Annotated in this window: 49 protein-coding genes and 5 pseudogenes (1 of these 54 cut by a window edge); 24 read left to right on the top strand and 30 right to left on the bottom strand. The window is 68.1% G+C overall.

What is annotated here, in order from left to right:
- On the bottom strand, positions 1-658 hold the 5' portion of the coding sequence (locus OHB00_RS02385) for a helix-turn-helix domain-containing protein (RefSeq protein WP_406430693.1). The gene continues 212 nt to the left of window position 1, outside the view; 658 of the gene's 870 nt are visible here — the first part of the coding sequence; it begins with the start codon at positions 656-658; its stop codon lies off the left edge, out of view.
- Positions 659-893: 235 nt separating this feature from the next.
- Here OHB00_RS02385 and OHB00_RS02380 point away from each other — a divergent pair, with 235 nt between their 5' ends.
- Positions 894-1,811, top strand: coding sequence for an alpha/beta hydrolase (locus tag OHB00_RS02380; protein WP_406430691.1), 918 nt, complete (start codon positions 894-896; stop codon positions 1,809-1,811).
- A gap of 132 nt (positions 1,812-1,943) precedes the next feature.
- A complete protein-coding gene (locus OHB00_RS02375) occupies positions 1,944-2,363 on the top strand; it encodes a helix-turn-helix domain-containing protein (protein WP_406430689.1) in 420 nt (139 codons plus the stop codon).
- 321 nt (positions 2,364-2,684) lie between these two features.
- Here the strand turns inward: OHB00_RS02375 and OHB00_RS02370 are convergent, their stop codons facing one another.
- A complete protein-coding gene (locus OHB00_RS02370; RefSeq protein WP_406430687.1) occupies positions 2,685-3,269 on the bottom strand; it encodes a TetR/AcrR family transcriptional regulator in 585 nt (194 codons plus the stop codon).
- Positions 3,270-3,359: 90 nt separating this feature from the next.
- Here OHB00_RS02370 and OHB00_RS02365 point away from each other — a divergent pair, with 90 nt between their 5' ends.
- The 6 genes from OHB00_RS02365 to OHB00_RS02340 all read left to right on the top strand — a co-directional run bounded on the left by OHB00_RS02365 (position 3,360) and on the right by OHB00_RS02340 (position 6,893).
- On the top strand, positions 3,360-3,806 hold the full coding sequence (locus tag OHB00_RS02365; protein ID WP_406430685.1) for an anthrone oxygenase family protein: 447 nt from the start codon (positions 3,360-3,362) through the stop codon (positions 3,804-3,806).
- Between the two features lie 99 nt (positions 3,807-3,905).
- A complete protein-coding gene (locus OHB00_RS02360) occupies positions 3,906-4,256 on the top strand; it encodes an antibiotic biosynthesis monooxygenase family protein (protein ID WP_406430683.1) in 351 nt (116 codons plus the stop codon).
- A 138-nt stretch (positions 4,257-4,394) separates the two neighbouring features.
- A complete protein-coding gene (locus OHB00_RS02355) occupies positions 4,395-4,790 on the top strand; it encodes a VOC family protein (protein ID WP_406430681.1) in 396 nt (131 codons plus the stop codon).
- 178 nt (positions 4,791-4,968) lie between these two features.
- Complete coding sequence (locus tag OHB00_RS02350; RefSeq protein ID WP_390982421.1) at positions 4,969-5,397, top strand: DUF4267 domain-containing protein; 429 nt, start codon at positions 4,969-4,971, stop codon at positions 5,395-5,397.
- Between the two features lie 220 nt (positions 5,398-5,617).
- Positions 5,618-5,875 (top strand): hypothetical protein, encoded by a 258-nt coding sequence (locus tag OHB00_RS02345; protein WP_406430679.1) that lies wholly within the window; start codon positions 5,618-5,620, stop codon positions 5,873-5,875.
- Between the two features lie 175 nt (positions 5,876-6,050).
- Positions 6,051-6,893 (top strand): maleylpyruvate isomerase family mycothiol-dependent enzyme, encoded by an 843-nt coding sequence (locus tag OHB00_RS02340; protein WP_406430677.1) that lies wholly within the window; start codon positions 6,051-6,053, stop codon positions 6,891-6,893.
- 193 nt (positions 6,894-7,086) lie between these two features.
- Here OHB00_RS02340 and OHB00_RS02335 read toward each other — a convergent pair.
- From OHB00_RS02335 to OHB00_RS02310, 6 genes and pseudogenes are all read right to left on the bottom strand, one after another.
- Positions 7,087-7,209 (bottom strand): annotated as a pseudogene (locus tag OHB00_RS02335) (VOC family protein); the annotation flags it as partial.
- Positions 7,210-8,264: 1,055 nt separating this feature from the next.
- Positions 8,265-8,600 carry a hypothetical protein gene (locus OHB00_RS02330; RefSeq protein WP_406430675.1) on the bottom strand — a complete coding sequence of 112 codons (336 nt, stop codon included), beginning with the start codon at positions 8,598-8,600 and terminating at the stop codon, positions 8,265-8,267.
- A 196-nt stretch (positions 8,601-8,796) separates the two neighbouring features.
- Positions 8,797-9,777, bottom strand: a complete 981-nt coding sequence (locus OHB00_RS02325) for a Gfo/Idh/MocA family protein (protein WP_406430674.1) — start codon at positions 9,775-9,777, stop codon at positions 8,797-8,799.
- A complete protein-coding gene (locus OHB00_RS02320) occupies positions 9,774-10,871 on the bottom strand; it encodes a DegT/DnrJ/EryC1/StrS family aminotransferase (protein ID WP_406430672.1) in 1,098 nt (365 codons plus the stop codon). The genes OHB00_RS02325 and OHB00_RS02320 overlap by 4 nt, the downstream gene beginning before the upstream one ends.
- Positions 10,872-10,886: 15 nt before the next feature.
- Positions 10,887-11,624, bottom strand: a complete 738-nt coding sequence (locus OHB00_RS02315) for an inositol monophosphatase family protein (RefSeq protein ID WP_406430670.1) — start codon at positions 11,622-11,624, stop codon at positions 10,887-10,889.
- Between the two features lie 96 nt (positions 11,625-11,720).
- Positions 11,721-12,182, bottom strand: a complete 462-nt coding sequence (locus tag OHB00_RS02310) for an NUDIX hydrolase (protein WP_406430668.1) — start codon at positions 12,180-12,182, stop codon at positions 11,721-11,723.
- A 252-nt stretch (positions 12,183-12,434) separates the two neighbouring features.
- Between OHB00_RS02310 and OHB00_RS02305 the strand changes: the two genes are divergently transcribed.
- The gene (locus OHB00_RS02305) at positions 12,435-13,424 is read left to right on the top strand and encodes a diiron oxygenase (protein ID WP_406445580.1); all 990 of its coding nucleotides are present in this window, start codon (positions 12,435-12,437) and stop codon (positions 13,422-13,424) included.
- A gap of 4 nt (positions 13,425-13,428) precedes the next feature.
- Positions 13,429-14,655, top strand: coding sequence for an MFS transporter (locus OHB00_RS02300; RefSeq protein WP_406430666.1), 1,227 nt, complete (start codon positions 13,429-13,431; stop codon positions 14,653-14,655).
- Positions 14,656-14,675: 20 nt separating this feature from the next.
- Here the strand turns inward: OHB00_RS02300 and OHB00_RS02295 are convergent, their stop codons facing one another.
- Both OHB00_RS02295 and OHB00_RS02290 read right to left on the bottom strand, forming a co-directional pair.
- Complete coding sequence (locus tag OHB00_RS02295) at positions 14,676-15,587, bottom strand: ArsR/SmtB family transcription factor (protein WP_406430664.1); 912 nt, start codon at positions 15,585-15,587, stop codon at positions 14,676-14,678.
- Between the two features lie 46 nt (positions 15,588-15,633).
- The gene (locus tag OHB00_RS02290; RefSeq protein WP_406430662.1) at positions 15,634-16,425 is read right to left on the bottom strand and encodes a hypothetical protein; all 792 of its coding nucleotides are present in this window, start codon (positions 16,423-16,425) and stop codon (positions 15,634-15,636) included.
- 588 nt (positions 16,426-17,013) lie between these two features.
- On the opposite strand from OHB00_RS02290, the gene OHB00_RS02285 reads away from it, so the two are divergent.
- Positions 17,014-18,888, top strand: coding sequence for an aminotransferase class V-fold PLP-dependent enzyme (locus OHB00_RS02285; protein WP_406430660.1), 1,875 nt, complete (start codon positions 17,014-17,016; stop codon positions 18,886-18,888).
- A 1-nt stretch (position 18,889) separates the two neighbouring features.
- On the opposite strand, the gene OHB00_RS02280 is transcribed toward OHB00_RS02285, so the two are convergent.
- From OHB00_RS02280 to aepX, 3 genes are read right to left on the bottom strand one after another with little or no spacing between them, the layout of a single operon-like run.
- Positions 18,890-19,975 (bottom strand): 2-aminoethylphosphonate aminotransferase, encoded by a 1,086-nt coding sequence (locus OHB00_RS02280; protein ID WP_406430658.1) that lies wholly within the window; start codon positions 19,973-19,975, stop codon positions 18,890-18,892.
- The gene (aepY, locus tag OHB00_RS02275; protein WP_406430656.1) at positions 19,972-21,129 is read right to left on the bottom strand and encodes a phosphonopyruvate decarboxylase; all 1,158 of its coding nucleotides are present in this window, start codon (positions 21,127-21,129) and stop codon (positions 19,972-19,974) included. Before aepY ends, OHB00_RS02280 begins: the two co-directional genes overlap by 4 nt.
- A 10-nt stretch (positions 21,130-21,139) precedes the next feature.
- Complete coding sequence (gene aepX / locus OHB00_RS02270; protein WP_406430654.1) at positions 21,140-22,729, bottom strand: phosphoenolpyruvate mutase; 1,590 nt, start codon at positions 22,727-22,729, stop codon at positions 21,140-21,142.
- Between the two features lie 256 nt (positions 22,730-22,985).
- Between aepX and OHB00_RS02265 the strand changes: the two genes are divergently transcribed.
- A complete protein-coding gene (locus OHB00_RS02265) occupies positions 22,986-24,269 on the top strand; it encodes a JmjC domain-containing protein (protein WP_406430652.1) in 1,284 nt (427 codons plus the stop codon).
- 35 nt (positions 24,270-24,304) lie between these two features.
- On the opposite strand, the gene OHB00_RS02260 is transcribed toward OHB00_RS02265, so the two are convergent.
- Positions 24,305-25,234, bottom strand: a complete 930-nt coding sequence (locus OHB00_RS02260) for a ParB/RepB/Spo0J family partition protein (RefSeq protein WP_406445579.1) — start codon at positions 25,232-25,234, stop codon at positions 24,305-24,307.
- Positions 25,235-25,669: 435 nt separating this feature from the next.
- On the opposite strand from OHB00_RS02260, the gene OHB00_RS02255 reads away from it, so the two are divergent.
- On the top strand, positions 25,670-27,247 hold the full coding sequence (locus tag OHB00_RS02255) for a B12-binding domain-containing radical SAM protein (RefSeq protein ID WP_406430650.1): 1,578 nt from the start codon (positions 25,670-25,672) through the stop codon (positions 27,245-27,247).
- 37 nt (positions 27,248-27,284) lie between these two features.
- Here the strand turns inward: OHB00_RS02255 and OHB00_RS02250 are convergent, their stop codons facing one another.
- The 3 genes from OHB00_RS02250 to OHB00_RS02240 form a co-directional block, all read right to left on the bottom strand.
- Positions 27,285-28,574, bottom strand: a complete 1,290-nt coding sequence (locus tag OHB00_RS02250) for a tetratricopeptide repeat protein (RefSeq protein WP_406430648.1) — start codon at positions 28,572-28,574, stop codon at positions 27,285-27,287.
- Between the two features lie 93 nt (positions 28,575-28,667).
- Positions 28,668-29,732: an aminotransferase class V-fold PLP-dependent enzyme gene (locus tag OHB00_RS02245; RefSeq protein ID WP_406430646.1), complete on the bottom strand. Its 1,065-nt coding sequence runs from the start codon at positions 29,730-29,732 to the stop codon at positions 28,668-28,670.
- Positions 29,733-29,748: 16 nt separating this feature from the next.
- Positions 29,749-30,813 carry an amidinotransferase gene (locus tag OHB00_RS02240; RefSeq protein ID WP_406430644.1) on the bottom strand — a complete coding sequence of 355 codons (1,065 nt, stop codon included), beginning with the start codon at positions 30,811-30,813 and terminating at the stop codon, positions 29,749-29,751.
- 174 nt (positions 30,814-30,987) lie between these two features.
- Between OHB00_RS02240 and OHB00_RS02235 the strand changes: the two genes are divergently transcribed.
- Both OHB00_RS02235 and OHB00_RS02230 read left to right on the top strand, forming a co-directional pair.
- On the top strand, positions 30,988-31,422 hold the full coding sequence (locus OHB00_RS02235) for an adenylyltransferase/cytidyltransferase family protein (RefSeq protein ID WP_406430642.1): 435 nt from the start codon (positions 30,988-30,990) through the stop codon (positions 31,420-31,422).
- A gap of 67 nt (positions 31,423-31,489) precedes the next feature.
- Complete coding sequence (locus OHB00_RS02230; RefSeq protein WP_406430640.1) at positions 31,490-33,679, top strand: carbamoyltransferase; 2,190 nt, start codon at positions 31,490-31,492, stop codon at positions 33,677-33,679.
- Between the two features lie 112 nt (positions 33,680-33,791).
- Here OHB00_RS02230 and OHB00_RS02225 read toward each other — a convergent pair whose 3' ends face one another.
- The 7 genes and pseudogenes from OHB00_RS02225 to OHB00_RS02195 form a co-directional block, all read right to left on the bottom strand.
- Positions 33,792-34,715, bottom strand: coding sequence for a nucleoside-diphosphate kinase (locus tag OHB00_RS02225; protein ID WP_406430638.1), 924 nt, complete (start codon positions 34,713-34,715; stop codon positions 33,792-33,794).
- 42 nt (positions 34,716-34,757) lie between these two features.
- Positions 34,758-35,843 carry an ABC transporter ATP-binding protein gene (locus tag OHB00_RS02220; RefSeq protein WP_406430636.1) on the bottom strand — a complete coding sequence of 362 codons (1,086 nt, stop codon included), beginning with the start codon at positions 35,841-35,843 and terminating at the stop codon, positions 34,758-34,760.
- On the bottom strand, positions 35,843-36,631 hold the full coding sequence (locus OHB00_RS02215; protein ID WP_406430634.1) for an ABC transporter permease: 789 nt from the start codon (positions 36,629-36,631) through the stop codon (positions 35,843-35,845). Before OHB00_RS02215 ends, OHB00_RS02220 begins: the two co-directional genes overlap by 1 nt.
- Positions 36,628-37,470, bottom strand: coding sequence for an ABC transporter permease (locus OHB00_RS02210; protein ID WP_406430632.1), 843 nt, complete (start codon positions 37,468-37,470; stop codon positions 36,628-36,630). The genes OHB00_RS02215 and OHB00_RS02210 overlap by 4 nt, the downstream gene beginning before the upstream one ends.
- A 59-nt stretch (positions 37,471-37,529) precedes the next feature.
- The gene (locus OHB00_RS02205) at positions 37,530-38,702 is read right to left on the bottom strand and encodes an extracellular solute-binding protein (protein WP_406430630.1); all 1,173 of its coding nucleotides are present in this window, start codon (positions 38,700-38,702) and stop codon (positions 37,530-37,532) included.
- Between the two features lie 303 nt (positions 38,703-39,005).
- A complete protein-coding gene (locus tag OHB00_RS02200) occupies positions 39,006-39,254 on the bottom strand; it encodes a hypothetical protein (RefSeq protein ID WP_406430628.1) in 249 nt (82 codons plus the stop codon).
- 46 nt (positions 39,255-39,300) lie between these two features.
- Positions 39,301-39,426, bottom strand: a pseudogene (locus OHB00_RS02195) (IS30 family transposase); the annotation flags it as partial.
- A gap of 328 nt (positions 39,427-39,754) precedes the next feature.
- Between OHB00_RS02195 and OHB00_RS02190 the strand changes: the two are divergent.
- Positions 39,755-40,261: pseudogene (locus OHB00_RS02190) on the top strand (IS30 family transposase); the annotation flags it as partial.
- A 72-nt stretch (positions 40,262-40,333) separates the two neighbouring features.
- Here OHB00_RS02190 and OHB00_RS02185 read toward each other — a convergent pair.
- Positions 40,334-41,373: pseudogene (locus OHB00_RS02185) on the bottom strand (NAD(P)-dependent alcohol dehydrogenase).
- 420 nt (positions 41,374-41,793) lie between these two features.
- Between OHB00_RS02185 and OHB00_RS02180 the strand changes: the two are divergent.
- The 5 genes from OHB00_RS02180 to OHB00_RS02160 all read left to right on the top strand — a co-directional run bounded on the left by OHB00_RS02180 (position 41,794) and on the right by OHB00_RS02160 (position 47,611).
- Positions 41,794-43,542 carry a CocE/NonD family hydrolase gene (locus OHB00_RS02180; RefSeq protein ID WP_406430626.1) on the top strand — a complete coding sequence of 583 codons (1,749 nt, stop codon included), beginning with the start codon at positions 41,794-41,796 and terminating at the stop codon, positions 43,540-43,542.
- Positions 43,542-45,185, top strand: coding sequence for an AMP-binding protein (locus tag OHB00_RS02175; RefSeq protein WP_406430624.1), 1,644 nt, complete (start codon positions 43,542-43,544; stop codon positions 45,183-45,185). The genes OHB00_RS02180 and OHB00_RS02175 overlap by 1 nt, the downstream gene beginning before the upstream one ends.
- The gene (locus OHB00_RS02170) at positions 45,182-45,970 is read left to right on the top strand and encodes an enoyl-CoA hydratase/isomerase family protein (RefSeq protein ID WP_406430622.1); all 789 of its coding nucleotides are present in this window, start codon (positions 45,182-45,184) and stop codon (positions 45,968-45,970) included. The genes OHB00_RS02175 and OHB00_RS02170 overlap by 4 nt, the downstream gene beginning before the upstream one ends.
- On the top strand, positions 45,967-46,725 hold the full coding sequence (locus tag OHB00_RS02165; protein WP_406430620.1) for an SDR family oxidoreductase: 759 nt from the start codon (positions 45,967-45,969) through the stop codon (positions 46,723-46,725). The genes OHB00_RS02170 and OHB00_RS02165 overlap by 4 nt, the downstream gene beginning before the upstream one ends.
- A 196-nt stretch (positions 46,726-46,921) precedes the next feature.
- The gene (locus tag OHB00_RS02160) at positions 46,922-47,611 is read left to right on the top strand and encodes a TetR/AcrR family transcriptional regulator (protein ID WP_406430618.1); all 690 of its coding nucleotides are present in this window, start codon (positions 46,922-46,924) and stop codon (positions 47,609-47,611) included.
- Positions 47,612-47,717: 106 nt separating this feature from the next.
- On the opposite strand, the gene OHB00_RS02155 is transcribed toward OHB00_RS02160, so the two are convergent.
- Entirely contained in the window at positions 47,718-48,071 is a 354-nt protein-coding gene (locus OHB00_RS02155; protein WP_406430616.1) for an ArsR/SmtB family transcription factor, read from the bottom strand.
- Between the two features lie 166 nt (positions 48,072-48,237).
- Between OHB00_RS02155 and OHB00_RS02150 the strand changes: the two genes are divergently transcribed.
- Both OHB00_RS02150 and OHB00_RS02145 read left to right on the top strand, forming a co-directional pair.
- A complete protein-coding gene (locus OHB00_RS02150) occupies positions 48,238-49,581 on the top strand; it encodes an aldehyde dehydrogenase family protein (RefSeq protein WP_406430614.1) in 1,344 nt (447 codons plus the stop codon).
- Positions 49,582-49,889: 308 nt separating this feature from the next.
- The gene (locus OHB00_RS02145; protein ID WP_406430612.1) at positions 49,890-50,318 is read left to right on the top strand and encodes a hypothetical protein; all 429 of its coding nucleotides are present in this window, start codon (positions 49,890-49,892) and stop codon (positions 50,316-50,318) included.
- A 30-nt stretch (positions 50,319-50,348) separates the two neighbouring features.
- Here OHB00_RS02145 and OHB00_RS02140 read toward each other — a convergent pair.
- Positions 50,349-50,962: pseudogene (locus OHB00_RS02140) on the bottom strand (transposase); the annotation flags it as partial.
- A 576-nt stretch (positions 50,963-51,538) separates the two neighbouring features.
- The gene (locus OHB00_RS02135; protein WP_406430610.1) at positions 51,539-52,336 is read right to left on the bottom strand and encodes a TniQ family protein; all 798 of its coding nucleotides are present in this window, start codon (positions 52,334-52,336) and stop codon (positions 51,539-51,541) included.
- A gap of 951 nt (positions 52,337-53,287) precedes the next feature.
- On the opposite strand from OHB00_RS02135, the gene OHB00_RS02130 reads away from it, so the two are divergent.
- The gene (locus OHB00_RS02130; RefSeq protein ID WP_406445577.1) at positions 53,288-54,664 is read left to right on the top strand and encodes an MFS transporter; all 1,377 of its coding nucleotides are present in this window, start codon (positions 53,288-53,290) and stop codon (positions 54,662-54,664) included.
- Between the two features lie 161 nt (positions 54,665-54,825).
- Here the strand turns inward: OHB00_RS02130 and OHB00_RS02125 are convergent, their stop codons facing one another.
- Positions 54,826-56,280 carry an NF041680 family putative transposase gene (locus OHB00_RS02125; protein WP_406430608.1) on the bottom strand — a complete coding sequence of 485 codons (1,455 nt, stop codon included), beginning with the start codon at positions 56,278-56,280 and terminating at the stop codon, positions 54,826-54,828.
- Positions 56,281-56,425: 145 nt separating this feature from the next.
- Positions 56,426-57,208 (bottom strand): phosphotransferase enzyme family protein, encoded by a 783-nt coding sequence (locus OHB00_RS02120; RefSeq protein WP_406430606.1) that lies wholly within the window; start codon positions 57,206-57,208, stop codon positions 56,426-56,428.
- Between the last annotated feature and the right edge of the window lie 463 nt (positions 57,209-57,671).

Below are 57,671 nucleotides of genomic sequence, written 5' to 3'. Positions count from 1 at the left end.
GGTGGGCGCCCCACCAGCGTCGGAAGTCGGGGTCCTGAAGCGACAGCTCGCCCACCAGTTCGGCCAGCCGCGGATCTTTCGGATCGCGGGCGGCTTCCATGCGCAGCTGCGCCAGGGTCATCTGCGCTACCCACTCCCAGTCCGGGTACAGCGCTCTGATGCCCGGTTCGCAGAAGACCAGCCGCACGAAGTTGCGGTTCTTCTCCGGTATCCGCGCGAAGTCGGTGAACAGGGCGGCCGCCATAGCATTCCAGGAGAGGATGTCCGTGCGGCGCCCCAGGACGACGGCCGGCGTGGTGGAGAGGTCATCCAGGAGGCGCTGCAGCTGCGGCTGGACCTTCTGCGTGGTGCGCCGACGCGGCCGGGCGGCGTCCCGACCGGACAGTTCGAACATGTAGGCACGCTCACCGTCATCGAGCCGAAGGACACGCGCGAGGGTGTCCAGCACCGGTTCGGAAGCCTGGCGGCGGCCCTGCTCCAGGCGCGTGTAGTAGTCGGGGCTGATCGACGCCAGCAAGGCCACCTCCTCGCGGCGCAAGCCCTTGACCCTGCGCCTGCCGGCCGAATCAGGCAGCCCCACGTCGGCCGGGCTCAGCTCTGTGCGCCGTGCCTTCAGGAAGGCGCCCAGTTCGCTGTCGTGGGCGTTGCTGCTGCTCATGGGTACAAGTCTGACAGCCAGCCGGGCCTGTGACAGTGGGCCTGCCGTGTCCCAGGACCGCGGTGTCCGGGGCCAGAAGAAGCCCCTTACCCGTGCACGTACGGGGTGCGAGTGTCGGTGACGTGGCCGGCGGACGGACCGTCCCGAGGACAAAGGGCCGGCCGGAGGTCCCGCCGGAGGAATCCGCGCCATCGCGATCACAGCACTTCCCCACCTGCACCAGGAGACACAGACCGTGAAGACCGGCGTCACCTTCCCCAGCAACCATCTCGCCCTCGCTGGGATTCTCTTCACCCCCGACGACTACGTCGACGGCCGGCTGCCGGCCATTGTCATCTCCCATCCGGGAGGCGGCGTGAAGGAGCAGAGCCCGAGCATCTACGCCAAGCGCCTGGCCCGCTCCGGATTCGCCGCGCTCGTCTTCGACGCCGCGTACCAGGGCGAGAGCGAGGGCGAGCCGCGCGGCATGGAGAACCCCTTCCAGCGCGCCGAGGACATCAAGTCCGCCGTGACCTACCTGACCACCCGTGACGACATCGATCCGGACCGTATCGGAGCCCTGGGTATCTGCGCCTCCGGCGGTTACGTCCCCTACGCCGCTCAGACCGACCACCGCATCAAGAGCGTGGCCACGGTCAGCGCCGTGGACCTCGGGTCAGTGTTCCGTGAGGGACTGGGCCGCACACAGGACCCGGCGATCCTTCAGGCCCTGCTCGACCAGGCCGGTGCGGCGCGCACCGAGGAGGCACGCGGCGCGGCCCCGCAACTGGTGGCATGGATTCCCGACAACGCCAAGGAACTGCTGGAGACCGAAACCAGGCAGTTTCGGGAGACGTGCGAGTTCTACTGCACCCCGCGTGGCTACCACCCCCGCGCCGTCCAGGGATGGGTACTGCGCAGCGTCGACCAGCTCGCCCAGTACGACTCGTACGCGATGATCCGGCTCATCTCCCCTCGCCCCCTGCTGATGATCGCCGGTTCGGAAGCGGAGAGCGCGTACTTCAGCCGAGAAGCGATCGCGCAGGCAGCCGAGCCCAAGGAGCTGGTCGTCATCGACGGTGCCACGCACATCGACCTGTACGACAAGGACGAATACGTCACCCCCGCCGTCGCCAAGCTCACCGAGTTCTTCGGCAAGTACCTGGCCGAGTGACTACCCGCCACTCCGGCCCCACGGGCGGCAGAGGCAGCCATAGGACCTGCATCCTCGCTCTGCCGATGCCCCACTCCGCCCATCCTGTCGGCAAACGAAGGCACCCTCAAATGATCAACGCACCACCCACGGATGATCACGCGATCGTGGAGGCGCAGGTGCGTGACTACGGGATTTCGCCAGCTCAGCAGGATGAGCTCTGGAGACGCCGGCGCGCGGGGCCAGTCGTTCAGCTCGATCGGGCGGGCGTTCGGGGCACCGATGCAGCACGCCCGTCGGTTCCTGCACCAGAGTGGCGGCGTCCGCGTCACACCGCAGCAACGATCAGAGCGGCATCTGAGCGGCAGCGGGCGCGAAGAGATGTCCCGCGGCATCGCCGCCGGGGAATCCGGCCGGCAGTTGGCCAGGCGGCTGGGCCGATCGCCTTCGACCGTCTCCCGCGAGATCGCCCGCAACGGAGGCCGGGACCGCTACCGTGCCGCATCCGCCGATGAGCGGGAAGTTCACCGTGCCCCTGTAGCCGTCCCGGTCGGGCTCCCAGGGGCCGCGTAACTGGAGTGCTCCCGGCGGCAGTTGAGTTTGGTGTGAAGGAAGACAATCCTCATGCCGAGGGCCCCGACGGTCTTGTCCGCACCGCCCGCCTGCCGCTGTCGAGCGCCACCTTGAACTGGCTCGCCGACCTGATCCGCGGCCACTGCAAGAAGATCGGATCGCGGTGGCGGGCCCTGCCCGCGGGGAAAATCGCCGGCATCGTGCCGGCCGTACCGCACGGCGACCTACGGCTGCGCCACGCGGACGCGAGCGACCCGAAGCGTCGCCGCAGGCAGCGGCGGGGCCCGAGGGCCCCGGCCGCGTGCCCCTCGGAACGGTGTGTCAGAGCACGGCGAGCCGGTCCACCAGCAGTTCCACCCGCTGCTCGGCGTCCTCCGGCAGCAGCCGTCCCGCCCGGGTCAGGGTCGCCAGCCCGTGCAGGGCCGCCCAGAACACCTCGGTGAACAGCCCCGGTTCGGCGCCCTCCCCGGCGACCCCGCCGAGGGTCTCCATCAGGGCGGCGAAGGCGTCCTTCAGCGGGACAGGGGTGTCTTCGACAGCGTATGGCAGCCCGTTGTCGAGCAGGAAGATCGCGTCGTAGAGCGCCGGGTTGCGCTCGGCGAAGTCCAGGTAGGCGCGGGCGAGGGCGGCGACTTGGGCGCGCGAGCCGTCCGTGGCAGCGGCGGCGGTCGCCGCCCGCACCGCCGCAGCCAGCTCGGTAGAGCCCTGCAGGGCGACGGCGCCGATGATCTCTCGCTTGCCGCGGAAGTGGCTGTAGAGGACGGGTTGGCTGTACTCGATGCGCTCGGCGAGCCGGCGAGTGGTGACCGCGTCCCAGCCTTGCTGCTCGGCGATCTCGCGGGCCGTCGCCACGATGAGGCGCTCGCGGCCCGCCCGCTCGCGCTCCTTGCGTTCCTGTACCGACATGGTTCGATCCTAGCGCCACTAGACGATCGAGCGGCAGTAGTGCTAGCTTCGCCTCAACTGCTAGCAACGCTAGATAACTGGAAGGCCGTCATGCTCAACGCACTTGAGGTCGTCACCATCGTCGTCGTCGGGGTGATGGTGGGGGTGGAGTTCTCCGTCGTCTTCGTCATGAACCGGATCCTCGACGCGCTGCCGGGCGACAGCGGTCAGCTCGGCCATGCTCACGGGGGCCGGATGCTCGGCGCTGTGATGCCGTTCTGGTACACGGGCTCGTTCATCCTCAGCGCGATCTGGGCCATTGCCGGGTGGCACCACGACGGTGCCCGCCTCGTCGTTGTCGCCGCCGGGCTGCTGATCCTCAGCGTGGTCATGTCGATGCTGCTGCTCGTCCCGATCAACAACCGGAACAAGACGTGGACCCCCGAGACCCGGCCCGAGGACTGGAAGGAGCAGCTGCGCCGCTGGGAGCGCTACCACTACGTCCGCGTCGCTGTCATCATCGCGGCCTTCGCCCTGCTGGCCGCCGCCCTCACCTGAGCCGGAACCCGGACGCCAACACCCCTCGAACTCCGCTGGTATCCGCAGGACGCGGGACCCAGCGCCCCCATTCACCGACAGCGAGAGGAAGTTCCGGACATGGCCAAGCTGCTGAACCTCGACCCGCTCACCCCGATGTTCGCGCAGTTCAAGGAGAAGACCGGGCCCATCGCCCTGGCCAACACCTTCGTCGTCCCGAAGGGGCAGACGGAAGCATTCCTGGTTCTCTTCAGGAGGCAGGCGGAGTTCATGAAGGCCCAGCCGGGATTCGTCTCCTTCCAGATGCACATGGGAACGGCGGGCAGCCGGCTTCTGATGAATATCGCGGTCTGGGAGTCGACCGAGGCGCTCGCCACGGCGTTCGGCAGCCCGGAGTTCCAGCGTCTGGCGGCCGAGTTCCCCGACGACATCGTGTCGTACCCGCACATCTTCGAGCAGATCGACGTCTGACACAGCCGCTGCTGCCCCGGGGCAGCCGAACAAGCCCGACCTTCCCCGGGCGGTCACCCGCCCGTGCACCATCCCGGACCGCTTCAGGCCGCCGATCACCCCACCTCGCGTAGCCCCGTCCCTGACAAGGAGCCCGCCATGACCGTGGAGCTGAACCACACCATCGTCCCCGCCCGCGACCCGCAAACTTCAGCGCGGTTCCTGGCCGGCATCCTCGGCCTGAGCGTCGATGCGCCGCTGGCACACTTCACGCCGGTCACACTGGCCAACCAAGTCAGCCTGGACTACGACCGGATGGACGCCTTCGAGCCGCACCACTACGCGTTTCTGCTTAGCGACCAGGAGTTCGACGCCGCCCTCGCCCGCCTCCAGCGCGGTGGAATCACCCACTACGGCGATCCCGCATGCCAGGAGATCGGGCAGGTCTATCACGGCAAGCGCACCGCAGGCCGCCGGGGCACCTACTTCCGTGACCCCGACGGACATCTCATGGAGATCCTCACCCCGGGCGGCCCCGGGTCCTCGGGCCGATGACGGCCAGTGAATCAACGCTTCGTCGGCGGCGGGATCGCGAACCGGCAGGCCGGCACGGTCCAAGATGCCCCGAGTAGACGAACTTGTCCGCGCGTCCGCACCGGCCCGCGCCATCCGGCACGTCATCGGCCGCCGCTGAACCCTCCCACTCCAGTCTGAACGTCAAAGGAGAAGCGCCATGTCGCTGAAGAACGTCAACACCGTCCTGGCCACCGCCTGCGCCTTGTTCGTTCTCTACCTCGGGTTGTCCTTCATCCTGGCCCCGGAGGCGTCCACCCAAGGCGTTGGCCTGCCGACCTGGTCCGCCGGCAACGGCGATGGTTTCCTCATCATGAAGGGCACCCGCGAATTCGCGATGGGCCTGGTCATCGGCATCCTGTTGGTGACGGGCCATCGCCGCGCCCTGGGCTGGGTCCTGCTGATGGAGGCCGTCGCCCCATTCGGCGACATGATCAACGTCTTGGCCCACCACGGCTCCATTGCCGCCGCGCTCGGCATCCACGGCCTGACCTCGGCGCTGATTGCGACGACCAGCCTGCTGATCCTCCGCGAGACCAGCAAGGACCACAAGACCCCCGCCCCAGCGCCCGCAGCGCAGCCCGCCTAACAGCTGCATGCCCCGAAGGGGTGGCCCGGCCAGACGACCGGGCCACCCCTTGTCTGTCAGCGACCGCGGGGAAAGGCCAGGGCTGTTGCAAAGTCTTTTGATCTTGGCGTAGTTGCTGGTCACCGGGTGATGCAGAGGAGGTCGAGTGGGCGGGTGAAGGGCTGGTAGTCGCAGTTGCCCGCTCCCAGGGCAGATCCATCGCACCACGGTTGCCCGGTGGGTGCGGGAAGCCGTCGGCCTGCTGGCCGGCCGCGCACCGCGCCTGGACCGCGCGCTGAAGAAGATCGCCCGATCCGGTGGCGGGGTGGTACTCCTGGACGGCTCCCTGATCCGCACCCGCCGCCGCACCGGGACCGAGAACCGGGAGGACTGCTCCGGCAAGCACAAGTGCCACGGCCTGGTCCGCACCGACCCGAAGTGGGCGACCGCGCTGGTACGGGCCCTGCTGGTCCTGACCAACCGGGAAGTCGCCCGCTGACCGACGATCTCCACCGTAGCCACCCGCCCACAACCAGCGTGAGCACCCCGACACCGACCCACACCAGGCCCGTGACCTGATACTTCACGATGCACACCGCTCACTGGTCACCCGGACGCTCCGAGGCGAGAGTATTCGCTGGCAGGCCACGGTTCCTGCCTGACAGGCTGTGGCCATGAGTCCCGAGTCCAACGGCGTGTCCGGCATTTCCTGGCTGGGTAACCCGATCGACGCACGTGCGCTGTTCGGTCCGGAGCTCAGGTCGCTGCTCGATACCCTGCGTGGTCTGACACCCTCCGACTGGAGCAGGACGGCAGCCGGGCGTTGGACGGTCCACGACGTTGCCGTCCACCTCCTCGGTGACTACTACGGCCGCCTCGGCCACGGCTACCGGAACGGCTTCGCCGAAGGCGAGACGCTTGAGGCGTTCATCCACCGCACGAATCAGGAATGGGTCGAGCTGCACGCCGATGACAGCCCTGCTTCGCTCATCGACGGCCTGGCTGCAGCAGGCACCCAGCTCGCTCAACGATTCGCCACAGCCAACCTTGACGCGGCCGCCCAGGCCGTGTCGTGGGCAGGTGTCGAGCCCGCGCCGGCGTGGCTGGACATCGCCCGGGAGTTCACCGAGCACTGGACTCACCGGCAGCAGATCCGTCACGCCATCGGCCGCGACACCGACCCGGAGCCGGGTGCCCTGGGCATGGTCCTCGATACCTTCATGCGGGCCCTGCCCCACACACTCCGGAGCACGTCAGCACCAATCGGGGCGCAGGTCCAGGTGATCGCAGAGGGCCCCGTCGGCGGCAGCTGGACGGCCACTGCCGCAGCGGATCGATGGTCGTTGGCCGAAGCGCCGAGCGGCCGGCCAACCGCAACCGTGCTGCTGGATACAGAGACCATCTGGCGATTGTCCACGCGGAACATCGATCCTGCGGATGCCCTGTCCCGCGCCCATGTGCAGGGAGATCGTCGGCTCGCCGAAGCCGCGTGCCAGATCGTGTCCATCATCTACTGACGACGCTGGCCGCACCGGCTTCCACCGTGCCTGACACCAACAGCGCCAACGATGGGTACCGACATCACGCATCCAACTTCAGTAGCCGTCAGAAGCTGAGGAATACGCAACTCCCGATTGCGCGAGCCCGCGTGCGATCTCCCGAACGGGCCACGGAGTGGCAGGCCAGGGCACGGCCTGACCTGCCACTGCCTCACGAGGCCGTCGGCGCCTGCTCGTGGCTGCCATAGGGCCGCGTGATGATCTCCATGCCGTGCCCGGCCGGATCCACGAAGTACAGGCCACGCCCACCGTGGTGGTGGTTGATCTCCCCAGGCCAGGGCTTCGGCGTAGTCGCATGACGACCGGTTCGTGATCACCCGAGGCCGAGGAGTGCGAGGGGGCGGCGAGGGTCGCGGGCGTTGCGGCGGAGGCCGGCCGCGATGTTCTTCTCTCCGGCAGTACCGCGCACGCGGTGAGAGCGAGCACGACGGCCAAACGGTGGCGCACCCCGCGCGGGTCACGCGGGTCCGGCACCCCGGCCAGCCGCTCCACCAGACCCGGGACCTCCTCGGGTCCAACCTGCGGATTCTCACGCAGTTGGTCAAGGGCAGGCGGGATCAGAGATGATGCGTCGGCAGGCACGGTCTTCCACTTGGAGCACGGGGCGTAGAGAACTCCATGATCTTGGGAGCCCGTGCCTGTCAACTCCCGGATGACCGCCAAGTCGGCGGATTGTCACGTAACCGGACGCCGTGCCGCAACGCTGAAGCCTGCGTGAGCCGCCCTGCTAGGGCAGTCGCCTGAGCCACAACACGGCGAGGCCGTAGGCGACAGCCGACACGGCAAGTCCCGCGAGGACCGTAGCGGTGTACGCCCAGTCGGGCAGCGTCTGCCTGAAGAACCCGAACGTGACGTCGCGAGTGATGAGGAATGCTGCGACGGCGGCGAACGTCGCACCCGCTGACTGCCTGGTCCAACGTCCCGGCTTCGACGCAACGCGGCCATCCGGGCGAGGAGCAAGAGGTTCTGTCACTCGTCACTTGTACCGGTCCCGATGCGACTCATCAATGGCAGCCGGCCCAAGCCCGCACGCGGCAGAGCTTCGGTGTCGTCGCACGATCACGAACCGGACATCCTGCGACTACGCCCAAGCCCTGGATCGGCACCCCGTCCGGCCGGGCGAACTCAATGTGAGCTGATCCGCATCCCGGAGGAGCGGGTCGTGGAGGCAGGCAATGCCGAATCATCCCAACTGCGGCCAGGTGCTGCGGGACAGGCCTTACAAGCGCCGACGCGGCGCCCACTACGTGGCGATCGTGACCACCGCCGGCCGTATCGGAGGTCTTTGGGATTCGGTCGTAAAAATGAGGCCGAATGCGGATATCAAGATCAAAGTCGAGAGCCGATGATGAAACTATCCGAGTGATGGAAATCTGGCTCGACCGAAGGATGCGTGACTGCCCAATACGTGAGTCCGCACGCGGAGTCCTCGATGACGGCGGAGACGGCCATTGTGCCGGTACAGGGAAGGCCGCTCAAGTCGGCTCGGACCTGAACCTCCAGCCGGTCCTCGGCCTGGACGACGTGGACCTTTGGGGGGCGGGCAGGGATCACGGGGGTCATGTTCTTGTGATAGGCGTCGAAGCTGTAGAGCGCCCATTGCCCGGACGGCGAAATATTCAACTCGTAGTACGCGGGAGAGTTGCTGTCCTTGTGCACGAACATTTCGAAACACGTGTGCCGCCACAGCTCATCCGTAGGGGAGGCGTGGCATGACGGGCGAACGCTGGGCACTCGAACCCGAGACATGTCCGCGCACAAGACATAGTGCAGGTCAATGATTCCTGAATCAAAACGCTGAACATCTACTGCCAGGGAATGCACGATGTCGGAGCGTCCGGTGAACGGCTGGAGTGAAACCTTAGATATCCACATATCGCTCCGTCGCGGCATCGAGGATGGCTTCCACGGCTTCATGGCTGGGCAGGATCGAGGCGGCTTCGGCCCGCGGATCTGATTTACCCTCGATGATGTCCACGAAATGATCCCACTGCGCAGTCAGCGGGCCGCGGCGCTCAGAGCAATCCACGTGCTCAAGGACCGGAAACGCAGGCGGATCCGTGCAGCGGAGACCGGGCGGACTCGACGACGGCGCGTACACGGTCACCGTCGGATTCAGCAGGTCCGCCACGATGATCGCGCCCGGCTGAGAAATGGTCATGATGCGCGCGCGATAGTCCGCCACCCTGCTGGCCGACAGAACGGCGGCGTTCGTGTCGGCGAACTTCACCAATGCGGTGGCCGTGTCCTCGCCGATCCGCTCCTCGCCGCTGTGGCGCCCGGTGGTGGCTCCTTCGACGATCGGCTTCTGACCGTCGAAAATACCCAGGACCAGATCCACGTCATGGACCAGAAGATCCCAGGAGACCCCCGCGTTCATGCGGGTCGAGTAACCGGAGAAGCGATAGGTGAAGACCGCTTCCGGTGCGTTGACGCGTGACATGACCTGCCGCACGGCGGGGTTGAACCGCTCGATGAATCCGCACATGAGTGGGGTGCCTCGCCCGAGTGCGGCATCGACGATTTCCTGACTCTCCGCGAGGCTCGCGGACAGCGGCTTCTCGACGAAGAGCGGAATGTTCTCGCCGAGCACGTCGAGGGCGGTTCTCCTGTGCTGTCCGGTGGGGGAGGCCACCACCACGGCGTCCACGCCGGACAAGGTGTCGATCTCCGGCGCCCAGGCCGCCCCGTAGCGCCTGGCCAGCCCGCGTCCGCGGTGCTCGTCCGGGTCCACCACGGCCGCCAGGTCACAGCGTGCGCTCTCGGCGATGACCCGCCCGTGGTGGCCTCCCATCACGCCGGCTCCCACCAGCAGGACGCGGGGGAGCGCTGCCCCCGTCATCCGCGCAGGGCCGCTCGGGTCTCACGAATGACGCGGTCGAGGTCCGCGTCGGTGAGACCGGGATGCACGGGCAGCGAGAGGACCTCTGCAGCTGTCCGGGCGGCCACCGGCACAGCGGCCCGAACGATCTGCGGGTGGCCTCGGTAACACGGGTAGTCGAAGACCGGGCGCGGGTAGAAATGGCCCGACGCTATCCCGTTTCGGGCCAGTCGTGCGGCGAGTTCGTCACGCGAACAGGAAGCGTCCTCGGTGACGCGCAGGGTGTACTGGTTCCAGACGTGCGTACGCCCCGGAATTGTTCGTGGAAGCAGCAATCCCGGTATTCCGGCCAGTCCGTCGGACAGCCGGTCCGCGTTGTATGCACGCTTTTCGCTGAATTCTTGGAGATGCGCGAACTGGGAGAGGCCGACCGCCGCGTGCAGATCCGAGAGCCGATGATTCCCGCCGATACGGCGATAGTCGTACCGATCTCGCATTCCCTGATTCCGTAAAAGGCGTATTCTGTCGGCTAATTCGCCGTCGTCCGTCGTGACGACACCACCCTCCCCGGCCGTCACGTTCTTCGTCGCGTAAAGAGAGAAGCAGCCTGTGCCAAAGCTTCCGGCCGGTCTCCCGAACTGGCTGGAGCCGATGGCCTGAGCCGCGTCCTCGACGATCTTGAGACGGTTCTTCACGGCGATCTTCTCTATGCTTGCCATGTCCGCCGTCTGCCCGTAGAGATCCACGGGCAGGAGCACCTTGGTCCGGTCGTTGATGCGCGCTTCCAGCAGTTCCGGGTCCATATTGAAATCATCGGGATGAATGTCCACGAACGAGGCGGTGGCGCCGCTCGTGATGATGGCGTTCAGTGTCGCGGAGAAGGTGAAGGGCGAGGTGATGACCTCGTCACCCGGCTTCAACTCCCAAGCCTGAAGGCTCAGCAGGATCGCGGCCGTCCCGCTGCTGACCGCGACGGCGTGCTCGACCCCCGCCCACTGCCCGATCGCCTTCTCAAGACGCTCCACCATGGGCCCCTGAGCGAGTTGACCGGAGCGCAGAACCTCAAGCACCAGAGATTCCGCTTCGTGCACATCGACAGAAACCAGCGATATCATCGGGGACTCCATGGCCTACCCATTCCGTGCACTGCGCGAGGAACTTTCCCTGAGGAGATCCTTGATCGTGTCGTGCACATGGGGTGCGCAGGCCAGCATCGAATACACGTCATTGATGCGCGCGGTCGGATCGGTGTAGTCGATCCTGCGTCCTTCCATGTCGGTGAATATTCCCCCCGCCTCTTCGGTGATGATCTGTGCGGCGACACAGTCCCATAGGCGATTGTGTCTGTGCATGAACGCGGCGTACGCGGATTTCGCGACCATCATGCAGTCGAAGATGCTGTTGCTCATGCGTAGACCTCGGCAGCGTGGTGCGAGAAGGCGCAGCGCGCGGAAGTCGAGATCGACGTCTTCCTGGTGGACGTCAATTCCGTACGAGATGAGGTCCTGCGCCATGTCGCCGTCGCCGCGGATCGTCAGCCGGCGCCCGTTCAGGAAGGCGCCGTGGCCGGTCTGCGCGACGTACCTCTCGGCGAAGACCGGCAGCGCCACCGCGCCCGCCACCGGCCGCGCACGGTGCAGGACGCCCACCATGACGCCGTAAAGCGGGGCCCCGGCCGCGAAGTTGGACGAGCCGTCGATCGGGTCGATGACCCAGGTCACCGGCGTCGTCCCGCGGACGGGACCGGACTCCTCGTCCACGATGCCGTCGGCGGGGAACCGGTCGTGGATCCGGTGCTTCAGGAAGGCGGAGACCGCGGTGTCGGTCGGCGTCACCACCTGGTCCGCGTCCTCGGCCTTGACCCGCACCGGCCCGTGCGGCGGGGCGGCCAGGGCGAGTTTCGCCGCGTCAGCCAGTGTGGAATCCAGGAACGCAAGGTAGTCCATGAAGCTGGGCTCCGGTTTTCATGGAGAGTCTTTTGTCGTTCGCGCATAGAATTCGAGAATTGGCACCTCGGGCGCGATGACGGTATCCGGAATTCGGTGCAGGGGGAAGAACTCCGCTGTGGTGACCTCGCCGGGATCCAGGCAAAAGTTCTGGTCCGGCGCAGTCGCGGTGAACACGGCCGTCACATTGAACACCTGGTCGCCATTCGGGTAGCGGAAGTACTGGTCGGCTCCGGAGAAGACGTTCAACAGGGTGAGATCGCCCAACTCAAGGCCGACTTCCTCCCGTACTTCCCTGCGCGCGGCCTCCTCCAGCGACTCACCCGGATCCAGGAATCCGCCGGGCAGCCCCCAGCCCCCGGTGTCCGCGCGGGCCATCAGCAGGACCGAACCGTGCGAGTCCACGACGATGACGGACGCCCCGGGAAGAATCAGCGGGCGGGTTCCCACCTGGGCGCGCAATTCTGCAATATAGGGCATCGGGCCTCTCCAGTGACGGGCCTTCGGGCGACTGGACCCTGCTGGCGGTGGGCGTTGCGGAGGGGAGAATATCTCGGCTCGGCAGCGATAAGACAGCGTTTCGCCGGTAACCGAATCCTCCCTTTTGACCTGCTGGATTCCGACCCTCGAAGACATCGACGATCTTGCGGAAGAGTCTTGACAGAACCGCCTTGCGCGCCCTCATAGTGGGGTGCATTCTGTCGGAGAAGGAGAGGTGACGACCTCGTGGATATGTCAGATTTCTCTGAGTTCGAATCCGAGAATCCGGAGGCGCAGCCGCACATCGGGTCCGACACTCTCCAGCGGATCGTCGCGTCCTGGCCCCGACGGGCGAGCATACGCACGGACATGGCCGCCTTCATGCAATCGGCGGCCCGGGACTCGGACGTCACCGACTATCCGGTACGCCTGATTCCGTTTTCCGGGCACCCCCGTTTCCTGGAGGCCCCCGAGGAGTCGCGACGCCTCGTCAACACGCTGGGCTGGCAGGCCTACAATGCGCGAGTGGTCGCCGCCGAGGAGTACGTCGCCAATCCGACCTTTGAAATGCTGACACACGGGGTATTTCCGGGCGTCGAACGGTACACGGCGAAAGAAGCCCTCCAGCAGTCGCACATCGACGAGGTGTGGCACACCTACATGCACATGACCGCCATGCGACGCACCAAGGAGGCGCGTGGCCTCACGGAAGAACCCGACTACTCCCACCCGGTGACGAACCGTCGGCTCTTCGAACTGACCGCGGCGCGCAGCGAGAAATGGGAGCGGGACATCCTGTTCCTCGTCTGGACCGTCGTGGGTGAACTGCACATCAACAAATTCCTCGAACTGCTCGCCCGGGACACGACGATCCAGCCAGTACACGCTCTGGTGGCACGGCTGCACGCGCGGGACGAGGCAGCACACGGCCCGATCGTGGCAGAAGTTATGAAAGACGTGTTCGTGCACCTGAACCAGGAACAGTGCGACCTGTTCATCGAGACGATTCCTGAGGCGATTCGGGCACTCGGCGCACAGGACTACGAGATCTGGTCGGACATTCTCGCCTTCGTGGGCGTGGCCGGCGCCGAGGAAATCATCGCCGAAACGCGCCGCTCGCCCGATTCCGGCCCTATGCTCACCGACTTCAGCACGGTGGAACACCTAGTCCGGGACCTGGGGATCGAAGAGCGCGTCGACTACGACTTCTCGCCCCCGCGCCCGCACAGCCGGCGCGGGTAGGTCCATGTCCGTGCTGCTCGGCGCCGAACGGGACAAGCTGCCCGAACGGCTCTGGTCCCGCAACTTCACCCTGTTGTTCCTGGCCCGCACCGTGTCCGTCCTCGGCGACCAGATGCTCGTGCCGATCACGATCACGGTGGCGGTGCTGCGCGCCGGATACGGCGTCACCGGCGTGGGATACGCCCTGGCGGCCAACACCGCGCCACTGGCACTGCTGGTGATCCTCGGCGGGGTGCTCGCAGACAGGTTCACCCCGATCCGCGTCATGATCGTCGCGGACGTGGCGCGTCTGGTCCTGCACGGCGTTCTCGCGCTTGCCTTCGCGGCCGGCCGCCCCGACCTGTGGTTGATCCTCACCCTGCTGGCACTCAGCGGAGTGTGCACCGCCGCCTTCCAGCCAGGGTACGGCAGCGTCATCCCGCGCACAGCGCGCGATGTGCAGCGGGCCAACGCGGCGATCCGCGTCACGGAATCCCTGATGACCGTTGCCGGGCCGGCCGCCGCCGGGCTCCTTCTGGCCTTCTGCCCGGTGTGGGCCGTCGTGCTGATCGACGCCGGGACGTTCGCCCTCAGCGCCGGCTGCCTGCTGGCCATGCGCCTGACGTTCGCGCGCTCGACGCAACGGACGTCGTTCCGGTTGGACCTGGTGCAGGGCTGGTACGAGTTCAGGGTGCGGACCTGGCTGTGGAGCGTGATCGTGATCTTCATGCTCTATCAGGTGGCGGTGAACGGCCCGTTCCTGACACTGGGGCAGAGCCTGATCACCCTGCGGCACGGGGAACGCGCACTCGGTCTCATCATGTCCGTGTTCGGTCTGGGCGCGGTACTCGGGGGACTGCTGGCCGCACGCATCCGACCCATCTTCCCGCTGCGCGCGGGCAGCATCGCCATGGCCTGCTCGGTAATCGGTATTCTTGCAGTCGCGTTGAATTGGCCGCCGCCCCTGCTCGCGGCCGGTTACGCGATGGAAGGAGTGGGCGGCGCCTTCTGGCTCGTAATGTTCCATTCGAGCGTGCAGACGAAGATTCCCCCCGACGTCCTGGGCCGGGTGCACGCCTACGACGTCGCGGGATCGCTCGTCATGAAGCCGGTTGGACAGATGGCCGCGGGCCCGGCCTCCGTCTGGCTCGGCGCCGTGCCGGTCCTGTACTTCTCCTCGGTGATGCTGCTGGTCACGGTCGGCCTCCTGCTCGCCGTCCCGGCCGTACGCAATCTGCGCAGAATCGGCTGACCAGCGGACGGCCCCGGGGCTTAGGCACCCAGCTCGGTGAGGAGGGTGACGCCGGATTCCTCCAACTCGTAGAGCACACGAGGCCCCACCCGGTGGCGTCGGACCAAGCCGGCTGAGGAGAGTACGGCCAGGTGCTGCGAGACGGTGCTCGGCGCCAGTCCGATGGAACTGGCCAGTCCCGTGGTCGTCGTCGGCGACGCCAGCGCCCGTAGCACCTTGGCCCGACCGCGCCCGAGCAGCGTCGTCAGCCGGTCTCTTGGACGTACGTCGTCGACATCCCTGGCACTGCGCCGGGACGAGCTGCTCACGACGGCGGCTCCGGGCGCCTGGTAGGAGAAGGCGAGGGTGTTCCGCACCGTGCAGAAGACGCGCGCGCCGCGCCCGAACAGGGTGGGGACGATGATGAGCCGCCCGTCCGTCATGCGGTAGTCCATGTCGGTCCGGTGCGGAACACTCAACTCCTGGCGGTGCCAGCGGATCCGCCCGCCCAGATCCTCCAGCATCCGGTCCGCGCCCTCGGTGACCAGCGTGCGGCCGCGGACCAGGATCTCCTCTTCAAGGACACCGCGCATCGCCGGCCACGACGAGGCCATCGTGGCCGCCCAGTACTCACCGATGAGGTACGCGAACCGGTCGTGTCCCGCGCTTCGCAGCGCCGCCAACTCCTCCTCGATGTCGGGCGAGGGGGAGCGCGGAATGGGGGTGAGGGAGGCGGACGGTGCCAGGGTGTGTGCCCGGATCGTCGTGTTCAGCTCTCCGAGCAGGTCACGCGAGACGCGGCGCATGGCCGTCGCGGCCCAATTGGCGTACGGGTAGGGGATCTCGGCGCGGTACCGGGTGGTCAGCGCCAGGCTGCACACGGCCTCCCACAGCGGGCTGATGGCCATGCGCACCCGCCCCAGCGTCAGGTCGTCGAGCTGGATGCGGATCACGAGGCCCGGGGCCGAGCACGCCGACGGGTTCGGGCCACAATGCGCCTCAGACTTCTATCTTCAACGACAAGTCCTGGCATAGCGTGAGAACCTCGTTGATCCATTTCGACGGGTCGCGGGGATCGAAGCCCTGCATCGTCTCAAGCTCCCAGTACTTCGCGAAAGGCAGCGCCTTCGGATCGGCCTCCTGGAAGCGCCGAGCCCGCCACTTCGGAATGTAACTGCCGTACTGGCCCCGCTCTTCGAGCAGCGCGTCGACGATGTGCGAGAGCGCGGTGCGGGCCGAGAGCACGGCACTGTTCACATCGCCGTCCTCCAACTGCCCGAGCGTGTCCTCGACGGCCATGTCCGCCGCGCCCAACGACCGGGTGACCAGGATAGAGCGGTAGGCCGATGACTCGACCTCGGCGCGTCGACGCGCCAGCCAGTCCTCGCCCATCAGCGGTACGCACGTGGTCACGCGCTCCAGAAAAACCTCTTCCCGTGGCGCGAGAGCGTCCCCGCTCGCGGCGCGCGTCTGGTCGTAGTCCGTCCACGAGACCTTGGCGAGCATCTGGTCGACCTGCGTGTCCAGCCAATAGGCCAGGTCCCACCCGCGGTTGTCGATGAACGAGGAGTGCCAGCCGACCTCGGCGGGTTCCAGCGGCACCGGTACCCCCACCAGGTCGGGCATCGGCCAGGGATCCGTACTGACCAGGTACACATCGATGTCGCTCTTTTGATTGCTCCAGCCGCGGGCGGCAGAGCCGACGAGGAATGCCGCCTGGCAGGTGTCCGGCAGGAGGCGACGACTCTTCAGCGTTTCCAGAATCTGAGCCACGTCTATCTTCATCAGCATCTCCGGCAGTAGATGACCACGCGGACACTAGAGGGGAGCGGCAAGAGTAACGGCACCATCGTGCGGCGGAACACCCATTCGCCGCACGCCGAATCCCCCTGTTTCGTCACGGCGCAACTGACGTCCCTTGACCGGATATTCGCGGCTCCCCAGAATAAGTCCCTTCCATGTCGCGACAATCGACGGGAGAAAACATGAACAGTGTCGATCCAGTAGCGAGTCTGGCGCCGAATCTGACCGCCAGCCTTGCTCCTGACCTCTCGCCCGCGGCGAGCCTGGCGCCGAATCTGACGGCCAGTCTCGCTCCTGACCTCTCGCCCGCGGCGAGCCTGGCGCCGAATCTGACGGCCAGTCTCGCTCCTGACCTCTCGCCCGCGGCGAGCCTGGCACCCAGCCTGACGGCCAGTCTCGCTCCCGAGCTGGTACCAGCGGGTTTGGCGGTCTGAGAGACACGTCCCACGGCCGACCAGGGCACGCCGTCCGGGCACGTCCGTACGGTGTGACGCCCCGGCCGCAGCGCCAGTGGGCCCGGCAGGAGTCGTACGCGGCCCTGCCGGGCTTTCCCGTCGGTGCCACCACGGAGGAGCCTTGTCCCAGCCCGCGCCGCTCACGCCCACGACCGAGCCCCCCATCGTCACGCCGCCGTACCCGCCGCTGTACACGCCCTTCAAGTTCCTGAGCCTGCGTCTGGCCGCGCGGCTCACCCCCACGCGGCTGAGCTCGAACGCGCTGACCGTGGTGTGGGCCCTGCTCCTCATCACCGCGTCCGTGGCCCTCGCCTACGAGCACACGGTGTACGCGCTTGCTCTGATCCTGCTCTCCATCCTGCTCGACTGTCTCGACGGCGACCTCGCGCGGCACCGCCGACAGCCCTCCCTCTCCGGCACGCTGCTGGAGCAACTCGCCCACTGGACAGGGAACATGGGCCTGGTCGCGGGGGCGGCGGCCGCGCTCCTGCTCGACGACCCACGGCCCGGCAACATCCTGCTCGCCGCCGCGCTGGCGGTCGTGCAGGCCGTGTACATCGCTGTCGTCCGGCAGGTGCGCCCCGACGCGGCGAGCGTGGCCGGGTATCCGCGGCTGCAAGCGGCGTTCCGACGCATCGTCAAGGGCATCTACAACCTCTCGCCCATCGAGTTGCCCATGGCCGTGGCCCTAGTCGTCAGCGGGGTCACCCAAGAGGCCCTGATCGCGCTCACCGGGTTCTTCGCGGTGCTGTCCGGCCTCGTGTTCGTCCCCCACTTCGTGCTCGTCCGCGCGGCGGATCGCAGCCAGTGGGGACCGGTCGCTCCCGCTCGCCCCGGAGCGTTCACCAGCCTGCCGGCCCAGCACCGGACCACCGTCGCCCAGGTCATTCCGGACGCGCGGTGGTGGACCCCGGGTGTCCCGCGGCTGCCCGCCGAGGTGCAGGCCCTGCTGGGCCGTCAGGCGCCCGCCTCCGGCGCACCGGTCCTGGAAGCGGTGTGGCGTGACGTCACCGCCAAACTGCCCGAACTGTTCCGGACCAAAGGCGCGGTACTGCTGTTCTCGGGACCCGACGATCTCGCCTGGGAGGCCGTCCTGCGGACGCTCTGCGCCCCCGGCGACGCCATCCTGATCGTCGGCGGCCGCACGTCGGTCGAACGACGCCGGAAGGCCGCCGACCGATTCGGGGTACGGGTCTTCTCACTGCTGACGCCGTTCGGCGTCGGGGCGACGCCCACGGAACTGGACCGGCTGCTCGCCGATCACCCCGCGGCACGCCTCGTCCTGCTCTCCCAGACGGAGGCGGAGGACGGGACACGCACCGACCTCGCGGCCGTCGCGGAGGTCCTGCGGGCGAACGACGCTCTCTTCGCGGTCGACGCGTGCCTCGGGCTCTGCGCCGACGACCTGCGCATGGACGAGTGGGGCGTCGACATCGCCCTGTCCTCGTCGGACAGCGGCATGATGGCGCCGCCCGGCGTGAGCCTGGTGGCACTGGGACCCCGCGCCCTGCGTCTCCTCGACGAACCGGCGGCCGACGGCGGCTGCGCCGGCACGTCGCTGGACCTGCGCGCGCACCGTGGGGCGGAGAGTTCCGGCCGACGCCTCGCGGCACCGGCCCTGGCCGGACTACAGATGTCCGTCGGGTTGGTTCTTGAGGCCGGCCTCGACCACGTGCTCGCCCACCACCAGCGCCTGGCGGAGCGGTTCCGGCGCGGCTGCGTGGACGTGGCGGGCCTTGAACTGGCCAGTGCGCGGCCCAGCGCAGCCTGCACGGCGGTGCTGCTCCCAGCCACGGTCGACGTGCGGGAACTGCAGAACCAGATGTTCGCGACGGCACGCATGGTTGTGGCGACCGGGGTGGATCCACAGGGCGTACCCACCCTGAACTTCGGCCACGTCGGCTGGCTGGTGGACGACGACGTCGACCTGGCGGTGCGGACACTGGCGGCGGCGCTGGACGCCGCACGCGACCTCGCCCCCAGCCACATCGACTGAACTACTGCCCGAGGGGCTCGGCGAGGGCCGTCGAGAACGCGTCGAGCAGCCGCGTCAGGTCCTTCTCGCCGATGTCGCCCATCGCCGAGACCCGGAAGATGTCGCCGGACAGTGAGCCCTGGCCCGCGTAGATGACGAATCCCTCCTGCTTGAGCCGGTAGTGCAAGGCGGCGTAGCCGTGGTTGGGAGGCAGCCGGAAGGAACGCAGCACACAGGAGGTCTCGTCGTCCCGCAGCAGAGGAGCGACGCCGCAGGCGCGCAGCCGCTCGCTGATCCGGCCCATGCGGGTGCGGAACAGCGCGCGCCGGGCCCACAGGCCGCCCTCCTCGGCGAACTCGTCCAGCGCCTCGTCCCACGCGTAGAACGCCTGGACGGCATGGGTGAAGGGGGTCGAACCGACGTCCTGACGGGCGAGGTGCGCGGTGAGGTCCAAGTACACGGTGCGCTGCTCGGTGCTGCTCAGCGCGGCCCGGCGCACCAGGACGAAGGCGGCACCGGGCACGCCGTGCAGGCACTTGTTCGCCGTGGCCGCGCAGCCGTCCACACACCAGTCGTCGAGCCGGATCGCCTCCGCGCCGAAGCTGCTGACCGCGTCGATCAGCAGCCGCGCGCCATGAGTCCGTGCGAGGGCCGCCAGGCCGTCGAGGTCGTTGAGCCGTCCCGTGGTCGTCTCGTGATGCACCACCGCGATGTGAGTGAACGCGGCCGAGCGCAGCGCCCGCTCGACGGTGGCGAGCTCGATGGGGGCGGACCACGCCGCGGTAACGTGCTGGTGGGGCAGACCGTGCGCGCGGGCGATCTGCGTCATGCGCTCGCCGTAGACACCGTTCTCGACGATGAGCACGCGGCCGTGCGACGGCACGAGACTGGTCAGCATGGCTTCGACCGCCGCGGTGCCGGACCCGGTGAGCAGCACGGGCGCCCAGCGCTCCGGGTCGCTCGCGTACACGGCGAGCAGCTTGCGGCGCAGCCCTTCCTGAAGGGCACCGAACTCGGGTTCGCGATGGCACAGATCCGGCCGGAGCATCGCATCCCGTACGCGCCGCGACAGTGTCACGGGACCGGGGTTGAGCAGAATGGTCTTCATCGGGACCCTCCTGTGTGATCCACGAATCGGTCGAGTGCGTCGGGCGGTGCCAAATGGGGCCGGGGCAGGCCGGCCCGGGTGCCGGGAGCGATCTTGACGTGCGCGAAGTGCGGCCCTGCCGCTCGCGCCGGCCCGGTGCAGAACTCCCGCAGCTCGTCCACCGCGTCGGTCCGCAGCACCCTGCGGTACCCGCAGGCCGCGGCGATGCCCGCGAAGTCGGTTTGCGCGCTGACCGTGGCCTGTGCGCCGGTCGAGTCGTGCACCTCGTTGTCCAGGACGACGTGCAGCAGGTTCGCGGGCCCGTACGCGCCGATCGTCGCGAGGTTGCCCATGCGCATGAGCAGCGCGCCGTCGCCGTCCGCCACGACGACCCGCAGGTCGGGCCGGGCCCGCGCCAGGCCGAGCGCCAACGAGGACGCGCAGCCCATGGAGCCCACCATGTAGAGGTGGTTCGGCCGGTCCGCGAGCGCGTACAGCTCCCGTCCCGTGTAGCCGGTGGTGGCCACCACAACGGTCCGTGGAGCGGCGCCGATCTCCACGACGGTCTCCAACAACGCCTGGCGCGGCGAGCGCTGCCCCGCCGCCAGCACATGCCCACGCCCCTCGACGGCGGCGGTCGCCGCGCGAGGAGCCGGCTCCGCCGCGGCCAGAGGATACGGGGCGCAGCAGCCCCGTTCGAGGACCAGCGCGGCGGGCTCCCGCTTCCCGAAGCGTTGATCGACGTCGTCCAGTACGCCCGCTATCGCGTCCGGCTCGTCGGGGAAGCGCGCGGACGGGACGGCCATGGTCTCCAGGAGCGTGTCGGTGATCCGTCCCATCAACGCGTGCTGCGGCTCGTCGGCCACGCCAGGAGCCCCACGATGGGTGCAGATGACCAGGACGGGGATACGGAAGGTGTGCACCAGCGAGGTCAGCGGGTTGAGCGCGTTGCCGAGACCGGAGTTCTGCATGAGCGCGACGCCGCGCCGGCCGCCGATCCAGGCCCCGGCGGCCATGGCGACCGCGTCGCCCTCGTTGGCCGCCGACACATAGCCGGTGCGCGCGTCGCCGATGACGCGGTTGATGAGGGGAGTGAGAAAGGAGCACGGAACTCCTGCGTACGAGTCGAAGCGCCGGGCGAGCGCACGGTCGACGAAATCGCGGGCCTGGATCACGGGGGCTCCTTCACGGCTGACCGGCGGTGAACCGGCCGGCCTGTTCGAGGTCGCCGAGTGAGTTCACGTCGAGCCAGTGCCCGTGGATGTACAGGACGCGCACGGGATGGCCCGCCTCGACGATGTGATTGAGCAGGTCGCTCAAGGTCAGGTGATCGAAGCGCGGGCTGACGCTGAGGGCGTCGAGGGCCTCCTCGATCCAGGCCCGGCCACCGGCGCGGGCCCGGAACATGCCGATCCAGCGGCCTTGTGGGCCGGCCGCGTCGCTGCGTTCGTCGCTTCCGATGTGCTGGAGCAGGACGTTGTGCCCCCACAGGGACCGGTCGTCGGGGGAGGAGCAGTACGCGTCGTCGCGGATCGTGCCCGGATGGGCTTCCTGGGAGTCGACGACCACGGTGAGTTCGCTCTCCGACTCCAGCAACTCCCGCAGGATGTAGCTGCGGAACAACAAGTCGCCGTAGAGGATCACCATCTCGTCGCTGAAGGCGTGGCGGGCGCAGGCGAGCGAGGCGAGTTCGCCGTTCGTCGCGTGGTCGTCGTTGACGATCAGGCCGATGTCCTTGACGTCGATGCTGTCGGCCCGGTATCCCGCCACCACCGAGATGTCGCCGATCCCCTGGGTCCTGCACAGCTCGACGAGCCGGGTGAGCAGCGGCTTCCCGTTGACGGAGAGCATCGTCTTGGGCCGGTCGCTGGTGAGGTCGGTCAGCTCGTCGCCGCGGCTCGCGGCGAGGACCACCGCCGTCGTGGCTGGCGCCCCGGCGGCGTACCGGTGCTCCGCCTCGGCCAGTTCCTCCGTGCACTGGAGCCGGAAGATCTCCGTGATGCTCGCGATGCGGTCCTCGACCTCGACCAGCGACTCGTCCTCGAAGATCCGCCGCGCGGTGGCCTGCATCGAGTCGACGGCGCTGCGGATGAGGTGGTTGGCCCAGATCACCAGGCTGATCCCCGCGTCCCGGAACACCTGCGTGGGCGTGCTGTAGTACTTGGTCGGCACGATCACGAGCGGAGCGCGGCCCGCCCACTCCCGGGCGAATTCGAGAATCTGGTCCGGCTTCGACTGTGAACTGTGGATGAGGATCCCGTCCGCGCCGGCCCGCCGGTACGCCTCCGCGCGCGCCAGCGCCTCCCGGGTGTCCCGCCCTGCGATGTACGCCTCCACGCGGGCCACGACACAGAAGTCGTCGTCGAGTTGGGAGTCCTTCGCCGCGGCGATCTTCCCGCAGAACTCGTCGATGTCGGCCAGCTCTTGGCGCTGGCCGTTGATGAAACTGTTGGTCTTCGGAAACGACTTGTCCTCGATGCACACGCCCGCGACACCGCGCTGTTCGAGTTTGCGCACCAACCGGCGGGCGTTGTTGAAGTTTCCGTACCCTGTGTCCCCGTCGAGCAGAATCGGCACCGACGTCGCATCGGCCATGAACTCGACCATGTCGACGACCTGCGACCAACTCGTCTCATTGTTGTCCCGCACGCCGAACTGTGCGGACAGCGCGAGCCCGGAGGCCCAGATACCCCGGAACCCCGCCTCCTCGGCGATGGAGGCACTGATCCCGTTATGGGCTTCGAGGATGAATTCGAGGTGATCCGACCGCAGCATGCGACGGAGCCGAGTGCTCTTGGGAAGAGAGCGGTCGGCGTCGGAAAGCATTCCCGGCAGAAGTTTCTTCGGTGCGAAAGTCAACGAGGTCACCTCATGTCCGCGTCAGGTCGCGTCAGCCTAAAGACTCCTCAGTTTCGCGGGCAACACTGGTCAGTTGGAGCTGAGCCCCTGTTGGCTGTAGACAGAAATACGGTGACGCACCGCGAGCCGCGCTCCGCCGCCGACCGAGTAGGCACCAGGACGGGAGAGCCCCATGACCGACGCCCTGCAGGAGTTGTTCCCGGGCACAAGCGCGTACGACGCGCCGCGCAAACACTGGGCAGAAGGACGCCATCTCATCGAGCACGGCGACCAGAAAGCCCTTGAGGAACAGATAGCCAAACGCTTTTCCACACCGGAAGCGCTGGCCAAGTTCGCGCCCGACATGGAGGTGTCGGTCTACGGATTTCGCGACCCGGCCCGCGATGAGGGAAGCGCGGCCGCGACCCAGGACGTGCAGGACCTGTACACCTTTCCCCCGACGACGATCAGCGACGCGGTTCCGCTGTACCACGCGGGACACACCATCATCTGCTGGAAGATGCTGGAGCACCTGCCCGAGGCCCTGCGGCGCAGCACGGGCATCCTGGAGGCGCTCGGCCTGCCGCACCAGCCGATCGCGGCCCGCGGCCTAGCCGATCCGTGGAACAGCGCGTGGCCGTTCGTGCTGAGCCTGGTGTACACACCGGCGGGCGCCGGCTCGGGCCTTGGGATGCACTACGACCGGTTCGACAGCGTCGTGGTGCACCTGCGGGGCCACAAGCGCTGGCGCGTTGGACGGCATCCGTTGCTCGAATTCCCCCTCTACAACGAGGAGTTGGCGGCGCGCCTTGACTTCCCGCCCTCGATTCCCCGGCTGGCCACCCACTCCGAGTTCGTCACCGGCCTGGAGGAGATCGACATGCGGGCCGGATCCGTGCTCCTGCTGCCGCGGGGCATCTACCACACGACGCTCGCCGACGACGAGGCCTCGTTGTCGCTCGGCTACCACTTCGCCCTGCCCACGTGGTCGCATGTGCTACTCGCCGCCCTGGAGCGCCGACTCACCCGTGAACCGTGGATGCGCACCACGCCCTTCGGCGCGTTCGGTCTGGCCGGTCCGACCGACGAGGCCCGGCAGGGGATGGCCTCGGCCGCCGAGCGCGGACGAGAGGCGCTCGCGGACCCGCGCTCGCTCCTGGACGACGACCTGCTCGGCAACCTCGCCTCCCACCACCAGGCGGCTTTCCAGGTGGAACCGGACGCCGGCGCGCGGCTGTTGATATCCGAACCGCCGGTCGTGGTGGATTACGGCGGACAGGGCATCGATGTCGAACTGCCCGCCGAGGCCGCGCCGCTGTGCCGCTGGATGCTGGGCGAGGCCCCGGAGTGGTTCGTCTTCGATGAGGCGCTCAAGGCCGCAGAGGGGCAGTTGAGTCCGCGGGACGTGTGGAATCTGCTGCAGGAGTGCGAGGAGGCCGGTGTGCTGCGGCGCCGATGGGGCACGCCAGGGCGGTGAGTGCCTTGTGGCCGGGTCCCGCACCGAGCACGACGTCAGTCGGCCCGGCCCTTGCGCTGCTCGACGGCAGTGCTGAAGTGCAGCCACGCCTCGACATGGCTGCGCGCGAGCTGCAGCGCGTGGTCGAGACAGTGCGGCGGCAGACCCTCCACCAGCCGATCCCAGCTCCGTACGTCATTGGGGTGGGCCAGGGCGAGCCGCAGGAACTTCCGGCCGACGTCGGTCAGACGCAGCGACGGGTCCTTGGTGAGGGCCACCAGCAGTTGCTGGCGACCGTCGAGCCGGAGCGGAGTGACGCAGACATCCTCCTCGGCGGTCTCGGGCTGCGACAGACGGGAACCTTGCCGCGCGGCGTCCGGCAGGGGTGAGAGGCCCTTGCCTAATCGGTCCTTGACGTCGCGTGCGGTGCCGACGGAGATCCCCGATGCCCGCGCGATGCGCCGCAAGGAGGCGTCGGGCTGTTCGGCCAGCAGCCTCGCCGCCCGTTGCCGTCCCTCCTGCGTGGTCAGTGGTCTGGTCCGACCGTCGCATCCGGTTCGGCTGTGCGACTGCGGAAGTTCCGCAGTCGCACACCGCAGTCTCGCCACCGACTTGTCCGAGATGCCGCTGAGTTCGGCGATGAGCCGGTTGGACCAGTCGGGATGCGTGCGCAGGATCCGCTGTGCGGCGGAGTGCCGGTCCGCGCGGGTCAGGGGGAGCCCGTGCTCGACGTTGAGACGCACGGCGAGGATGAACGCCTCGTCGTCCGGCCCGTCGAAGAACTGGACCGCGATGTGGTCGTCCCCGCGCAGCATCGCCGCGCGGACCCGATGGTGACCGTCGATGACGCGCAGATTCCGCCGACACGCCACGATCGGCGGCAGTTGCGCTCCGGATTCGGCTAGGACCCGAATGTGTTCCTCGTCCTCTCCGCTCAGCCGAGGGGATTCACAGGTGATCAGGGTAGACAACCGTACGCTGGACACCGGGGCCGATTCGTCGAGACGGTGCCGGGGCCAGGAATCCACGCTGTGCAGACGAGGCTTGTCGTGAGTTGCGATGGTGCTGGTCGAGCCGGTATTTATGTCTTCCTTCGACGGACTCAACGTCAAGTCGCCGCCTCCTTATCGTCGCCATGCAGTGGGGGGAACGCTTGCTTGATCAACGAGGAGCAACGTTGAGTCTCGCACTTGGTGCACCGTGCATCAAGTGATCGTGCAGCGCCGGAGTACCCGAAGCGTCCGCCGGGTCCGACGTCCCGGCGAGGCCATCCGCAGCGGGTTCGGGAGATGTGCCGTCCGCGAACAGAAGACCGGAGCGTGCTCGACCGGGCGGTGGTGAGCACAGTTGACCGTGCGCAATCGTGCATGGCACGTTCGGAACTCCTTCTCGCGGCACCAGTGACTCCGGTTGGAGCAGAGATGGCACAGGAATTCGTACAGCTGCAGACCCGAGGCGCCAAGAGGTACTCGAAGAAGAAGCCCAAAGACTTCCGGGTTCTGCTGGTCTACCCGAATATCCAGCAGTCGGCGATGATGCCCTACTCGATGGGGCTCTTCACCTCGTTACTCCGCGAAAAAGACTTCCAGGTGCACCTTTTTGACAGCACCTTCTACGCGGAGCCTCTGACCGACAACTACATTCACTACCGGACCTTCGTGAAGCAGTTCGACTGGCTCGACCGGGACGTTCATTTCCGGCAGTCCAGCATGCTGGAGGACTTCCGGGCCAAGGTGGCGGAGTACCAGCCGGACCTGATCGCTGTCTCTGTGGTCGAGAACACGTACTCCGTCGGCCGCGCCATGATCCGGGCGCTGCCCGAGAAGGACCGGCGCATTCCCACCATCTGGGGCGGCCCCTTCGCCACGTTCGCCCCGGACTTCATCCTCCGGGACCACGTCGGGGACTACGTGTGCCGCGGCGAGGGCGAGATCGCGCTGATCGAACTCTGCGAGCGGATGTGCGAGGGCCGGTCCGTCACCGACATCCCGAACCTGTGGGTGCGCGAGGACGGGCAGCTGTACCGCAATCCGCTGGGCCCCCGGGTGGACCTCGATCACCTGCCGTTCGCCGACTACTCCCTCTTCGAGGAGCAGGCGATCTACCGCCCCATGGAGGGCAAGCTCTGGCGGACGATCGGCATCGAGAGCCAGCGTGGCTGCCCCTTCCAGTGCACGTACTGCAACTCTCCCGGGCAGAACCGCATCGCCAACGCCGAACAGGGCAGCAAGTTCTACCGGCGCAAGTCGCTCGACCGTACGATGGCGGAGCTGGACCACCAGCACAAGGAACACAACATCGAGCTGGTCTACTGGCTGGCCGACACCTTCCTGGCGCTGCCCACGCGAGCCTTCGACGAACTCGTCGAGCGCTACGACGACTACCGCATCCCGTTCTGGATGAACACCCGCTCCGAGACGATGACGGAGCACACCGCCGACGGGCTGGAACGCATGAACATGCTCCGCACCAGTATCGGGATCGAGCACGGCAACCCCGAGTACCGGCGCAAGATGCTCAAACGGTTCCAGACCAACGACCAACTGCGCAAAGCCTTCGAGATCTGCTCGGGCCGCAGCTTCTCCACGACCGGCAACTGCATCATCGGGATGCCCGAGGAGACCCGCGAACTCGTCTTCGAGACAGTGGAGTTCACCCGGCGACTGCCCGACGACATCGACACCGTCGGGTGCTTCATCTTCTCGCCGTTGCACGGCACCGAGCTGCGCAAGATCGCGGAGCAGAACGGCTATCTGGACCCCGACACCTTCTGCGATATCGCGGACCCCGACGTGAGTATCCTCGACCAACCGCAGCTCAGCCGCTCCGAAGTGATCGGCATCGCCAAGTGCTACGGCCTCTACCAGACCGCGCCGGAATCGGAGTGGCACCGCGTACGGGAGGCCGAACCGGACACCCCGGCCGGTGACGCCGCCTTCGACCAGCTGGTCCGGGAGTACCGCCCGGGAGACGTGGGCGCCGCCGCGGCCTCCGCGTGAGCGACCACGGCCGGCGGCGCCCCCATCCCGCCCCGGGTCAAGGGGTGTCCGCCGGCGCGCGCCCGAGCACCCACCGGACCGCGTCGTCGATGTCCAGGGCGGTGAAGTGGGCGCGCGCCTCCGGGCCGTGGAGTAGCCACAGGGCGCGGTTCTGGTCGAACTCCAGGGCGGAGGCCAGGAGTTCGCGTGCCGCGGCACGGTCGCCGCGGCGCGCGAGGACGAGCGCGAGGGCGATGTGCACCTCGATGCTCGCCGGCGTCATCTCCAAGGCGCGGCGCAGGTGCTCCTCGGCCACTTCCAGGGTGAGCGCGCTGTCCCAGCAGGAGGAGTGCTTGTAGTAGTACATGCCGATGCGCCACAGGACGTCGGCGTCGAACGCGGTGCCGATGCCATGGTGCGCGCGGACCTCGTCCACCGGAGGGACCCGCGGCGCGGCCCCCGTGCCGGCGAGGTCGGCGACGTGGTCGTTGAGCAGGGCGGCGATGCGCCGGTATCCCTCCAGGGTCGGATGGCAGTCGTCCCAGAATTCACCACGACCGCACACGCCGCCGGCGGCCGCGGTGAAGTCCGTCTCGACGTCCAGCAAGCGCACGCCGTGGGTATCGGCGAGCGAACGGATGGTGCGGTTGATGTCGGTGGTGGCGCGCAGCGGGCGGCCGTCACAGTCGTTGGCGGCCACCAGGTGCCGACGGGCTTCGTCGGCCCGGCCGGAGTGCAGGTACAGGCGTCCGAGGAGGAAGTGGGCCTGGGCGAACCCGCCCTGCTCCGCGAGTAGTTCACGGAGCCGGCGCACCGCCTGCTCCGTACGGCCCGCACGCGCGTCGTCCTGCGCACGCTGGTAGCGGAGCACCAGGTCGGTTGCGTCGAGCGCGCTGTAAGTGGGCGGCCAGTCGCGCAGGTTGGTGGGAATGGTCGCGAGGACGGGCTCGATGTGGGCGCGGCGCAGGGCGAGGACGCCCGCTTCGAGGTTCGCGCGGTGCCGGTCGATGATGGCGGCGTGCTCCTCCGGCGTCATGAGCGCCGGCCCCCACCCCTGCGTGGCACCACGCCCGGGCGCCAGGTGCAGGAACTCGTTGTTGCCCGAATACACCAGCGCCAGCGCGGAGTTGGCGCGGTGCGGCTGCTGGGTCGCCGAGCGGATGCGCTCCAGGGCGTAACGTGAGGGAGCCCCGTACCGGGCCTCGTTGCGCACGACGAGCGGTACGCCGCCGACCGAGCCGGACCAGGACTGCGCGACGATCGTGCCGATGTCGCACGTGGGAGCGTAGGGAAACCCCCAGGGCACCGAGCTGCCGAACAGGTAGAGCGTGAATTCAGGTGCGTTCATGACGTCTCCGATGCGTCCATGGCGTCTCCGATGTCCCTGGTGCCGGTGAAGTCGCCCGGCGCGCCGGCGTATCCCGGGCCCAGGTGGGCGTGCTCACGTCGCCCGCAAGCTCAACGACTCCTCCAGCACGTTCAGAGCCCGGTCGATGTGTTCCTCGGTGTTGTACAGATGGAAGGAGCAGCGCAGCCCGCCCCGGTCGGTGGCGGTGATCCCGGCGCGGTGCAGGTGCCCGACGGCGTGCGCGGCGCCGGGGACGAGGACGATCGCGGAGCCCGGCGCCGGGGCCGGTTCGAGACCGAGCCGGACGGCTCCCGCGCGAAACCGGTCGGCCAGCGCGATGTTGTGGCGGCCGACGCGTTCCACACCGAGTTCCGCGATCAGCTCCAGGCTGTGCCGGCCGGCCGCGTACGCGAGCGCGGGCACCGACTGGTCGTAACGGCGGGCGTCACGGGCGAGTTGGACGGCGTCGGCCGGTGGGCCGAGCGGGTCCGCGCCCGCCATCCAGCAGGCGTGCCGCGGCAGGATCCACTCCTGCGCCTCCTCCGACACCGTCAGGAAGGACACACCGCGGGGACACAACAGCCATTTGTGGGCGCTGCACACGGTGACGTCGAAGTCCGCGGCGCGGACGGGTCGCCACCCGCACTCCTGCGTCGTGTCGACCAGGGTCCGGGCACCGTGGGACCTGGCGGCCGCACGGACCGCCGCCAGGTCCGCCAGCCGCCCGGTGCCGGACTGGACGGAACTGACCGCCACCAGATCCGTTCCCGGACGCACCGAGGCCGCCAGATCCGCCAGCGGCACCGTCCGCACCTTCAGGTCGGGCCGGACGGCGAAGGGGTTGGTGAGAGAGATGAACTCGTCCTCCGCGCACAGCACTTCCGCCCCGTCGGGCAGTGCCGACGCCACCAGGCTCACGCTCACGGACACGGCGCTGCCCAGCGCCACGCGCCCGGCCGGCACACCGGCGATCCTCGCGAAAGAACGCCGGCACGCGTCGAGGTCCTGGAACGGGCCGGCGCCCATGCCCCGGTGAGCGCCCAGCTCCTGCAGCAGCATTTGCGCGGCGTCCGTCGCGGGCGCGGGGAGCAGCCCGTAGCAGGCGGTGTCGAGATGCACATAGGCCGAACCGAATTGGGCACGTGTCGCGGCATCCACCTGCCGGGCTCCTCACCTAGTCGAAGTAGCTCTTGAGCTCACCGCGCCGACGGACGTCGAGCGTGGCGCAGTGCAGACCGCCGCCGAACACGTAGTGGTCCTTGAAGTCCACGAGCACCGGCTTCATGCCGAGGTTCTTGAGCATGCGAATGGTCGGCTCCTCGTGCTGGTCGACGACGACCCGCTCCTCGTCGAGGACGAGGAGATTCATGGACAGCCAGCGACTGGAGAGCTGGAACTCTGCGGGCGCAACCCCTTCCGGCGCCTCGATGATCTCCCAGCCGGCCCGCTTGAACATGTCGAGGAGGTCGGGGGAGAGACACGGCCGCGCTGGACAGGTCAGTACCCGGCCCTCGCCGAGCGGTACCCAGGTCGTGTCGATGTGCACCGGGCCCGAGGAGCGGAACCGCGCCCGGTGGATCCGGTACTCACTGCCCAGATGGCGCTCCAGCCACTTGATGCCCAGCTCGTTGGTCACCTGGCTGCGCTGGACGACGATGTCGCGGCCGAACCGGACGAAGTCCGCGGCGTCGAAGCAGGGTTCCGCCTCGTTCGTCATGTAGTGCCCCGCCAAGGGGCCCACGTCGTCAGGGACGTTGGGGTCCCCCCGGAAGAACGCGAGGTGCTCGTCCGGGTAGTCGTAGTCGTACATGTGCTGGCCCATCGAGCACTTGGGGGCCGCGGTCCAGCGGGCGCCGCGCTCGAAGTACCGCTGGAGCAGGGAGTGGTACTTCACGTGCTCGAAGTAGCGCGGGGGAAGCGCCATCGGCGCCTCGATGAGTTCGTCCCCGACGGCCAGGACGACATCGCGGATGTCGGCGTTGAAGAAGCCGGTGGACTCGAAGTGCGGTGTGCGGAACTCCGTCTGCGCGTAGTCGACGGGGTCGGGACGGGTGACCGTGACGCCCTCGTCCTCCAGGACCCGCTGCAGGTTGTCGAGCGCCTTCGCCGCGCCGCGCACCAGATGTTCGGGATACGGCTCACCGGCGTGCTCCCGGTAAAAGTCCCAGTAGTTGCGGCGCACCATGACTTTCATTTCGTGCGTCAGGGGTGGGACCGTCACCCCTTCGATGGTGCCCACGACTACTTCCTCAAGTGGATCCCATTCGTTGTGTGAACTGACCGCTGAAGTGGTGGGGACGGCTGCTGTGGGTGAATCCGCGATGTTCAAGTTCTGTCCTCGTCTTGAGCCGGGTTACGGACGATACTGACGGCGATGACTGGATCCCGCGGAGCTGATGAGGTGGCAACGACCATGACAGGCCGAATCGTCGAGGGCAACCGTAGGCGTGTGTACGTCGACATGGTGGGAGATCTCTTTCACGCCGGGCATGTGGAACTCCTGAAAGCCGCCCGGGCTATGGGCGACGTGTTGCTGGTCGGTGTGCTCTCCGACGAGGTGGTGGCCTCGTACAAACGCCGCCCGATCATGACGATGGCCGAACGCGTCGCGGTCATCGAGGCGTGCCGGTATGTCGATGAGGTCCTGCCGGACTCGCCGTATCAGGTCACCCCGGAATTCATGGATGAAATGGACATTTCCTTGGTTGTGCATGGTGATGACATATCACCTGAGGTGGTCCGCGAGGTTTTCGGCGCGGTCGCCGACGCGGGCCGGCTCCGCCTGGTCAGGTACACGTCGGGTATCTCCACGACCGACCTGATTCTCCGGTGCAAGAAAGCCGGTTAGCCGCCGCAGCGGGCGCGCATAAAATTTCCGACCTCGAACAGGTCCAGGATGTTAGGAGAATGGTCGCGTGCCATCCCATGTCCTAGGTATTTCCTGCTTCTACCATGATGCCGCGGCGGCTCTCGTGCGGGACGGAGAGATCGTGGCTGCCGCTGAGGAGGAGCGGTTCACCCGGCGCAAGCACGATGCCGGTTTCCCATCGCACGCCGTTCAGTACTGCCTGGACGAGGCGGGCATCACGGCGAACGACGTGGACCTCGTGATGTTCTATGAGAATCCGGTGCTCAGCCTCGACCGGAACCTCACGACCTTCCTCTCCGTCGCGCCCCGCGGCAGGGAACGCTGGGGCGAGTTCGCCGACACCTTCCTCGCGAGGAAAGTACTGCTGGCCCGCGAGATACGGCAACGGCTGAACGTCAGCGCACCGATCCGTTTCACCCGGCACCACCTCAGTCACGGCGCGTCCGCCTTCTACCCCTCACCGTTCGAGGACGCGGCCGTCCTCACCGTCGACGGAGTGGGCGAATGGGAGACGACGTCGATCGCGCACGGCGTCGGCACGCAGATCCGCCCGCTCACCTCGATCCGCTTCCCGCACTCCCTGGGGCTCCTGTACAGCGCGTTCACCGGGTTCTGCGGATTCCGGGTGAACTCGGGCGAGTACAAGCTGATGGGTCTCGCCCCGTACGGCCGTCCACGCTACACCGACACGATCCGCGAGCACCTGCTCCACCTCCAGCCGGACGGCTCTTTCCGGCTCGGTCTTGAGTACTTCGGGTTCCTCGACGGCGACCGACTCACCAACGCCCGGTTCGCCGAACTGTTCGGCGGCGGGCCGCGCCCACCCGAGTCCCGCATCACGAGCAGGGAAACGGACCTTGCTGCCTCCGTCCAACTCGTCACTCAGGAAGCGGTCCTGGGCCTGGCCCGGCACGCGCGCGAGCTGACCGGCTCGAAGAACCTGTGCATGGCCGGCGGTGTCGCACTCAACTGCGTGGCGAACGGACAGCTCCAGCGGGCGGGCCTGTTCGAGAACATCTGGGTCCAGCCCGCGGCCGGGGACGCGGGCGGCGCGCTCGGCGCGGCACTCCTCGGCGCACACGTGCTGCTGGACGAGCCTTGCCGCAAGGACACCGGAGCCTCCGACGGCCAGCGGGGAAGCCTCCTCGGCCCGAGCTACGCCACCGATGAACTCCGCGCGCTGCTGGATGAGTTGGGCTGCCCCTACGAGGAGGTGCCCGACCCTGACAAGCGTGCCGTGCGCATCGCGGAACATCTCGCGGCGGGCGATGTCGTCGGTCTGTGCTCGGGCCCCATGGAGTTCGGGCCGCGCGCTCTGGGCAGCCGGTCGATCCTCGCCGATCCGCGACGGCCCGACACGCAGTCCCGGCTCAATCTCAAGGTCAAGTTCCGTGAGTCGTTCCGCCCGTTCGCGCCCGCCGTGCTGGCCGAGGCGTGCCAGGAGTACTTCGACTTCAGCGGCGACAGTCCCTACATGCTCATGACGGCTCCGGTGCGCGAGGAGCGGCGCGTCACACCGGAACCCGACGCGGCGTCCGACGGCGACACCGACGCCGATCTGCTCGCCGTCGTCCGGCAGGTCCGCAGCGACGTACCCGCGGTCACCCACGTCGACCACAGTGCCCGACTGCAGACCGTGGGACCCGGCAGCAACCCGGAGTTCCGCGCCGTGCTGGAGGCGTTCCGCGAGCTGACGGGGTGCCCGGTGCTCGTGAACACGTCGATGAACGTGCGCGGAGAGCCGATCGTGTGCACCCCGCACGACGCGTGGGAGTGCTACCGGCATACGGACATCGACGTGCTGGTCGTGAACCACCTGATCGTCACGGGTAAACCAACGGCTGCTACACCGCCCGTGAGCGTCTCGGAAGACCAGCAACCGGTTCCCGCACCACGCCCCGTGGACGGCACGAGCCGCAGCGACCTGTTCTTCGGACTGTTCCTGGCCCCGCTGGCTGAGCGGCTGGGGGAGGGCTTCCGGCGTCGGCTGGCCGCGGAAGGCGTGGACGGCAGCGCGTACAGCCCTGCCGAGACCGGGCCGACGGGCGGCGAGTTCTGGGAACTCGAAAGCCTCGACGCCATCGGCGAACAACTGCGCGGGATCTGGTCGGCGTACGGATTCGAGGACGCGAACGCGCTTGTGCGGCCCCTCATGGAACTCACCGAGGAGATCATCGGCGAACGCCGGGACGTCGACCTCGGCGAAGTGACGCCGTACATCTACACGCTGTTTTAGCCCCGGGAGCGCGTGGCCCCTGGGGTGCCCGGGGGCGAGCGGCTCGTGGTCGACCGTGACTCTACGAGCCGCTCGCTTCAGACAGATGCGTCGGACAGGTACGTCGGCGTGCTCAGATGTAGTGGCTCTGTTCCAGCACGGCGGATTCCATGTCCGACATATAGACGCCTGCGGCGCGGATCGCCTCTTGGAGGGGCGCCCAGTGCTCGGAGGACCCCATGAGCACGTCGGAGAGCCTGTTTACGGCGTTCTCCGTGGCTGGATCCTGTGCGGTACGGACGGCATCCCGCAGCAGTTCCTGCATCCGGCCGTTGTGCGCCCGTGTGGCGGCGGTACGAGCGGGGCTCGTTTCGATGCCGAGGAGTTCGTCGCGCTCCTCCAGCAGGGCGAGCCGCGCCTTCTCCAGCAGGGGCAGCAGGTTCGGCGGGGCGATCCCGGTGATCGCCATATGCTGCACGACGCGCAGGCGGAGCCGGTTCACGGCCAACGGCAGCGACAAGGCGTGCGGACCGCCGAACAGGGGCGCCGCCGCCTCGACGGTGCCGACGGTGAGCAGACGGACCCTGTCGTCGGGCAGGGCGGCCTGCGCCAGGAGCGCCTCGGCGCGCCGGGGACCCAGCAGTTGGTGCAACTCGGCGCGTGCGGAGGGTTCGTCGTCCGGGCAGTGCACCAGATTCATGAGGACGTTCTCGCCGGCGTGCCGGACGGTACCGGGCTGCGCCGCGGCGGGATCCGTGGCCCCTTTCAGCCGACCCATCGCCGCACACGCACCGGCTCCGTCGTACCGCAGGAGCACGAGACACGCCGGGCCGAGGTCATACCACAACTGAAAAGCGCGGTGCGGTGGCAGCGCGACCGGGCGACTGCGCGTCGGAACGTCGTAGAGACGCACCATTGTCTCCGCGTCCAGACGGATCAGCTCGGCGGCGACCGGGTCGAGCCCGGCCGAGCGGAACGCGTCCAGCAAGCGGTGCAGCGCCTGGGTGACCAGCCCGTCCGGGGTCACGAGCGCGTAGGTCCAGCTGGTGCCGCTCACGGCCATGGAGATCCTCTCTTCGATGGGCAGGGTACTGAAGTGCTATGCGGTGAGAGACATCACCCGCACGTCGGCGGTGGAGAAGGAGACGGAGACCCGCGCGCCGACGGCGAGCCCCTGCATCTTCGCGCTGGGCACGTCGACGAAGAGCGTGCCGAGCTGGTCGGCCCTGGCCTTCAACCGCGTGACGGGCCCGAGGAAGGCGTGCGCCATCACCCGGGCCGCGGCGGTACACCTGCCCAAGCCCGGTTCGGCCCCGCTCCCGGACAGCGGGGCGACCGTCAGGGCCTCGGGCCGGATCAGGATCAGCACGGGAGCGCCATCTGGCAGGCCGCGTGCGGCGTGCAGGCGCAGGACCGCGTCGTTGAGTCTGACCTCACCGCTCGCTCCGTCGACCACGTGAGCCTCGATGCGGTTCATGGCTCCGACGAACTCCGCGACGAAGCGGGTGCGCGGAGCGTCGTAGATCTCCGACGGGGTGCCGATCTGCTCGACGCCGCCGTGCTGCATCACGGCCACCCGGTCGGAGATGGACAGCGCCTCGTCCTGGTCGTGTGTCACGTAGAGCACGGTGGTCCCGAGGCGCACCTGGATGTCGCGGAGCGCCTCGCGCAGTTGCAGGCGGATCTGGCTGTCGAGGGCCGACAGCGGTTCGTCCATGAGCAGGACGCGCGGCTCGACGGCCAACGCCCTTGCGACGGCGACGCGTTGCTGCTGGCCGCCGGAGAGCTGGTGCGGATAGCGGCTACCGAGCCCGGGCAGGCCGACCAACTCTAGTACCTGGGCGGCCTTTTCGGCTCGCGCGCTTTTTTGCCGGCGTCGTACACGCAGCCCGTACTCGATGTTCTGCTGAACCGTCATGTTCGGAAAGAGGTTGTACGATTGGAAGACGACGCCCATGTCCCGCTGCCGGGACGGCACTTCGTTGATCGGGACGCCGTCGAGGAGCACCTTTCCGTCGTCGGGCTGGTCGAAGCCCGCCACGATCCGCAGCGCGGTGGTTTTTCCGCAGCCGCTCGGCCCTAGCAGCGAGAAGAACTCTCCCGATTCCAGCGCGAACGTGAGGTCGTTCAAGGCCACGGCCGAACCGAAGCGCTTGTGAACGGCCTGGATTTCCAGGTACGGCATCAGCGGGTACCGCCGATCTGTGTCATGCCACGGCCGAGTCTATTGCCGACGACGATGATGGCGAGCATCCCGGTCCAGGTGATGAGGAAACTGAGCACCGACAGCGCCGCGGCCCCGGTCGCCCGCGACTCCCATACGTAGCTCATGTACACGGAAAAGGTGGTGAACTGCATGATGACGGCGATGGTGAACTCTCCCATCACGATGGCGAAGGTCAGCAGGGCCGCGGTGAGGACGGACGAGCGCAGGTTGGGAAGAACGATGGTCCGGAAAATGGTCGGCCAGCCGGCGCCGAGGCAGCGCGCGGCTTCCGTGAGCGTTCTGATGTTCAGGGAGTCCAGGCCGTTGTCGATGGCGCGATGGGCGTAGGGCAGGGCGAGTACGGAATACGCCCCGACGAGAACCGCGTAACTTCCGTAGAGCCAGGCGGGAGCCCAGCTGAATTCCCGGATCAGCCCCACCACGAGAGCGATCGGGGGTACGACCATGGGGAGCGTCGCCACGAACCCGACGACCGGCCGCAGCCGGGGAAGCCGGAGATGCACCCAGAACCCGGTCACGGTCACCAACGTGATGGTCAACACGATGGTGCCGGCCGCGACTTGCAGCGAGAGCGCGAAGCTCTCCCGGAACGCGGGATCGGCAAGCACCTCACGGTAGGCCCTGAAGGAGGCCCCCGCGCGCCCGTTGCGGAGGCTGAACCAGCAGGTGGCCATGAGGGGGACCAAGGCGTACAGGACGCCGGCCGCGATGACGTACAGACCTGCCCGTGACGGGTGTGGCTTCATGGGCGCCGCCATTTCGCGGCGGTCCGCATCAGACCGGCGTAGAGGACCAGCGTCACCGCGAGCACCACGATCATGCCGAGTGCCAGCGTGTCCCCGAAGTTCGCGTCGGCCACGACGTCACCGGTCTGCGTCTGTCCGATGAGCAGGGGCACGAGGGAGAACTGGCCGGAGGTGAGCGCGTACGCAGCGGAGTGGGCGCCGAAGGCATTGCCGAAGAGCAGCACCGTGCCACCGAGGACGGACGGCCGGATCACGGGAAGAACCACCTGACGCCAGTAGGCCGCCGAAGTGGCGCCGAGACTGGTCGCGGCCTCCTGCCATTCGTGGCGCAGGCTGTCGAGGGAGGGGCCGACGACCAGGACCATGAGCGGCACTTGGAAGTAGAGGTAGACGAGGCAGAGTCCCCAGAACGAGTAGAGGGAGAACCCGGCGTCCGCAGGAGTGACGCCGAAGGCGTTGCGCAGTAGGACGGTCACCAGGCCGTTCGTGCCGAGGGTGGCGATGAACGCGAAGGCCAGGGGGACACCGGCGAAGTTGGCCGTGACCGCGGACAGCGTGGTCAGTTGGTTCCTCACCCAGTGCGGGGTGCCGCGCGCGATGGCGGCGAAGGCGAGGAGCGTTCCGAGCGCGCCACCCAGCAGGGCCGTGACCAGGCTCAGCAGCAGGCTGGTCCGGTAGGCCTTGAGCGTGTCCGGGGCGACGAGGTGGTGGACGTTCACCAGGCTCGGACTGCCGTCGCTGCCCTCAAAGGCACGTGCGACGAGCAGCAGGAGTGGAAAGACCAGAAAGACGAAGAGGAAGAGAGCGAACGGTACGACGCCGAGCCAGGACAGTCGCATCCCGCGCCACCGTGTTCGGCGCGGTTTCACTGCTGCCTCCGGAGGTGCTGCGAGGTCTTTCACCGGTCTGCTACCTTGGACGACCAATTCTCGCGGACCACCGCGATGGCATCCTTGGTCTGGCGGGCAGTGGGAAAGTGCAATCCCTGGTACGAGGAGTCAGAGGGAAGCCGGTCCAGAATTTTCTTCGGTATGACGCCCCGTGACCGCATGTCGGCGTACCGGGTGGGGTGTGCGTAGCCCTTGAGCCACAGCAGCTGCCCTTCGTCCGAGAAGAGAAATTCCTGCCACAGCCGTGCCGCCAAGGGATGCGGTGCGTTCCGATTGATCGCCTGGCAGTAGTAGTTGCCGAATATGCCGTCCTTCGGGATGCAGACCTGCCAGTCGATCTTCCCGCGGAGCTCGTCCGCGAGAGACAGGAGGCCGTAGTCCCAGCTGATCATGACAGGGGTTTCTCCCTGAAGCGCGGTGGCCGGGGTGGCATTTACCGGGATGAACGTGCCTGCCTTCTTCATCTCGGAGAAGAAATCTATGCCGGGCTCGATGTCGTCCAGGGAGCCGCCGTTGGCGAGGGCGGCAGAGAACACCGCGGCGAACGCGGACCCTGATTGGCGAGGATCCCCATCCAACGCGACCTTTCCTTTGTAGGTGGCGTCGAGGAGATCGTGCCAGGTTCTGGGCGTCGCCCCACCCACCGCGTCGGCATTGACGCCCCAGCCGATCACGCCCCAGTAGTCGCCGACCCAACGGCCCTCGGGGTGTTTGAGCTCGGACGGTATCGAGTCCCATGTGCTGACCTTGTAGCGAGCGGTCAGCGAGTCGCCAACTGCCCGGAGGGCAAAGGGGGGACCGATGTCGACCACGTCCGGTGCCCGACTCGCCCCTTTCAGCATGCGGACCGCAGAGAGTTGTTCCGCCGAGCTCGCATTCGGTGATCCGCGCACGATGTGAAGTCCGAACTTCGTCTCGTACGTGTTCATGATCGTGCCGTAGTTGACGAAGTCCGGTGGTAACGCGATGGTATTGAGCGAGCCCTCTTTGCTGGCGTCACGAACCAATTGGTCGAGACCGCCGGAAAGACTCGTCGGTTGGGGGCCTGCAGCGTCCTGGCTCATGCATCCTGTGAGCCATCCGGTCGTGCCGAGTGCCGCCCCGTAGCGCAGCACATCCCTGCGGGAAGAACTCGAATCGCGAAACGTACTGAGCAGTGGTCGGTTTTCGTAGCGTGACATGCTACTCCTCTTGCGCCACTTCGGTGGCGAGGCTCCGGGAAACGCGTGTCAACCAGTGCGACAGGAGCCTATAAATGGACCTGTACTTGCACAACGGGCCACCGATGGACACCGCGGCTGGAGCGGGTGCCGGCGAAGATCGCCCGGACGAGGGGGGCATCGTCCTGCTTGACGACGGTGACGTGGGACATGGCGTCACAGCACACGCGGGGACGCGCCGGCGGGGACTGCAACTATCCGCTGTGCGCAACAGTGGAGAAGCCGAACCCCTGGAGTTTCCCCGTGATCTCGGACGCTCGTTCGTTATGTCGCGAGGGCGTGCTGGTGCCGTTGCCGGGCCTCAGCCGGCGTGAGGTAGCCAAAGACCTTGTGTTTGCGCAGTCGGCGGCGCTTGTAGAACGTCTCGATGAAGGCGAAGACTTCGGCGCGGGCGGTGGCCCGGTCGGGCCAGACACGAGTGCCGATCTCTTCCTTGAGCAGGGCCCAGGAACTCTCCGCTGCGGCGTTGTCGAAGCATGAACCGGTGCGCCCGCAACTCTGGCGCAGCCCCAACTCGTGCGTCCCATAAAGGAATTGGGCTGATGTGTACTCGGCGAGTTCAACCGATCGATGCAACACCGGGTTGCTGAAGTGAGCGTAGTTGCTCTTCGAAGACTTCGGCGGGGGTCTTCCAGCCGAGGATCTTGCGGGGCCGATTGTTGCGTGCGTATGCGACGCGGGCGAGGACTTGTTCCGGGGATTCGGCAGCGGTGTCCGGGACTGGGGTGCGGGCGCTGGTGTGCAGGCCGAGCTCAACGGCCAGGTGCATCTCTGACGCGTATCTCGGCCACCCAGGGACGGCAAGAACCCTCAGCTCGCAACCGTGATCAATCTCAGCGCCAACCGCTGTACCGATGTTCCCCAGGGCCGTTATCGCCTTGCTGGGGTGGGGGATTGAGGCCCCGCGGCTCTTCCGTCCGGGCCCGTTCCTTCACTGCAACTCATGTACGCATAAACGCGAACATGAAGCTGCTGCTGCGAACCTGCTACGCGCGGGCATGCTTCGGTGGTACAGCGAGCGGCCCGCCGAAGCGGCCGACCGGGCTGTCCCCGGCCACTGGGAAGGCGACCTCGTCGTCGGCCGCAACTCCCGCTCCGCCATCGCCACCCTGGTCGAACGCAGCACCCGCTACCTGATGCTCGTCCACCTGCCCACCTGCCCACAGTGTGGCGGCCGTCCGCAACGCTCTCACCGACACGGTCACGACCCTCCCGCCCCACCTCAAACGGTCCCTCACCTGGGACCAAGGCTGCGAGATGGCCACCCAACACGCCTTCAGCATCGCCACCGGCGTCCCGGCCTGCTTCTGCGACCCCGGCAGCCCCTGGCAGCGCGGCTCGAACGAAAACACCAACGGCCTGCCGCGGCAGTGCGGCAGTACTTCCGCAAGGACAGTGGCCTGTCCGTCCACACCCGCGAAGACCTGGACGCCGTCGCCGCCGAACTCAACAGCCGCCCACGCAAGACGCTCGGCTGGGAGCCCCCGGCCGAGCGTCCGTCCGAACTGCTCGCGGCTTGATCAACTCACCGTGTGTTGCGACGACCCCTCGAATCCGCCGATCCGTCGAGGCCCTCGTCCGTGCGACGGGTCTCAGATGGTCGCGTTGTCGATCACGAACCGGTACCGCACATCGCTCGCCAGCACCCGCTCGTACGCCTCGTTGATCTCGGAGGCGGCGATCCGCTCGATCTCCGCACCGATTCCGTGCTCGGCGCAGAAGTCGAGCATCTCCTGGGTCTCGGGGATGCCGCCGATCATCGATCCGGAGAGGATCTTGTTGCCACCGATGAGGGAGAACGGGTGGAAGGTGATGGGCTCTTCCGGGATGCCCACGTTCACCAGGGCGCCGCCCGTCTTCAGCAGGCTGAGGTAGGCGCTCAAGTCCAGCGGCGCCGACACCGTGGAGACGATGAGGTCGAAGGAGCCGGCGAGTTCCTCGAACGTCTTCGGGTCGCTGGTCGCGTAATAGTGGTCGGCGCCCAGCTTCAGGCCGTCGTCCTTCTTGCGCAGGGACTGGGAGAGGACCGTGACCTCCGCGCCGAGCGCGTGCGCGATCTTGACGCCCACGTGGCCGAGACCGCCCAGACCGACCATGGCGACCTTCTTGCCGGGTCCCGCGCCCCACTGCTTGAGCGGTGCGTACGTGGTGATGCCCGCGCACAGCAGCGGCGCGGCAACGTCCAGGGCCAGTCCGTCGGGGATGCGGACGGCGAAGTTCTCGTCGACGACGACGTGCGTGGCGTAGCCGCCGTAGGTGGGCTGGCCGTCACGGCCGATGGCGTTGTACGTCTGGACGGCCCCCGTACACAGTGGTGTTCCTGGCCGGCCTTGCAGTTGTCGCACTCGCGGCAGGAGTCGACCATGCAGCCGACGCCCACGCGGTCGCCGACCTTGTACTTGGTGACGCCGGGGCCGACCTCGGAGACGACGCCCGCGATCTCGTGCCCCGGGACCATCGGGAAGATCGCCTCGCCCCAGCCCTCGCGGGTCAGGTGGATGTCGGTGTGACAGATACCGGCGAACTTGATGTCGATCAGCACGTCGAACTCGCGCACCGCACGACGCTCGATGGTGGTGCGCTCCAGCGGAGCGTTGGCGGCGGGCGCGGCGTACGCAGCAACAGTGGTCATGCCGTGGTTCTCCTTGCGGGGGTTGTGCGCCCGGCTGCCTTCTTCCGGCCCGGCGCGTTTTCACTGTAACTCATGTACGCGTTAGTGCGAACATGGGTCCTTGATCCTTCCCTCGCGGCCGGGGGGGGGACCCGCTCGCACGCCGCGGAAGGCATTCCCGGGCGTTCCTGGTGAACGGCAGTTCGGATGGGTGCGATCGTCGCGACAGGGCTGATGGCGGGGTCGTTCGTGCGCGATGCCCGGCGCGTTGGCGTCGACGTCGGCAGCGGTCAGCGCCTGTCGCCGACACCGTTGCCTACGACGAATCGCCAGAGGTAAGCCTTCTTCTCGAGCCTTCTTGGTAATTGACAGGGTACGAGCGTACCTCTTAACGTACCCACCATCTGGGGGGCAATGCCGTCCGCTCGACGAGGAGCACTGATGCCGCACCTGTACGACATAGATGTCCGAGTTCCGATGCGTGACGGCGTGGCCCTCGCCGCCAACGTGTGGCATCCGGCCGAGGGCCAGGCTCCGACGCTGCTCGTGCGCATGCCGTACGGCAAGGACGTGATGGGCATTGCCCATTCAGATACGGTCGTGCCCGAATTCCTGGCTTTGCTGGAGGCCGGCTACGCGCTGGTGGTGCAGGACTGCCGGGGCACGCACCGCTCGGAGGGCGAGTTCGTTCCGCATATGGCCGACCGGAACGACGGCGAGGACACCGTCGCCTGGATCGCCGACCAGCCGTGGTCGGACGGCACGGTGGGCATGTACGGGCCGTCCTACCTCGGCATGGTCCAGTGGGAAACCGCCGCGAGCGGTGCCCCCGGCCTCAAGGCGATCGCGCCGGCCTTCACCTCGATCGACAACTACGAGGCGCCTTGGTACGGCCCGGGCGGTGCGCTCTCACTGAGCCTGGTCACCGTGTGGAACGCCATGATGTACGCAGCCGACGCGCAGCGGTCCCTGGCGGCCGGCGAGGGCTCCGTGTCCCAGCTGCAGCAGCTCGGTCAGGCGCTCCTGTTCCCGGAGCCGCTGAACGATGTGCTGCCGACGGCGCAGGTTCCGGTCCTGGCGGCGTACGGGAAGTGGTGGGACGACTGGATGGCCCACCCCTCCCACGACGGGTACTGGGACGCCATGGAGCTCACGCCCGAGCTCAAGAACGTCACCGTCCCGGCCCTCAACATCGGCGGTTGGTACGACCTCTACATCGGGCAGACTGTGCGCACCTACACCAACGCCCGCCGGCAGGCAGGCAGTGCGCACGCGCGTGAGGAGCAGCGGCTGATCATCGGTCCGTGGGATCACATGTCCGCGAGTGGCGTCTATCCCGACCGCTCCTTCGGCCCGCTGGCCAGCGCCCAGATGCTGGGCCTGACCGGCCTGCATGTGAAGTTCTTCGACCGCTGGCTCCGCGGCGACACCACCGCTCTGGACGATGTCGCGCCGGTGAAGATCTTCGTGATGGGCATCGACCAGTGGCGCGACGAGCAGGAATGGCCACTGCCCGACACGAGGTGGACCGACTTCCACCTCACGAGCGCCGGCCATGCCAACACAGCGGGCGGGGACGGCGTGTTGACGACCGAGCCGCCGACCGGCGCCGGGCACGACACCTACCTCTACGACCCGCGCCGCCCGGTTCCCTCGGCCGGCGGGGCGTCCATGCCGACGACATTTGGGTTCTGCGGCCCGGTCGACCAGCGGACCGTCGCCTCCCGCGAGGACGTCCTGTGCTTCGCCGGCCCGGTGCTGGAGGAGCCCGTCGAGGTGACCGGTCCGGTCAGCCTGACCCTGTTCGTCTCCTCCTCGGCGGTGGACACCGACTTCACCGCCAAGCTCGTCGACGTCTTCCCCGACGGCAAAGCGATCAACCTGTGCGACGGGATCCTGCGCGCCCGCTACCGGGGCGGCCTCGCCACGGAAGAACTGATGGAGCCCGGCACGGTCTACGAGATCACCGTCGACATGACCGCCACCTCCAACGTGTTCCTTCCCGGTCACCGCATCCGCGTGGACGTCTCCAGCAGCAACTTCCCCCGCTACGACCGCAACACCAACACCGGCGGCGTCATCGCCCGTGAGAGCGAGGAGCAGATGGTTCCGGCGGTCAACCACATCCATCACGGGCCCAACCACCCCAGCCGTCTGGTCCTGCCGATCATCGACCGGAAGGACCAGTGATGAGCGCCGCCGACCGGGTCGCCGAACTGAACGCGACCTTCGCGTCTCCTTCCCTCAATGTGGCCTGGCTGCTCTGCGACCAACACTCCGCCGACCGCATGGCGTTCACCGTTGTCGACGGCACCGGTGGAGCTGCCACGCTGTCCTACGGCGAGCTCGCCGCGGACTCGCACCGCTACGCGCGGGCGCTCCAAGGGCTTGGCGTCGGTCCGGGTGACCGGGTGGCGACCCTGATGGGCAAAAGCACCGACCTGGTCACCGTCATCCTCGCGATCTGGCGGCTCGGCGCGGTCTACGTCCCGCTGTTCACCGCGTTCGCACCCCAGGCCATCGCTCTGCGCCTGGAAGGCTCGGGTGCGCACGTCGTGCTCGTCGACCCGGACCAGCGCCACAAACTCGATCCGGGCCCCGACCTGCCGGACGACCCCCAGCGCCGCGTCGTCGTCATCGGAACCGGCGCGCGGCACGGTGACGTGTCGCTCGCCGACCTCGTCGCGGCCGCGTCATCGGAACCGGTGCCCGCCGTCACCACCAGCGGGGACGGGCCGCTGGTGCACATGTTCACCTCCGGCACCACCGGCAAGCCCAAGGGCGTCGTCCACCCCGTCTCCTACATCGCCGGATGGCAGGTCTACCTGGAGTACGGCCTCGGTGTCACCCAGGACAGCAGCTACTGGTGCGCCGCCGACCCCGGCTGGGCCTACGGGCTGTACTCCGGCATCGTCGCTCCTATGGCCGCCGGCATCCCCAGCCTGCTGCTGTCCGGCGGGTTCTCCGCCCAGACGACCTGGCGCACCCTCGTCGACCACCAGGTCACCGACTTCACCGCCGCCCCGACCGTGTACCGGGGCCTGCGCTCCTCGTCGGTGCCGGTGCCGCAGGGGCTGCGTCTGGAACGGGCGTCCAGCGCGGGCGAGCCCCTGACACCCGAGGTCAATGAGTGGGCCGGCATCACGCTCGGCCTGGCCGTGCACGATCACTTCGGCCAGACCGAGGTCGGCATGCCCTTGGCCAACCACCACCATCCCGACCTCGCCCGCCCTCTGAAGGCCGGGTCGATGGGACGGCCGGTGCCCGGCTGGAGCCTCACCGTCCTGGCCGACACGAAGGACGAGCCCGCCGGGCCAGGTGTGCTCGGCCGGGTCGCGATCGACGTCGCGGTGAGCCCGCTGATGACCTTCCGCGATTACCAGATCCCAGGGCAGAGCGCTGCCAAGTTCACCGCCGACGGCCGCTGGTACCTCACCGGCGATGCCGGGCGCATTGACGCCGACGGGGATTTCTTCTTCTCCTCCCGTGACGACGACGTCATCATCATGGCCGGCTACCGGATCGGGCCGTTCGAGATCGAGAGCGTCCTCGCCCAGCACCCCGCGGTTGTCGAGTGCAGCGTCATCGGCGCACCCGACGACGTCCGCGGCGAGGTCATCGAGGCGTACGTCGTCCTGCGCGACGACTACGACGCCTCGCCGGAACTGGCCACCGAACTGCAGCAGTTGGTCAAGACCCGGTACGCCGCCCACGCCTACCCGCGCACGATCCACTTCATCGACGCCCTGCCCAAGACGCCCAGCGGCAAGACCCAGCGCTACCTGCTGCGCAGCCGCCGACGCACCGAACTCACCACCCCGGAGCCACGTTGACCGACACCGAACCTCTGCTCGTCGAGCAACGCGGACCCGTCCGGTGGCTGCTGCTCAACCGGCCCGAGCGGCGCAACGCCCTCGACGTCACCCTCGTAGAGGCCCTGGACAAGCAGATCACCAGCGCCGAGGCCGACCCCGGCACAGCGGTCATCGCCGTCGCCGGCCGGGGACCGAGCTTCTGCGCCGGCGGGGACTTCCACCAGTTCCTGGAGCTGCACGAGCGGGGCGACAACCCCGTCGATTTCCTGACCGACGTATCGGCCTGCTTCAGCCGCATCGCGGCCAGCCCGAAACCCTGGGTCGCCGTCCTGCACGGTCACGCCGTCGCCGGCGGCCTCGAACTCGCACTGGCCTGCGATGTCGTCGTCGCCGCCGACACCACCCTCATCGGCGACGGCCACCTGAAGCGGCGGCTGGTTCCGGCCGCCGGGTCAAGCGTCCGGCTCCCCGGCGCGGTCGGCCACGGACTCTCGCGCTGGCTCCTGCTCACCGGCGAACTGCTGCCCGCGACCGCTTTCGCCGGCACCGGCTGGATCCGCGCGATCGTGCCCGAGGCCGACCTCGACGCCACCGCCACCCGTATCTGCCATCAACTGGCCGACCGCAACAGCCCCGCCCAGCAACGGCTCAAGACGCTGCTGCACCGGATCGACGGCGTCGCCCCCGAACACGCCCTGCGCGAGGAACTCGCCACCTTCGCCGACAACTGGCAGGCCAGCTCGGTGGCCGACGCCCTGCGGACCTTCCTCACTCCCCGGACCACGAAAGCAGACACCAAGTGAACCGCTACCACGGACGCGTCGTCGCCATCACCGGCGCCGCACAGGGCCTCGGCCTCGCCATGGCCACACGCTTCGCCGCCGAGGGCGCCACCGTCGCGCTGGCCGACGTCAACGAACAGGCGCTGACCGACGCCGCCGGGACCATCGCCGACGCCCACGACGCGAAACTCCGGACCGACGTGGTGGACGTGACCGACTCCGCACAGGTCGATGCCTGGATCACCGGCGTCACCGCCGGTCTCGGCCGCCTCGACGTGCTGGTCAACAACGCCGGCATCATCCGCGACAACCGCGTCGAGGACATCACCGACGACGACTGGCACGCCGTCATCGACGTCAGCCTCACCGGCGGCTTCCACTGCGCCCGCGCCGCGTTCGCCCCCATGAAACGCCAGGGCTACGGACGCATCGTCAGCTTCTCCTCCATGTCCTGGCGCGGGAACTTCGGCCAGACCAACTACGTGGCCGCCAAGGCGGGCATCGTCGGCCTGACCCGCACCCTCGCACTCGAAGGCGCCCGCCACGGCATCACCGCCAACGCCATCGCCCCCGGCCTCATCGACACCCCCATGCTCGCCTCCATGAACGGCCCCGCCCGCGACAAACTCACCAACAAGATCCCCATGCGCCGCACCGGCAGGCCCGAGGACATCGCCGAAGCGGCGGCCTTCCTCGCCGCCGAAGCCGCCGGCTACATCACCGGCATCGTCCTGGACGTGGACGGCGGCATCTCCATCGGATCCTCCATCCGGTAAGCACGTCGTGGTCTTGTGATGGGGACCGGGAGCGCGCCCCGATCAGTTCCGGCACTCTTGCCTGAAGTCACGCCCAGCCCCTTCTAGGTACGTTGTGCGATACGCTGGTACCCATGTGTATGGGTCGGCTTTCCGGCCCGGACGATCCCTCGCTGCTTCAGGCGGGGTCGGGGGGCGCTCATGGGAGACTTCTGCGGTGACGGGCCAAACCGACTCGCGTGACCGACGCCCGCGCCGAACGGCGCGCAGGCGGGTCGTCGACACTCGTCGGCGGGACGAATTGCTGCGCCAGTCCGAGGCGATCATCCTGGCCGAAGGCTTCACCGCGGTGACCATGGATGAACTCGCCCAGCGGCTGGGGTGCTCCAAGGCGACGCTGTACAGCCTCGCCTCCACGAAGGAACAACTGGTCCTGGCGGTCACCCGCGCCTTCTTCCGGGATGCGACCGCCGAGATCGAGCAGGCTGTCCAGGCCGAACCCGACCCCCGGCAGCGCATCCGCGTCTACCTCACCGGCGTCGGCACGGCCATGCGCCGGCATTCCCACGCCTTCTACGACGACATGGTCGGTTACGAACCGACGGCACAGATCTACCGCAAGAATTCGGCCGCTGCGGCGCAACGAGTCCACGAACTGATCGAGGAGGGCGTGCAGACCGGCGTTTTCCGCGCGCTCAACGGGCATTTCGCCGCCCAGGTCGTGGCAGTCACCATCGACGCGGTCCAGTCGGGGGTCCTCCTGGAGAGGACCGGCCTGACCGCCGGCGACGCCTTCTCCGAGCTCGGGGACCTCCTGCTGGACGGGCTCAGTTCGGGACAGGGCGCATCCGGGCCTTCCTCCACAGCGGTCGGCCAGACAAGGGATCAGGTCTCGCCACCGAGGTAGAGCCCGGCGACAGGGGTGCGCACCGCGCGGGATCGTCTCTTTTGACCACGATGCGGCAGGCGTGCACGGCACAGATCCTTGGCCTATGCGGGGTCGCCCCGGAGCGTCAGGCGCTCTCGGCGTTCGTGTACGGCGTCACGCGGCCCACGCTCTCCTTGAGGACGAGGTCGATCAGTCCGGGGAACCGCTGGTCCAGTTCTTCCTTGCGCAGCGTGTTGATGCGGCGGGTGCCGACGTCGTGCTGCCGGATGACACCGGCCTCGCGCAGGACGCGGAAGTGGCGGGTGAGTACGGACGCGGTGACGTCCTGGGTGAAGCCGCTGCAGGCCAGACCGGGGGAGGCGGCGAGGGTGACGACGATGGTGAGCCGGGTCTCGTCGGTCAGTGCGCTCATGATCTTGAAGAGGTCGAGGTCGTCCATGTCGGGGTGGACGAGCGGGGAAGAGGTGCGGCTGGCCATGAGAGAAGGGTAACGCCTGACCCATGTTCGCGTTAGCGCGTACATGCGGCTACAGTGAAGGACCGGAATGACCCTTCATCCGTCACTCACCGGGTTGCACATCACCGGTACCACGGCAGGCCAACGCCTTTGACGGCGCGGCTTGCATCAAGAACGGAGCACACCCATGACCGCGACCCAGGGGACCGAGTCGAGGACGCCCCAGACCGAAACGGCCGCGGAGGTGGTCGGCCGCCTTCGTGCGACGTTCAACACCGGCGTCACCCGCGGGCTGGACTGGCGCATCAACCAGCTGCAGCGGCTGCGGGCACTGCTGGTGGAAAACGAGAAGGAGCTGCTCGAAGCGCTCTGGGCGGATCTGAGGAAGAGCGTCAGCGAGGCGAAGGTCGAGATCGACTTCACCGTTGGTCACATCGACGAGACGCTGGCGAGTCTCTGGAGCTGGCTCCAGCCCCGCCCGGTGGAGGTTCCTTCCCACTTCGGTCCCACGACCACGGCCTACACCAAGTACGACCCGCTCGGGGTCGTCCTGGTGATCGCTCCGTGGAATTTCCCGGTGCATCTTCTCATCGACCCCCTCATCGGCGCACTGGCCGCCGGGAACACCGTGGTGGCCAAGCCGAGCGAGATCTCGGTGCATACATCGGCGGTGGCTTCACGCCTCCTGCGGCAGTACTTCGACGCCGACGTGCTCGGCGTGGTCGAGGGGGGCGCCGAGGAGACCACGGCCCTCCTGGAACAGCGTTTCGACCAGATCTTCTACACGGGCAATGGCACTGTCGGCCGGATCGTCATGGCCGCAGCCGCCAAGAACCTCACCCCGGTCACGCTTGAACTCGGGGGCAAGTCACCGGTCTTCGTGGCGCCTGACGCTGACGTGGACGAGACCGCGAAGCGGCTGGTCGGCGCCAAGTTCGGCGCCGCGGGGCAGCAGTGCATAGCCCCCGACTACGTCCTGACTGATCCTGCCACCGCTGCCGTACTGGTTCCCGCCCTCCGCGCGGCGGTCGAAGCTCAGTTCGGCTCCACTCCGCAGACCTCAGCCGACTTCGGTCGGATCATCAGCGAGCGGCATTTCGATCGGCTCACGCGTCTGCTGGATTCCGGCCGGGCGGCGGTGGGAGGCCGGCACGACCGCGACGACCTGTTCATCGCACCGACGGTCCTCACCGATGTCGACCCCGCATCGCCGGTCATGCAGGAGGAGATCTTCGGTCCGATCCTCCCCGTCGTCGAAGTCGAAGACCTCGATGCCGCCATCGGCTTCATCAACGAACGCGACAAGCCCCTCGCGCTCTACGCCTTCACGACGTCCGAGGCCACCAAGTCGCGCCTCGTGAACGAGACTTCCTCCGGCGGTGTCGCCTGGGGCCAGCCGCCGACGCAACTGCTCATGCCCGGCCTGCCGTTCGGCGGCGTCGGAGAAAGCGGCATGGGCCACTACCACGGCCGGTACTCCCTCGAAACGTTCAGCCACATCAAGGGTGTCGTGGACGTGCCGCTCAGCTAGTGCGTTGACCGCGAACGTCCGCCGGGTGAAGGGGGCGAGGTCCGCCCTGCTCCGCAGCCGGGCACGCCGGGCGCGAACCTCAAGTACATCCCCTGGGCGGGCCGTGGGCGCCGAGCGGAGCTATCGACTTGGCCAGGTCCACCGCCAAAGTCGGCGGCAGGCTGCCGATCTCTGCGGCCGTCGCGGACGGCATCTACGCTGTGGCGGTGGTGCTGAGGTCGGCTCCTTCGGCAGGCCGGTCGGGACCGCCGCCGGCGGTTCCGGGATCAGCGAGGGGTGTCGCGGACGGGATCGAGGAGCTGTTTTAGATGAGGGGCTGGCTGGCGAGGCTGTTCGGGAAAGAGCAGCGCCGCAGTGCGGGTGAGGACTCGGTGGCGATCCCGTCCCCGGGCCCTGTGTGGCTCGATCCGGAGATCCCGGACGAGGAGCGCGCGGTTCTGCTCGTGCGCCTCCTCGAAGACTCCACGGCGCGTGAGGACGAGCGGGAGGACGCCGCGTCGTCTCTGGAGTACCTCTGCGGTCCGATTGTCGAGGCGGCCCTGATCCGGGCCATCCGGGCGGGGGACTTCCACAGCGACCTGGCCCAGCTCTGCGCCGAGTCCCTCGCCGGAATCTGGGCCAGGGAGGGCCACGTCGACCCCGCCTTCCTGGCGGAACTGCGGAGTTTGGCGAAGGAGGAGGTCTTCGGCATCCTCGGGGCGCGGGCTCCGCATCTACTGCCCCGTGGCGCCCATTAGGGCTCTGACCGCATGGGATCGCCGGGTCGTTCAGGCCGCTTGGAGGGGGCGTCCGCCCCCGCGGATGCCTTTCTCGCTTCGGATGCGGGCGCGTTCCCTGCGTTCGGCGGCCAGGACGTCACGGTGGCGGGCGTTGGCGTTGCGCCAGCGCAGGTAGGCGTGCAGGGCACGGGGTGGTTGGGGTGATGGGAGTTGGCGATGGGGAACTGCCTCAACGGTCCGAAATGGGCTTCGATCGGGTTCGCCCACGATGCATAGGACGGGGTGAAGCACAGCTCGACCTTGTTCTTCCTCGCCCAGCGGCGGATGTCAGCGCCTTTGTGGGCGGACAGGTTGTCCAGGATCAGGTAGACCGGGGCGCCGTCGGGTCGGGCAGCACGGATCGACTTCAGCGCGGCCAGCGTGTTGGCGGCACCCTTTCTGCCGCGGTTGACGCCCCACAAGCGATCGTCGCCGACCGGGTAGCAGCCGTGGAAGTAGCGGACACCGTGGGTGCGGTGGTAGGTGGCCGGCACACGGTCGGGGTGCCCCCGCTCGGCCCAGCCCGAGCCCCCGGTGGGCCGGATCCCGAGCGGGCCGAACTCGTCGAAGGCGAAGATCCGGTCCGGGAGGCGGTCAAGGATCTCCTCGATCCGATGCAGCACTGATCGCCGGTCTCGGCCGGCTGGACCTGGTCGAGAGCCCGGACCGCGACCTGACTGCCCGGCTGCGCAAGGACTGGCCGACGGCGTTCATCCTCAACCCCTTCACCCACCCCGAGCCCACCGGCCCCGGCGCCCTCGCCCTCATCGAGGACGGCACCGCGGACATCATCGCCTTCGGCGCGCTGTTCCTGGCCAACCCGGACCTGCCCGCCCGCCTCGCAGCCGGCGGCCCCTACAACACCCCCGATGCGGCCACCTTCTACGGCGGCGACCACAGCGGCTACACCGACTACCCGGCGCTGCCCGCCGACAGCGCGTGACCTGAAAGGAAATCATCACCCGCGAGTACGGCGAGGCGAGACGCGGCGTTTCATGCCGCAGGCCGCCGGAGTTCCTCTGGTCCTGGCCCATGTGCCTTATGGCGACCCCCCCTCAAGAGAACGAGCCCTCGGGTGAACCGGAGGAGTGACACGGTGGAGATTGAGCTGGGGATCAACGGATCCGCCAGCGGCTGGACGTCTCGCCACAGGTGAGCCTCCTCGACGCGTTGCGTGTGATGCCGGTGGCACGTCTGCGTCACCGCACCGCCGTCGCCTCCACGCTGGGAGCTGCGTTCTTGAGTACCGGACCGCCGAGGGCGCGCGCGTCGCTCAGCACTACGCGCAACGGCGCGCCGCCGGGCCCGTACAGCAGCCGTCGCACTGGCCGGTCGGGGGGCGTGAGGAGGGCATCGACGATGCGCTGAGCCTGGGCCACGGCGCCTTCGGGCCGGATGCCGAGGACGGGGCGTCGGCGAGCGGGTGATGGCAGCGAGAACCGCGCGGTCCGTTGGGCGCGAGGCTCGCGCACAGCCCGGGGCGGGGTGTCTCCCGGCGGGGGTGACCGTGACGGCGCGGGATCCGGTGGCATGCCGGGCAGCGGTCGGCCAGCAGCACCTGATGCCGCGTGCAGGCGAAAGGACCAGCCCAGACGCCAGGTCACCTGCCAGCGACCGCCGCTGTCTGCCAGACAGGCCGGACAGAAACGGGACCGGGCCCGCCCCCACAGCGTGCGGGGCTCCACCCGCCGCAGGTGCGGCTCGATCACCACCCCGTGTCCGTCGAAGCGCCGCAGCGTCATCGCCAGGAGGACGTCCTCGGCGACACCTGCGCCGCCGGCCGCGATCGCCGCGAGCTCCTCTCCGGTGGCCAGCACTACCCAGCGGGGCAGCATCGGTTTGGCCAGGGCCGCATCCCGGGTCGGCAGGCGCAGCGCACGGAGTACGTCCGCGAACGGACAGTTGAGGCGGGCGGCGAGGAACTCCAGCCAGGAGTCCAGGGCTTCACCGGGATGCGGTGCGTACCGGATTGGCAGCGTCCGCCGTAGGGGGCTCACGGGGCGGCCCGCACACGGCGCGGGCGGCTGGCGGCCCTGCCCGCACGGAGCGCGTACTCGATTTCCGAGCGGTTGCGTTCCGCGGCTTCGTCGTTTCTGACCGGTCGAGGAGATCTCGGGTGAGGCGCTCGGCGCCGGTTCGCTGGGCGCGCTGCCAGCCGCGGTTGACCAGCGTCATCAGCGAGCCGATGCGCCCGGTGCTGTGGGCGGGAGATAGTCCGACAGGTCGTCGGCCAGCATGCCCGGATGGGCGTCCGCCAGCAGGAGACGCCGTTCAGGGCCAGCAGGAGCTGTCGCCAGTGACGGCGGCACTGTTCGGAGTCGATGGTGAAGGACGGCATGTCCAGGCGGGTGGTGCGTCGGCCGGTCTGCGCCAGGACTGTCTCGCCAGCGCTCTCGCCCTCGCTGAACAGGCCCTTGTCCGCGAGCCAGACCCCGGCCTTGAGGAGGTGACCGGGAATTCGTTGGCGATCCGCTTGAGGTGGTTGCTGACCTCGATGCCGCTGGTCTTGCGCCACGTGAGGAAGTGCAGGTCGTCCAGGATCAGCAGCCGCACCACGCACAACAGCACGCAGTCCAGGGCTTGCAGGCTCAGCTGCGCGGCGGTGGAGGTCCGGCGTCCGGGGTGGTGGCCGAGGGCGTGGCCGGGGGACCCTGCCCCGTCGAGGGCATCGACGGATTTCACTGATCAGCGTGCGAATGGATCGTCGTTGCGGAGGGCCGGTCCCGAGGGGACAATGCGTGGGAGGCGCCGGGTGGTCATCCCGGCGAAGTGTTGGAGGCGCTGCTTGTGAACACCGCACCGCGGTGCGCCTCACCATGCGCGCCAGACGCTGACCACTTCGCTTCGCCCACCGGCTGACCTGCTTCGTTCACGGTGGGCGCTTTCCCTTATGGGAGACCACCGTAGTGTCCGAAGACTTCGGGACGGTTGATCGCCGTCCTCTGGCAATGGTTCTTGTCGCCAACCTCGTGACGATCGCAGGGAATTGCCTCACGTACATGGGCGTGCCGTGGTTCGTGCTGCAGACCACGGGCAGCGCCGCCAGGGCCGGGATCGTCGCGTTCTGCACATTGCTGCCCGCCGTGCTCGCTGCGCTCGTCACCGGTCCGGTCATCGACCGGATGGGCCGACGGCGGGTGAGTGTCGCCTCGGACCTCACCTGCGGGCTCGCCGTTTCGGCGATCCCGCTGCTGCAGTTCGCCGGCCTCCTGCAGTTCTGGATGCTGTGCGTGCTGATGGCGATGACAGGGCTGTTCCGTGCGCCGGGTGAAACCGCTCGCGGCGTCTTGTTGCCCACGCTCGCCGAACGCGCCGGAACGCCGCTGACCAGGGCCGCTGGGCTGTACGACGGTGCGGCACGCTGCGCGGCCCTGACGGCATCCGCTCTCGGAGGTGTGCTGATCGCCGTACTCGGAGCCGAGAACGTCCTGTTGGTGGATGCCGCGACCTTCGCCGTGGCCGCGCCACTGTTCGCGTTCGGAGTGCGCGGCCTGCCCGAGGCGCAGACCCAAGAACGGGCCGAGCCGGCGTCGCTCTGTGCCTACCGTCGTGAACTCGCGGACGGCTATCGCTTCGTGGCGGCCACGCCGCTGCTGCTGGGCCTGTGCCTGATGACGCCGGTCACCAGGGGGCTCGACCAGGGGTGGAGCGTCGTTCTCCTGCCCGTGCATGCCCGTGAGGAGCTTGATGGTGCCGTCGATCTCGGTCTGCTGAACGCGGCGTTCGGGATCTGCGCTCTCGCGGGGGCGCTGGTCTATGGGGCGGTGGGCAGCCGCTTTCGGCGGTGGCCCGTGTTCACGATCGCCTTTCTCATCGGGGGCCTGCCGCGCTTCGTGGTGGCCGCCTTCACCGACACCTTCACCCCGCTGGCCGTGATCATGGCGGTAGAGGGCCTCGCCTTCGGTGTACTCAACCCCATCATGGCCACCGTGACGTATGAGACGGTGCCGGAGGATCTACGCAGCCGCGTGCTGAGCGCGACCACGGCCTCTGTCCAGCTGATCACTCCGCTGGGCGGACTGGCCGCGGGTCTCCTCGTGGACTCGGCCGGCCTGCCTTTCTCGCTGCTGACGGTTGGCGGTGTATATCTGCTCGCCACGCTGTGCCCGATGATCTTCCCGGCCTGGAGGCAGATGGACAGTTCCGGTTCTTCCCATGACAGGGCGGAGGGCTCGCTGCCGCAGGGTTGGGGGGGCGAAACGGGTGTAGTCACGGAGACGGCCGTCTCGGCGCTGCTCTCCACCGCAGCATTCACGCTCCTGGCCTCCACCCTGGCAGCCCTCATCCTGCGCTCCCACCGACCGGCCCACGCCAAAACCAACTGAAGCACCACCCGGCGAGCCGGCTCCCCACCATCGCGGGAAGCCGGCTCGCCGCCGTCCGCCCGCCCACGGGCCAGGCGGCCAGATCCAACGAGCCGTTCACCGACCAATCACCACCGCAGCTCTGTCATGTCGGCCTCAGGAACAGGCGCTGACCTTGTTCTTTATGGTCTGAGTCGGTTTCGTTCGATGATGCTCTCGGGTCGTTTCACGGTCTTGCCCACGCCGTAGCGGGTGGCGGGCCGCCGGTTCTTGGAGCCAAGTGGCCTTCCGGAAACGGGTGTTGAGGGTTTTGGTGCACGGGCCGGACAGGTGAGATGTGGGCGGAGGTTTCTGAACCCCCGGCGGACTCGGGCAGGGGTGAGTCGGCCGGGCTCGGCGGGTTTCTCCCACGGCCGCCGCAGGTCGGCGGCTGCCCCGCGCGGGCGGCGGATCTGGGTGTGCGCGGCGATGATCAGCCAGGTCCAGCGCTCGCCGGCCTCGGGGGTCCGCAGCTTCGGCCGGGTCCACCCGAGGGTCTGTTTCATCAGCCTGAAGAGGTGCTCGATGTCGAATCGCCTCAGGAACGCCTGCCAGCGTACGTCGACGTCCTCGCTGTTCAGGTCGGTGGCGGACGACCACAGCCACAGCGGCAGCGGATCGTTGCCGCCAGGCAGGCGGTCGGCCTGGAGGCGGATCAGCGTGCCCTCGATGATGGGGAGTTCGCCGGTGTGGTCGATCCATGCGGAGCGGGTGGTCAGGCGGGGGTGGATGCGGTCCCTGGCCATCGCGCGGGCGGTGCCGTACCGGTCGGTGACCTGCGCGGTTGCCTCGTCCGACCCACCCCAGGTGTCCGGCTTGGCGAAGCGGAACTCCTTGCCGTGCTTCGGCGGCCGCCCGCCCTGCGGGTAGGCCAGGGCGTACTCCTTGAGCGTGGGCGTGGGCCGTCGCATGACGCGGTCGGAGCGCATCCGTCCCAGCACCTCGACCGGGAGGGCGGCCAGGAGGTGGGTCATGCGCGGGGCGTCGTAGCCGGCGTCGAAGACAATGAGGATGCCGCGGTCGCCGACGTGCCAGCGGCCCATCTCGATCAGGTCCTCGACCACGCGGCGGAGTTGGGCGGCGCTGACCTCGGTGACGTCGTCCTCGGGCCTGAGACGGACGGCGTCCAGGAGCTGGCACCAGGATGTCCGGCCCGATTCGAGGGCGGTGACACACGAGTACGGCCGGCCGGGGATGAAACTGATCCGAGGATCGTCCGCTGCGACTGTAGACGTGGCAGAACAAGCGGTCCGCGCTGGTCGGAGCGTCGGGGGCGCAGCCGTGCTGACGTCGACTGCCAGGACCAGGCGGCCGTCAGCGGCCCGCGGCATCGGCAGGCCGGCCAGCACCTGCCGCAGGCGGGGCACGTCCACACTCCCGTGGTTCAGTGCCTCGTACATCGCGCCGTGCCCGCGCCGGTGCTCGGCCACCAGCGTGAGGTCCACAGGCGAGGTCACCGGACCGTCCGCGCACAGCAACGCGTCGACCAGCTCGAACAGTTCGTCCCCGCGCGCGGTCAGGCAGTCGAATAAGTCTTCCCGTAAGCGTGACGCTTGCGCGAGTGCTTCCCCGGGCCCGTCGTCAGGCAGCAGACTCACCCGCACGGCCTTCGTCTTGATCGGTGCACCTTGGTCGGAGCACATGATCAGACGAAGGCCGCTTCAATGTCCGGCGAATGCCCAGGTGAGTGATCCAGTTCGAGATGTCGTTCGACGCCGGGAGCCAGGCACGGGCACTGATGCCTCAGCCGGAGAGCAGAGCCTGCATCCACTGGTCTTCGCGTTGCTCGATGTATTCGGCGTCCTTTCGCCAGGCGTCGCCATGGCCTTCAGCCCACAGCCTTGCCCAGGGTTGGGCACCTTGGGCTGCCTGGTCGCGCAGGAAGTCGTGCATGGAACGCGTACGGCGCCCCAGCACAGGGACCAACCGACGACGCTCGGACTCAGCGAGACCGTAGGCGTCGGCGAAGACTCGCAGTCGGTCCGCCGCGTCCGGGCTGTGCCAGTCCGGATGCGCGGACAGCGGGATGAACCCGTGAATGGCGTATGCGACATCCCACAGGCGCGAGCCGGGACCTGCAGTGTCCCAGTCGATGAAGGCCCACCGCGTCTCGCCTGCGACCACGAGGTTCCAGGGGGCCAGGTCGTTGTGGGCGATGATGTCACTGCCCTCAGCGGGGATCAGCGTCTGCCACTGCGCATCGGACGGCGGGGTGAAGTCCTGCACAGCGTCGTGGAAGTCCCGGATCAGCCGTGCAACGCGGGCCAGTTGCCGAGCGGGTTCCATCAGCGAGAACCGGTCGGGCCAGACCACATCTCCCGGCATGAAGGTCAGGACCTCACGCCCCTGATCGTCAATGCCGAGTGGGCGAGGCGCCGCGCCGAATCCCACCTCATGCAGGTGGGCAAGCAGGGCATGCACAGCGGGCGTCCATGGTCCGGCCGGACGGCGAACGGTGTCCCCGACGCGAACGACACCATCGCTGACGTTGCCGCCGGACAAAGGCTCTTCATCATCGTGCCGCATCGAACCAGTGTGTCGGATCAGTCCGTCATGATCACCCCATTAAGGGGGAGCGTCAGAGTCGGGACGGAGGTTAAAGGACAAGCTCAGAAGCTGTGTCAGAACCGGTGATCTGTGACGCTCTGCAACAGATGCGTCGGCGACTGGCACGGCGAGCAGCACCCCGAGATCGCCTCCTTCCCCGACGTGACCCGGGAGCACCATATGGCCGGACCGTCGTGTGCGAGCGAGGCTCAGCCGGTGGGCGGGATGCGCAGGCGCGGGCCGTACTGAGTCAACGCCGATGGGCAGGCAAGGGGCGGAGTCGATCGCCGCCGCCGCGCAACCGGATCCGGAGAGCGCGACGGCCGAGCCCACGCGCACCGACCGGTTGCCGTCCGTCCGGCAAACCCATAGGGAACAGGCCCGGTGGTCACGACCGGGCCTGTTCGTACGCGACTCACCCCACCCAAAAGGAACGGGGATT

The sequence above is a fragment of the Streptomyces sp. NBC_00631 genome (genome assembly GCF_045206895.1).
GTDB lineage: Bacteria > Actinomycetota > Actinomycetes > Streptomycetales > Streptomycetaceae > Streptomyces.
This window is presented reverse-complemented; position numbering and strand designations above follow the sequence as displayed.

Coding starts and splice junctions, on each gene's coding strand:
- OHB00_RS02305 (WP_406445580.1), top strand. CDS start 12,435: ATGTCAGATTTCTCTGAGTTCGAATCCGAGAATCCGGAGGCGCAGCCG.
- OHB00_RS02235 (WP_406430642.1), top strand. CDS start 30,988: ATGACAGGCCGAATCGTCGAGGGCAACCGTAGGCGTGTGTACGTCGAC.
- OHB00_RS02120 (WP_406430606.1), bottom strand. CDS start 57,208: ATGCGGCACGATGATGAAGAGCCTTTGTCCGGCGGCAACGTCAGCGAT.
- OHB00_RS02220 (WP_406430636.1), bottom strand. CDS start 35,843: ATGCCGTACCTGGAAATCCAGGCCGTTCACAAGCGCTTCGGTTCGGCC.
- OHB00_RS02310 (WP_406430668.1), bottom strand. CDS start 12,182: ATGCCCTATATTGCAGAATTGCGCGCCCAGGTGGGAACCCGCCCGCTG.
- OHB00_RS02320 (WP_406430672.1), bottom strand. CDS start 10,871: ATGATATCGCTGGTTTCTGTCGATGTGCACGAAGCGGAATCTCTGGTG.
- OHB00_RS02250 (WP_406430648.1), bottom strand. CDS start 28,574: ATGAACGCACCTGAATTCACGCTCTACCTGTTCGGCAGCTCGGTGCCC.
- OHB00_RS02350 (WP_390982421.1), top strand. CDS start 4,969: ATGTCGCTGAAGAACGTCAACACCGTCCTGGCCACCGCCTGCGCCTTG.
- OHB00_RS02370 (WP_406430687.1), bottom strand. CDS start 3,269: ATGTCGGTACAGGAACGCAAGGAGCGCGAGCGGGCGGGCCGCGAGCGC.
- OHB00_RS02155 (WP_406430616.1), bottom strand. CDS start 48,071: ATGGCCAGCCGCACCTCTTCCCCGCTCGTCCACCCCGACATGGACGAC.
- OHB00_RS02330 (WP_406430675.1), bottom strand. CDS start 8,600: ATGTTCGTGCACAAGGACAGCAACTCTCCCGCGTACTACGAGTTGAAT.
- OHB00_RS02355 (WP_406430681.1), top strand. CDS start 4,395: ATGACCGTGGAGCTGAACCACACCATCGTCCCCGCCCGCGACCCGCAA.
- OHB00_RS02255 (WP_406430650.1), top strand. CDS start 25,670: ATGGCACAGGAATTCGTACAGCTGCAGACCCGAGGCGCCAAGAGGTAC.
- OHB00_RS02340 (WP_406430677.1), top strand. CDS start 6,051: ATGAGTCCCGAGTCCAACGGCGTGTCCGGCATTTCCTGGCTGGGTAAC.
- aepX (WP_406430654.1), bottom strand. CDS start 22,729: ATGCTGCGGTCGGATCACCTCGAATTCATCCTCGAAGCCCATAACGGG.
- OHB00_RS02265 (WP_406430652.1), top strand. CDS start 22,986: ATGACCGACGCCCTGCAGGAGTTGTTCCCGGGCACAAGCGCGTACGAC.
- OHB00_RS02290 (WP_406430662.1), bottom strand. CDS start 16,425: ATGCTGATGAAGATAGACGTGGCTCAGATTCTGGAAACGCTGAAGAGT.
- OHB00_RS02325 (WP_406430674.1), bottom strand. CDS start 9,777: ATGACGGGGGCAGCGCTCCCCCGCGTCCTGCTGGTGGGAGCCGGCGTG.
- OHB00_RS02360 (WP_406430683.1), top strand. CDS start 3,906: ATGGCCAAGCTGCTGAACCTCGACCCGCTCACCCCGATGTTCGCGCAG.
- OHB00_RS02215 (WP_406430634.1), bottom strand. CDS start 36,631: ATGAAGCCACACCCGTCACGGGCAGGTCTGTACGTCATCGCGGCCGGC.
- OHB00_RS02175 (WP_406430624.1), top strand. CDS start 43,542: ATGAGCGCCGCCGACCGGGTCGCCGAACTGAACGCGACCTTCGCGTCT.
- OHB00_RS02145 (WP_406430612.1), top strand. CDS start 49,890: ATGAGGGGCTGGCTGGCGAGGCTGTTCGGGAAAGAGCAGCGCCGCAGT.
- OHB00_RS02130 (WP_406445577.1), top strand. CDS start 53,288: ATGGTTCTTGTCGCCAACCTCGTGACGATCGCAGGGAATTGCCTCACG.
- OHB00_RS02280 (WP_406430658.1), bottom strand. CDS start 19,975: ATGAAGACCATTCTGCTCAACCCCGGTCCCGTGACACTGTCGCGGCGC.
- OHB00_RS02150 (WP_406430614.1), top strand. CDS start 48,238: ATGACCGCGACCCAGGGGACCGAGTCGAGGACGCCCCAGACCGAAACG.
- OHB00_RS02300 (WP_406430666.1), top strand. CDS start 13,429: ATGTCCGTGCTGCTCGGCGCCGAACGGGACAAGCTGCCCGAACGGCTC.
- OHB00_RS02365 (WP_406430685.1), top strand. CDS start 3,360: ATGCTCAACGCACTTGAGGTCGTCACCATCGTCGTCGTCGGGGTGATG.
- OHB00_RS02375 (WP_406430689.1), top strand. CDS start 1,944: ATGATCACGCGATCGTGGAGGCGCAGGTGCGTGACTACGGGATTTCGC.
- OHB00_RS02180 (WP_406430626.1), top strand. CDS start 41,794: ATGCCGCACCTGTACGACATAGATGTCCGAGTTCCGATGCGTGACGGC.
- OHB00_RS02210 (WP_406430632.1), bottom strand. CDS start 37,470: ATGCGACTGTCCTGGCTCGGCGTCGTACCGTTCGCTCTCTTCCTCTTC.
- OHB00_RS02205 (WP_406430630.1), bottom strand. CDS start 38,702: ATGTCACGCTACGAAAACCGACCACTGCTCAGTACGTTTCGCGATTCG.